General features: G+C 70.0%; 49 protein-coding genes, 1 tRNA gene, 1 rRNA gene and 1 pseudogene (1 of these 52 running past the window's edge). 24 read left to right on the top strand and 28 right to left on the bottom strand.

Features of this window, described 5'->3' with window-relative positions; translation table 11 throughout:
- From IF78_RS0119025 to miaA, 4 genes are all read right to left on the bottom strand, one after another.
- Positions 1–11: the 5' end (the start) of a RelA/SpoT family protein gene (locus IF78_RS0119025; protein WP_031498375.1), read on the bottom strand. 2,296 nt of this gene lie to the left of the window's left edge; 11 of the gene's 2,307 nt are visible here — the first part of the coding sequence; the start codon lies at positions 9–11; the stop codon falls past the left edge of the window.
- Between the two features lie 299 nt (positions 12–310).
- Positions 311–1,180: a diaminopimelate epimerase gene (dapF, locus tag IF78_RS0119020; RefSeq protein WP_031486415.1), complete on the bottom strand. Its 870-nt coding sequence runs from the start codon at positions 1,178–1,180 to the stop codon at positions 311–313.
- A gap of 103 nt (positions 1,181–1,283) precedes the next feature.
- Positions 1,284–1,787 carry a membrane protein gene (locus IF78_RS0119015; RefSeq protein ID WP_031486416.1) on the bottom strand — a complete coding sequence of 168 codons (504 nt, stop codon included), beginning with the start codon at positions 1,785–1,787 and terminating at the stop codon, positions 1,284–1,286.
- A gap of 108 nt (positions 1,788–1,895) precedes the next feature.
- On the bottom strand, positions 1,896–2,834 hold the full coding sequence (gene miaA / locus IF78_RS0119010) for a tRNA (adenosine(37)-N6)-dimethylallyltransferase MiaA (RefSeq protein WP_031486417.1): 939 nt from the start codon (positions 2,832–2,834) through the stop codon (positions 1,896–1,898).
- Positions 2,835–3,016: 182 nt separating this feature from the next.
- On the opposite strand from miaA, the gene IF78_RS0119005 reads away from it, so the two are divergent.
- Both IF78_RS0119005 and IF78_RS0119000 read left to right on the top strand, forming a co-directional pair.
- Entirely contained in the window at positions 3,017–3,316 is a 300-nt protein-coding gene (locus IF78_RS0119005) for a hypothetical protein (protein ID WP_031486418.1), read from the top strand.
- Between the two features lie 24 nt (positions 3,317–3,340).
- Positions 3,341–3,610, top strand: a complete 270-nt coding sequence (locus IF78_RS0119000) for an antitoxin (protein ID WP_031486419.1) — start codon at positions 3,341–3,343, stop codon at positions 3,608–3,610.
- Positions 3,611–3,755: 145 nt separating this feature from the next.
- On the opposite strand, the gene IF78_RS0118995 is transcribed toward IF78_RS0119000, so the two are convergent.
- The 3 genes from IF78_RS0118995 to miaB are packed head-to-tail and all read right to left on the bottom strand — an operon-like array spanning position 3,756 to position 6,368.
- On the bottom strand, positions 3,756–4,484 hold the full coding sequence (locus IF78_RS0118995; protein ID WP_031486420.1) for a class III extradiol dioxygenase subunit B-like domain-containing protein: 729 nt from the start codon (positions 4,482–4,484) through the stop codon (positions 3,756–3,758).
- A gap of 10 nt (positions 4,485–4,494) precedes the next feature.
- Positions 4,495–4,785, bottom strand: coding sequence for a hypothetical protein (locus IF78_RS0118990; protein ID WP_031486421.1), 291 nt, complete (start codon positions 4,783–4,785; stop codon positions 4,495–4,497).
- Positions 4,786–4,844: 59 nt separating this feature from the next.
- On the bottom strand, positions 4,845–6,368 hold the full coding sequence (miaB, locus tag IF78_RS0118985) for a tRNA (N6-isopentenyl adenosine(37)-C2)-methylthiotransferase MiaB (protein WP_031486422.1): 1,524 nt from the start codon (positions 6,366–6,368) through the stop codon (positions 4,845–4,847).
- Between the two features lie 1,027 nt (positions 6,369–7,395).
- On the opposite strand from miaB, the gene IF78_RS0118980 reads away from it, so the two are divergent.
- From IF78_RS0118980 to IF78_RS0118945, 8 genes are all read left to right on the top strand, one after another.
- The gene (locus IF78_RS0118980; protein WP_031486423.1) at positions 7,396–8,583 is read left to right on the top strand and encodes an ATP-binding protein; all 1,188 of its coding nucleotides are present in this window, start codon (positions 7,396–7,398) and stop codon (positions 8,581–8,583) included.
- 20 nt (positions 8,584–8,603) lie between these two features.
- Positions 8,604–9,431, top strand: coding sequence for a roadblock/LC7 domain-containing protein (locus IF78_RS0118975; protein ID WP_031486424.1), 828 nt, complete (start codon positions 8,604–8,606; stop codon positions 9,429–9,431).
- Positions 9,424–9,807, top strand: a complete 384-nt coding sequence (locus tag IF78_RS0118970; RefSeq protein ID WP_031486425.1) for a DUF742 domain-containing protein — start codon at positions 9,424–9,426, stop codon at positions 9,805–9,807. The genes IF78_RS0118975 and IF78_RS0118970 overlap by 8 nt, the downstream gene beginning before the upstream one ends.
- A gap of 3 nt (positions 9,808–9,810) precedes the next feature.
- Positions 9,811–10,371 (top strand): GTP-binding protein, encoded by a 561-nt coding sequence (locus tag IF78_RS0118965; protein ID WP_031486426.1) that lies wholly within the window; start codon positions 9,811–9,813, stop codon positions 10,369–10,371.
- A 10-nt stretch (positions 10,372–10,381) separates the two neighbouring features.
- Complete coding sequence (locus IF78_RS0118960) at positions 10,382–11,758, top strand: cytochrome P450 family protein (RefSeq protein ID WP_031486427.1); 1,377 nt, start codon at positions 10,382–10,384, stop codon at positions 11,756–11,758.
- Between the two features lie 89 nt (positions 11,759–11,847).
- Positions 11,848–13,098, top strand: coding sequence for a cytochrome P450 (locus IF78_RS0118955; RefSeq protein WP_031486428.1), 1,251 nt, complete (start codon positions 11,848–11,850; stop codon positions 13,096–13,098).
- On the top strand, positions 13,095–13,892 hold the full coding sequence (locus tag IF78_RS0118950) for an enoyl-CoA hydratase/isomerase family protein (RefSeq protein ID WP_051827990.1): 798 nt from the start codon (positions 13,095–13,097) through the stop codon (positions 13,890–13,892). The genes IF78_RS0118955 and IF78_RS0118950 overlap by 4 nt, the downstream gene beginning before the upstream one ends.
- 158 nt (positions 13,893–14,050) lie before the next feature.
- Positions 14,051–14,347: a DUF2218 domain-containing protein gene (locus tag IF78_RS0118945; RefSeq protein ID WP_031486430.1), complete on the top strand. Its 297-nt coding sequence runs from the start codon at positions 14,051–14,053 to the stop codon at positions 14,345–14,347.
- On the opposite strand, the gene IF78_RS0118940 is transcribed toward IF78_RS0118945, so the two are convergent.
- Positions 14,338–14,763, bottom strand: a complete 426-nt coding sequence (locus tag IF78_RS0118940; RefSeq protein ID WP_051827988.1) for a pyrophosphohydrolase domain-containing protein — start codon at positions 14,761–14,763, stop codon at positions 14,338–14,340. The two genes, IF78_RS0118945 and IF78_RS0118940, sit on opposite strands and share 10 nt — an antisense overlap.
- A 131-nt stretch (positions 14,764–14,894) precedes the next feature.
- On the opposite strand from IF78_RS0118940, the gene IF78_RS0118935 reads away from it, so the two are divergent.
- Positions 14,895–15,890, top strand: a complete 996-nt coding sequence (locus IF78_RS0118935; RefSeq protein ID WP_031486432.1) for a TAXI family TRAP transporter solute-binding subunit — start codon at positions 14,895–14,897, stop codon at positions 15,888–15,890.
- 102 nt (positions 15,891–15,992) lie between these two features.
- On the opposite strand, the gene IF78_RS0118930 is transcribed toward IF78_RS0118935, so the two are convergent.
- Both IF78_RS0118930 and IF78_RS0118925 read right to left on the bottom strand, forming a co-directional pair.
- Entirely contained in the window at positions 15,993–17,384 is a 1,392-nt protein-coding gene (locus IF78_RS0118930) for a sensor histidine kinase (RefSeq protein WP_031486433.1), read from the bottom strand.
- Between the two features lie 9 nt (positions 17,385–17,393).
- On the bottom strand, positions 17,394–18,080 hold the full coding sequence (locus tag IF78_RS0118925) for a response regulator transcription factor (protein WP_031486434.1): 687 nt from the start codon (positions 18,078–18,080) through the stop codon (positions 17,394–17,396).
- Between the two features lie 288 nt (positions 18,081–18,368).
- On the opposite strand from IF78_RS0118925, the gene IF78_RS0118920 reads away from it, so the two are divergent.
- The 8 genes from IF78_RS0118920 (at position 18,369) to IF78_RS0118890 (ending at position 25,173) form a co-directional block, all read left to right on the top strand.
- Positions 18,369–19,145, top strand: coding sequence for an amino acid ABC transporter ATP-binding protein (locus IF78_RS0118920; protein ID WP_031486435.1), 777 nt, complete (start codon positions 18,369–18,371; stop codon positions 19,143–19,145).
- A gap of 129 nt (positions 19,146–19,274) precedes the next feature.
- Positions 19,275–20,120, top strand: a complete 846-nt coding sequence (locus IF78_RS0118915; RefSeq protein WP_031486436.1) for a glutamate ABC transporter substrate-binding protein — start codon at positions 19,275–19,277, stop codon at positions 20,118–20,120.
- Between the two features lie 96 nt (positions 20,121–20,216).
- Positions 20,217–20,891 (top strand): amino acid ABC transporter permease, encoded by a 675-nt coding sequence (locus IF78_RS0118910; RefSeq protein ID WP_031486437.1) that lies wholly within the window; start codon positions 20,217–20,219, stop codon positions 20,889–20,891.
- On the top strand, positions 20,888–21,796 hold the full coding sequence (locus IF78_RS0118905) for an amino acid ABC transporter permease (RefSeq protein WP_031486438.1): 909 nt from the start codon (positions 20,888–20,890) through the stop codon (positions 21,794–21,796). The genes IF78_RS0118910 and IF78_RS0118905 overlap by 4 nt, the downstream gene beginning before the upstream one ends.
- 174 nt (positions 21,797–21,970) lie before the next feature.
- Positions 21,971–23,629 carry an FAD-dependent monooxygenase gene (locus tag IF78_RS0118900; RefSeq protein ID WP_031486439.1) on the top strand — a complete coding sequence of 553 codons (1,659 nt, stop codon included), beginning with the start codon at positions 21,971–21,973 and terminating at the stop codon, positions 23,627–23,629.
- A gap of 28 nt (positions 23,630–23,657) precedes the next feature.
- On the top strand, positions 23,658–23,810 hold the full coding sequence (locus tag IF78_RS50890) for a putative leader peptide (RefSeq protein ID WP_425314621.1): 153 nt from the start codon (positions 23,658–23,660) through the stop codon (positions 23,808–23,810).
- A gap of 92 nt (positions 23,811–23,902) precedes the next feature.
- On the top strand, positions 23,903–24,499 hold the full coding sequence (locus IF78_RS0118895) for a cupin domain-containing protein (RefSeq protein WP_031486440.1): 597 nt from the start codon (positions 23,903–23,905) through the stop codon (positions 24,497–24,499).
- A gap of 212 nt (positions 24,500–24,711) precedes the next feature.
- Positions 24,712–25,173, top strand: a complete 462-nt coding sequence (locus IF78_RS0118890) for a rhodanese-like domain-containing protein (protein WP_425314622.1) — start codon at positions 24,712–24,714, stop codon at positions 25,171–25,173.
- Positions 25,174–25,313: 140 nt separating this feature from the next.
- Here the strand turns inward: IF78_RS0118890 and recX are convergent, their stop codons facing one another.
- From recX to IF78_RS0118870, 4 genes are all read right to left on the bottom strand, one after another.
- Positions 25,314–26,159, bottom strand: a complete 846-nt coding sequence (gene recX, locus IF78_RS46225; protein WP_078662498.1) for a recombination regulator RecX — start codon at positions 26,157–26,159, stop codon at positions 25,314–25,316.
- Positions 26,160–26,162: 3 nt separating this feature from the next.
- Positions 26,163–27,290 (bottom strand): recombinase RecA, encoded by a 1,128-nt coding sequence (gene recA / locus IF78_RS0118880; protein WP_031486443.1) that lies wholly within the window; start codon positions 27,288–27,290, stop codon positions 26,163–26,165.
- 398 nt (positions 27,291–27,688) lie between these two features.
- Positions 27,689–28,954 (bottom strand): AI-2E family transporter, encoded by a 1,266-nt coding sequence (locus IF78_RS0118875; protein ID WP_078662510.1) that lies wholly within the window; start codon positions 28,952–28,954, stop codon positions 27,689–27,691.
- Between the two features lie 60 nt (positions 28,955–29,014).
- Positions 29,015–29,209 carry a DUF3046 domain-containing protein gene (locus tag IF78_RS0118870; protein WP_031486445.1) on the bottom strand — a complete coding sequence of 65 codons (195 nt, stop codon included), beginning with the start codon at positions 29,207–29,209 and terminating at the stop codon, positions 29,015–29,017.
- 80 nt (positions 29,210–29,289) lie between these two features.
- Between IF78_RS0118870 and IF78_RS0118865 the strand changes: the two genes are divergently transcribed.
- The gene (locus IF78_RS0118865; RefSeq protein WP_031486446.1) at positions 29,290–30,231 is read left to right on the top strand and encodes a hypothetical protein; all 942 of its coding nucleotides are present in this window, start codon (positions 29,290–29,292) and stop codon (positions 30,229–30,231) included.
- Between the two features lie 6 nt (positions 30,232–30,237).
- Here the strand turns inward: IF78_RS0118865 and IF78_RS0118860 are convergent, their stop codons facing one another.
- The 3 genes and pseudogenes from IF78_RS0118860 to IF78_RS0118850 all read right to left on the bottom strand — a co-directional run.
- Positions 30,238–30,546, bottom strand: coding sequence for an AzlD domain-containing protein (locus IF78_RS0118860; RefSeq protein WP_031486447.1), 309 nt, complete (start codon positions 30,544–30,546; stop codon positions 30,238–30,240).
- Positions 30,543–31,274 carry an AzlC family ABC transporter permease gene (locus IF78_RS0118855; protein WP_031486448.1) on the bottom strand — a complete coding sequence of 244 codons (732 nt, stop codon included), beginning with the start codon at positions 31,272–31,274 and terminating at the stop codon, positions 30,543–30,545. Before IF78_RS0118855 ends, IF78_RS0118860 begins: the two co-directional genes overlap by 4 nt.
- Positions 31,157–32,136, bottom strand: a pseudogene (locus IF78_RS0118850) (AraC family transcriptional regulator); the annotation flags it as partial. The gene IF78_RS0118855 and the pseudogene IF78_RS0118850, both read right to left, overlap by 118 nt.
- 196 nt (positions 32,137–32,332) lie before the next feature.
- Between IF78_RS0118850 and IF78_RS0118845 the strand changes: the two are divergent.
- The 3 genes from IF78_RS0118845 to IF78_RS0118835 are packed head-to-tail and all read left to right on the top strand — an operon-like array spanning position 32,333 to position 39,108.
- A complete protein-coding gene (locus tag IF78_RS0118845; RefSeq protein ID WP_031486450.1) occupies positions 32,333–37,342 on the top strand; it encodes an ATP-dependent helicase in 5,010 nt (1,669 codons plus the stop codon).
- Positions 37,343–37,396: 54 nt separating this feature from the next.
- Positions 37,397–38,284: a DNA-formamidopyrimidine glycosylase family protein gene (locus IF78_RS0118840; protein WP_031486451.1), complete on the top strand. Its 888-nt coding sequence runs from the start codon at positions 37,397–37,399 to the stop codon at positions 38,282–38,284.
- A 59-nt stretch (positions 38,285–38,343) separates the two neighbouring features.
- Entirely contained in the window at positions 38,344–39,108 is a 765-nt protein-coding gene (locus tag IF78_RS0118835) for an SDR family NAD(P)-dependent oxidoreductase (RefSeq protein ID WP_031486452.1), read from the top strand.
- Positions 39,109–39,631: 523 nt separating this feature from the next.
- On the opposite strand, the gene IF78_RS0118830 is transcribed toward IF78_RS0118835, so the two are convergent.
- The 8 genes from IF78_RS0118830 to IF78_RS0118795 form a co-directional block, all read right to left on the bottom strand.
- Entirely contained in the window at positions 39,632–40,012 is a 381-nt protein-coding gene (locus IF78_RS0118830) for a helix-turn-helix domain-containing protein (RefSeq protein ID WP_019756312.1), read from the bottom strand.
- Positions 40,013–40,121: 109 nt separating this feature from the next.
- On the bottom strand, positions 40,122–40,667 hold the full coding sequence (locus IF78_RS0118825; RefSeq protein ID WP_031486453.1) for a CinA family protein: 546 nt from the start codon (positions 40,665–40,667) through the stop codon (positions 40,122–40,124).
- Positions 40,664–41,473 carry a CDP-diacylglycerol--glycerol-3-phosphate 3-phosphatidyltransferase gene (gene pgsA / locus IF78_RS0118820; protein WP_031486454.1) on the bottom strand — a complete coding sequence of 270 codons (810 nt, stop codon included), beginning with the start codon at positions 41,471–41,473 and terminating at the stop codon, positions 40,664–40,666. The genes IF78_RS0118825 and pgsA overlap by 4 nt, the downstream gene beginning before the upstream one ends.
- Positions 41,470–42,951 carry a 30S ribosomal protein S12 methylthiotransferase RimO gene (gene rimO, locus IF78_RS0118815; protein WP_031486455.1) on the bottom strand — a complete coding sequence of 494 codons (1,482 nt, stop codon included), beginning with the start codon at positions 42,949–42,951 and terminating at the stop codon, positions 41,470–41,472. Before rimO ends, pgsA begins: the two co-directional genes overlap by 4 nt.
- A gap of 94 nt (positions 42,952–43,045) precedes the next feature.
- Positions 43,046–43,882 carry a helix-turn-helix domain-containing protein gene (locus tag IF78_RS0118810; protein ID WP_031486456.1) on the bottom strand — a complete coding sequence of 279 codons (837 nt, stop codon included), beginning with the start codon at positions 43,880–43,882 and terminating at the stop codon, positions 43,046–43,048.
- A gap of 277 nt (positions 43,883–44,159) precedes the next feature.
- Complete coding sequence (locus IF78_RS0118805) at positions 44,160–46,901, bottom strand: DNA translocase FtsK (RefSeq protein ID WP_037640788.1); 2,742 nt, start codon at positions 46,899–46,901, stop codon at positions 44,160–44,162.
- Between the two features lie 161 nt (positions 46,902–47,062).
- Positions 47,063–47,743, bottom strand: a complete 681-nt coding sequence (locus tag IF78_RS0118800) for a response regulator (protein WP_031486458.1) — start codon at positions 47,741–47,743, stop codon at positions 47,063–47,065.
- A gap of 244 nt (positions 47,744–47,987) precedes the next feature.
- Positions 47,988–53,462 (bottom strand): HAMP domain-containing protein, encoded by a 5,475-nt coding sequence (locus IF78_RS0118795; RefSeq protein ID WP_107049971.1) that lies wholly within the window; start codon positions 53,460–53,462, stop codon positions 47,988–47,990.
- 377 nt (positions 53,463–53,839) lie between these two features.
- Here IF78_RS0118795 and IF78_RS0118790 point away from each other — a divergent pair, with 377 nt between their 5' ends.
- The gene (locus tag IF78_RS0118790) at positions 53,840–56,590 is read left to right on the top strand and encodes a SpoIIE family protein phosphatase (protein ID WP_031486460.1); all 2,751 of its coding nucleotides are present in this window, start codon (positions 53,840–53,842) and stop codon (positions 56,588–56,590) included.
- A gap of 65 nt (positions 56,591–56,655) precedes the next feature.
- On the opposite strand, the gene IF78_RS0118785 is transcribed toward IF78_RS0118790, so the two are convergent.
- From IF78_RS0118785 to rrf, 3 genes are all read right to left on the bottom strand, one after another.
- Positions 56,656–56,728, bottom strand: a tRNA-Thr gene (locus IF78_RS0118785).
- Positions 56,729–56,804: 76 nt separating this feature from the next.
- Entirely contained in the window at positions 56,805–57,467 is a 663-nt protein-coding gene (locus IF78_RS0118780; protein WP_031486461.1) for a DegT/DnrJ/EryC1/StrS family aminotransferase, read from the bottom strand.
- Between the two features lie 113 nt (positions 57,468–57,580).
- Positions 57,581–57,671 (bottom strand): 5S ribosomal RNA (rrf, locus tag IF78_RS45080); the annotation flags it as partial.

The raw sequence follows: 57,671 nt of genomic DNA, 5'->3' as shown, positions 1-57,671 counted from the left end.
TCCGCACTCATGGGCACCTCCGGCTGCGTGGACCGGCGGACGGGGTGCCCCATGGCGGACACGGCACAGGGGATGGCGACTTCTCCCCCGTCCGGGCCGGTGCTTGATGCTACCGAGCCCATCACGTGCGGCTGACCGCCTCTCGCCGAGCGTGAAACGGATCACCCATTCGAGCGAGGGTTTGCAGGTTTACGGTTTCGCGCCATGCAGTAAACCGGAGTTGGCGATTCCGAACGCGCTCGGGACGGCCGACAACCGCACTCTCAGGCCGGGAGCCGCCCGAGGCTGTGAAGCCAAGCCGCGGAGAGGTTCAGCGAGCGAGCGTTTCCAGCCACTCCGCGTCGATCTCACCCTCGGCCACGATCACCGCGGGGCCGGTCATCTCGATCTCGCCGTCGGGCCGCTCGGTGATCACCAGGGTGCCGCCCGGCACATCGACGGTGTACGTCGCGGGGGCGCCGGTGACCGCCGGATCGGCCCCGTCCCGCCGCGCGGCGGCCACGGCGACGGCGCACGCGCCCGTGCCGCAGGAACGGGTCTCGCCGGCACCGCGCTCGTGCACGCGCAGCGCGACGTGCCGCGGGCCCCGGTCGACCACGAACTCGACGTTGACCCCGTCCGGATAGGCCGAGGCCGGGCTGAACGGAGGCGGGGAGTACAGGTCACCGGCGTGCGCGAGATCGTCCACGAAGGCCACGGCGTGCGGGTTGCCCATGTTCACGTTGCGCGCCGGCCAGCTGCGCTCACCGACGCTGACCGTGACCTCGCCTTCGGCAAGCCGCGCCTTGCCCATACCGACCGTGACGTCACCGTCCTTGGCGATGTGCACGGTCTTCACGCCCCCGCGCGTGGCCACCGCGAGGTCACCCTCGGTGACATACCCGGCGCGCTGAAGGTAGCGCGCGAACACCCGCACGCCGTTCCCGCACATCTCCGCGACCGAGCCGTCGCCGTTGCGGTAGTCCATGAACCACTCGGCTTCGCCCGCCATGTCCTGTGCCTCGGGGTGCGCCGCGGACCGCACCACGTGCAGCAGTCCGTCACCGCCGATGCCCGCGCGGCGGTCGCACAGGGCTGCGACGGCGGCCGGGGACAAGTCGATGACGTTCTCCGGGTCCGGGACGATCACGAAGTCGTTCTCGGTGCCGTGACCCTTGAGGAAGGCGATCCGCGTGCTCATTCCTCGATCGTAAGGGGTCGGTACGACACCCCATGTTCGCGTGGCGCGCTACGACCGCCCATGCGCCCGTGGAGTCGCGCGACAGCCCACGCGCGCGTGAAGGTCAGCGCAGCCGGGCCACGCGCCACACGGCCAGCACGACCACCGCGGCGACGAGCAGGGCGTAGGCCAGCACGACCCGCCAGTCCGGTCTGCGCCCGGAACCGCGCTGCGGCAGCCCGGGCCAGGTGTAGCCCACGCGGCGGGCGGCCATCATGCCCCAGCCCGCCGCACAGGAGCAGATCAGGAGCCCCAGCATGGCGATCACGGCCCCGCTGTCGCCGAAGTCGAAGGCCAGCGGGAACGCGAACATCAGGGAGCCGACCGCGGCCAGGGCCACGATGGGCGCGAGCTGCCAGATGCGCAGTCGGCGCTGCGGACGCAGCTCGACCTCGACCTCGGGGCCGCTCGCGTACATCTCCTCCGGCTCAGGACCGTCGTCGGTGACGCCACCCTCGGCCTCGTCCAGCCCGTCGGGGATCGGACGGTCGCCGTCCTGCTCCCGTTCACCCTGGTCAGAGGTGACGTTCTCGGTGCCTTGTGCGGTGTCGCGAGGGCCGGCCTCCATCGCCACGCGCCCTCCCAACTCGGACTCCACTTGGTCGATCGAAGCTCGATGATGGCACGGCACCGGAGGCCCGGATGGCGGCCGGAGCGTCCCGATGCCATCACGTGATCAGGCTGTAACCGGTCGTTCGACCAACGCCAGTGCGAGCTGCGGAAGTTCTGTGAGATCCGCCGCAGCCCCACTCAGCCAGTGCACCCGCGGGTCGCGTCTGAACCATGAATCCTGACGGCGCGCGAAGCGCTTGGTGGCACGTACGGTCTCGGCCCGCGCCTCTTCGAGGGTGCACTCCCCGGCGAGCGCCGCGAGCACCTGCTGGTAGCCGAGCGCGCGCGAGGCCGTACGGCCCTCCCGCAACCCCTGCGCCTCCAGGGCGCGGACCTCGTCGACGAGCCCCGCGTCCCACATCCGGTCGACCCGGCGCGCGATGCGCTCGTCCAGTTCGGGGCGGGCCACGTCGACACCGATCTGAATCGTGTCGTAGACCGAGTCGTGACCCGGGAGGTTGGCGGTGAAGGGCTTGCCGGTGATCTCGATCACCTCGAGGGCACGGACGATACGGCGGCCGTTGCTCGGCAGGATCGCCTGCGCGGCCTCGGGGTCGGCGGCGGCCAGACGGGCGTGCAGCGCCCCCGAGCCGCGCAGCGCGAGCTCCTCCTCCAGCCGGGCCCTGACCTCGGGGTCGGTGCCGGGGAACTCGAGATTGTCGACGGCGCCACGGACGTACAGACCGGAGCCGCCGACGAGGATCGGCCAGCGCCCCTCGGCGAGCAGTGCGTCGATCCGCTTCCGCGCGAGCCGCTGGTACTCGGCGACCGACGCCGTGACCGTCACGTCCCAGACGTCCAGCAGGTGGTGCGGCACGCCGGCGCGTTCCTCGGGCGTCAGCTTGGCGGTGCCGATGTCCATCCCGCGGTAGAGCTGCATGGAGTCGGCGTTGACGACCTCGCCGCCGAGTTGTCGGGCCAGGAAGACGCCCAGATCGGACTTTCCGGCTGCGGTGGGGCCGACGACGGCGATGACTCGGGGGGCGGAGGGTGCACTGCTCACCGCCCCAGTCTCGCAAACCTCACAGGGTGGCCTCGAACGGGTTACGTGACGCCACGCGCGCAGTGTCGTTGCCAGTTGCGAGGTTCTCGCCGCCGGTTTCGCGGAGGCGGCGGCCCGGGGGCGCAAACGGACGCACCGGACGACGCGGGATTTCGCCCGCACGAGTAACGTATGGAGTGGATATGGGCGTTTTTGCACGACTTCTTCGGAGGTCGAAGGCCACTGAGGAGGCGTCAACCGCCGAGGCGCAGACCGACACCCCAACGGCCGAATCCGCGGTGGAAGAGGCGGCAGAGGTGAAGGTGCCGACCGAGGCGGAGGCCGAGGAGACGGCACAGTCGACGGCGGCGCGGTCGACGGCGGCGCGGTCGACGGCAGCGGAGTCCGTGGACGCCGACGCCGACGACGGCGTCGAGATCCCCAAGCAGCAGTCCGCCGAGGAGACGGCGGACAGCGAGGCCGGTGAGAGCGCCCGCACGTAACTGCCCTGCGCGGGAAGGTGAAGCATGGGTCTGATGGATAATTTGAAAGCCAAACTCGCCCCGGCCAAGGGCAAGGTCTCCGACTTCGCGCAGCGGCACGAGGAGCAGGTCCAGCACGGCCTCGACAGAGCCGCGAAGGCCGTCGACAAGAGGACCAAGGGCAAGTACAGCGACAAGATCCAGACCGGTACGGGCAAGGCCAAGGGCGCCATGGACCGACTCGCGCACAAGGGCGACGACACGGCGACCGGCCGCGGCACGCCGCCGCCGGACTCACCCCCGCCGACTCCCTGAACGGCACATCGACGGACGGCCGCGGAGCTTGACGGCTCCCGGCCGTCCGCCGTTTGACCGGCGCGCGCCCGGCGACCGGTTCGGTTGGCGTGCCCAGCGACCTGATTCGGGGAACCTGCCCGCTAACGGTTTCGGCCGACGTGCCCTACGACCAGGTCGCGACCAGGTACCCCACGCCGTACGGCGCTGCGTCGTACAGCAAGGTGCCCGAGAGGTCCGTCTGCTCGGCGGCGCCCGCGAGGACCTGCCAGGGCGCTCGGCCCGAGGCCATCAGCTCGTGCGCGAGCTCGACGTCCAGCGCCTTGAGCGCCGCCACGTCCGCCTTGCCCAGCGCACGCGCGACGGACGCGTCGAACGGCTCCGCCCGCTCGTCGAGGTAGCCGGGTGCCTTGAGCGTGCGGCAGGCGCTGGCGTCGCCCATCACCAGCAGCGCCACCCGCTCGGCCCGGGCGGCGACGTCCCGCCCGATATCCGTACACCGCTCGGGCGTCACAGGTTCCCCCACCGCGAGTGCCTCGATCGGTGCGTCCGCCCATCCGGTCCGCTGCAGCAGCCACGCGGCGACGGCGAGCGAGGACGGCAGCGGTCGTCGCGACGACTCCGGTGCGGTCGCCTCGTCCGCGGCGCGTCCCAGCCGTACGTCGATGTCCACGCCGAAGCCCCGGAACGACCCCCGCGCCCCCTCGGCGTATGCCCCCTGCTCGCTCTCCTCGGCGGGCCCGACGACCACGAGCCGGTCCGGCCGGGCGGCCGCGAGCACGCCGAGCGCGTCCGTGCAGGCGGCACGCGCGGTGGCCAGCTCGGGTGCGGCGCCCGCGGCGACCTCGGGCACGAGGAGCGGCGGGCAGGGGCAGACGGCGGCGGCGACAAGCATGATCGGGAGCCTACTGCCAGGGGCTGGGCTCCGGGTCGCTGCTCCACACCCGCTCGGCCAGCTGGAACATCACGCGATGGGTGGACATCAGGCCCTCGATCTGCGCGTAGTACGCGTCCCCGGCACCGACCCGGAACACCTCACGCCGCTGCTGCCGCAGCCCGGCGCGGGGCTTGTACGTGCAGGCGACCTCGTAGAGGCGGGCGCGGGCCTGTTCCAGGGTGCCCTGGAAGCGCGCCGCCTCCTCACAGCGGTACTGGTCCCCGGTACCGGTCTGCGCGACCACCACCCATTGCGCCATGTGCCGCCCCCCCGTTCTCCTGCTCGCCCCCGCCCCGCCCACGCTCTCGCCGCGTGCGCTCAGTGCGCCGCGCAGCCTCCCGTCGTCGCCGGCAGCGGCTCGGGAACGCCGATCTTCGGCAGGCCCAGCATGACACCCGCCGGCTTGGCGGCCTCGGCGGCGTTGCGCTTCTCCCATGCGTCACCCGCGCGCGTGCGGCGCACATCGAGGACGGGACCCTCGGCCAGGAGGTGGTGCGGGGCGGCGTACGTGACCTCGACGGTGACCACGTCACCGGGGCGGACCTCCTGGTCCGGCTTGGTGAAGTGGACGAGGCGGTTGTCGGGGGCGCGGCCGGAGAGGCGGTGGGTGGTGTCGTCCTTGCGGCCCTCGCCCTCGGCGACCATCAGCTCGAGCGTGCGGCCGACCTGCGTCTTGTTCTCCTCCCAGGAGATCTCCTCCTGGAGGGCGACGAGACGCTCGTAGCGCGCCTGGACGACCTGCTTGGGGATCTGGTCGTCCATGGTGGCCGCCGGGGTGCCGGGGCGCTTGGAGTACTGGAAGGTGTACGCCTGCGCGAACCGGGCCTCGCGCACCACGTGCAGCGTCTGCTCGAAGTCCTCCTCGGTCTCGCCGGGGAAGCCCACGATGATGTCGGTGGTGATCGCGGCGTGCGGGATGGCGGCGCGGACCTTCTCGATGATCCCGAGGTAGCGCTCCTGGCGGTAGGAGCGGCGCATCGCCTTCAGGACCGTGTCCGAGCCGGACTGGAGCGGCATGTGCAGCTGCGGCATCACGTTCGGCGTCTCGGCCATGGCGGCGATGACGTCGTCGGTGAAGTCGCGCGGGTGCGGGGAGGTGAAGCGGACGCGCTCCAGGCCCTCGACGTTGCCGCAGGCCCGCAGCAGCTTGCTGAAAGCCTCGCGGTCGCCGATATCGGAGCCGTACGCGTTGACGTTCTGGCCGAGCAGCGTGATCTCGGAGACGCCCTCGGCGACCAGGGCCTCGACCTCGGCGAGGATGTCGCCGGGGCGGCGGTCCTTCTCCTTGCCGCGCAGGGCCGGGACGATACAGAAGGTGCAGGTGTTGTTGCAGCCGACGGAGATCGACACCCAGGCCGCGTAGGCGCTCTCGCGGCGGGTCGGCAGCGTCGACGGGAACGCCTCCAGCGACTCGGCGATCTCGACCTGCGCCTCCTCCTGCACGCGCGCGCGTTCCAGCAGGACGGGCAGCTTGCCGATGTTGTGCGTGCCGAAGACGACGTCGACCCAGGGCGCCCGCTTGACGATGGTGTCGCGGTCCTTCTGCGCGAGGCAGCCGCCGACCGCGATCTGCATCCCGGGCCGGCTGGCCTTCTTGGGGGCGAGGTGGCCGAGGTTGCCGTACAGCTTGTTGTCGGCGTTCTCACGGACCGCGCAGGTGTTGAAGACGACGACGTCCGCTTCGCCGTTCGAGCCCTCGGGGGCGCGCACGTAACCGGCCTCTTCCAGCAGCCCGGACAATCGCTCGGAATCGTGGACGTTCATCTGGCACCCGTAGGTTCGGATCTCATAACTCTTGGATTGCTGAACGTCCACTGCCGGGCTCCGGTCGCTGCTGGTCATGCGTCAAGGGTAGGTGCTCCTGAGGGCACCATGTTCAGCGCTTGTCTCACCCACCACGGGCAGGACGCCGACCGCCCGCCCCGGCCCAGCGGCGCCGAGAGACGGCTCGCTCAGCGCGGGCGGGGCGTCCTGGTCCGACGATCAGCGGCGGGCAGCGATCGAGGGGACCTGCGGACGGGCGGGGTTCTTTCGTCGGCACGCGCCGGCCCGTACGGTCACGGTCCGCCTTGCGGTGCGCCGAGGCCTTCTACGACCATTCGATCACCCACCGGCGGCCCGTCGGCCAGGGCTTCGCTCGAGGCCCGGGAGATCATCCGCGATCCGCCCTGGCTGGCCGACGCCGTCTACGGGAACAGTCGGCACAGCTCGACGCCGCCCGACGAGCACATTTCGGCACACCGGACGACGGAGAGCACGGGACAGCACGAGGGACAGCGGGGCAGCCTGAGACCGGGCGTGCTCTGGCGCATTCGCCCCGGGGCGAGCCCGATCCGGTCTCGGACGACCTGTACGTAGGACTGCACGGGAGTGGCCGACCGGGAGAGCGGCCTTACGCCGGGGAACGCACCCAGGACGCCCGCGCGGCGGACTCGGCCCGGCATCTCACAGAGCCCCCTCCCTGTCCCGCGGACCTTTGGCTGCTGGTCAGGTCAGTGGCCCTGAGCGGTCCACCGCTCGGCGGCGCCTGGACATGCCGTATGCCGGCATCGGTCGCCCGCCGGAGCATGATCGCGCCCCGTGGTTCGACATACGGCCGCTGCGGGCACTGCGCCGCCTCCACGCTCGCCAACAGCCCTTGACCAGCCCTTTGTTGACCGTTTGGAAGAGGCAAAGGCGGCCTCTGGAGACTTGGTTGAAGGTGATAGCATTCCGCCGTCTGCGACCTTGATCCACTTTGTTCAGGTGCCGACCTGACGTTCACCTGCTCTTCGCTCCGGCATTCATGCAGTCCCCCCGCGTGACGGGTTGCGGATCCTCGCGATGCGTATCCGTCCACGCCTGCGTGCTCGCGCCGGGAAAGGTTTCCATGACTAAAGACGCGCTTCTTTGGTGCCTGGTTGCGATAGCGACGACAGCCACAGCCGCCGTCGTGGCTTTCGCGCTCCGCAACAGAGCCCTGGCGGTGAGGAAGAGAGAAGCCGAAGTCTCCCTGGGGCAGCGGCTGAGCTACACCGAAGCCGAACTCAGCCGGGTGCAGGGCGAGTTGCAGAGGGTCCGGGACGAGCAGGACGGTGTCATCCAGGAGGCCGAACGGGCCGCGGAGGAGAGCACCAAGGCAGTCCTCAAGGGTGCCGCCCGCTTTCTGCAGAGCCTTGCGGCCGAGCAGACGAACCTGCTGGACGAGATCCAGCGCAACTACGGCGGGCACGCCGTCCTCACCGACCTGATGGACGTCAACCACGCCAATGCGCAGATGGCGCGGAAGGCCCAGGGCATCGCGGTCATGTGCGGTGCGCCCCTCGGCCGCCGCAACCAGCCCGCCAGCGTCTACGACGTCGTCCGCAGCGCCCAGAGCCAGATCCGCAACTTCCACCGGGTCGAGATCATGCAGCCGAGCGGCATCGCCCTCAAGGCGACCGCTGTCGCGCCGGTTGCCCTGGCGGTCGCCGAACTGCTCGACAACGCCGCGAGTTTCTCTCAGGCGGACGCGCCGATCGAAGTGACGTTCCAGCGGGTCCAGAAGAACCTGTGCATCGTCATCGACGACGCCGGTGTGAGCATGAGCGACGAGGACCGCCAGAAGGCGACCGCGCTGTTGTCCGGCGACGCCGTCCCCCGGCTGTCCCAGCTGGGCACGCAGCCGAAGTTCGGTTTCCCCGTCGTCGGCCTGATCGCCCGCCAGTACGGCTTCAAGGTGGATGTCACCGGAGTCTCCCGGTACGGGGGCGTCCGTGCCGTCGTCCTGCTGCCCGAGGAGCTGTGGACCATGGAGGAGACCCCGCCGCCGGCCACCGAGGCGTCGGCGCCGGTGAGTGGCATCCGGCGGGTTGAGGGCCGCGAGCAGGCCGAGGCCCGTACGGTGCACGGCCTGCCGAAGCGCGGCGCCCGCAAGTCGCCCGTCGTCGGCGTTCCCTCGGGTGGGAGCGTCCCCGGGGAGCAGAAGCCCAGAAGAGCTTCTCGTGGCTCCGGCGGCGGTCTGGGGGCTTTCCAGCGCGGCACCCTGACGGGCCGTGACCTCGACGCCCCGACGCCCGAAGGGTCTCAGGACGGATGACTACTACAGACATGTCGTGGATGGTCCAGGACATCGTGGACAACGTCCCTCGGGCACGGCACGCCGTGGTGCTGTCGGCGGACGGGATCACGCGCGGGGCGACGGACGGCCTGACTGCCCAGGATGTGCGGACCATCTCCGCGGCCATGGCCGGGATGCAGTCGCTCAGCCGGGCCACCGCCCACTTCGCCGGACGGTCGCAGGACCGGCAGTGGAGCCAGACGATCATCGAGTTCGCGCACGGCTGGGTGTTTCTGATCGGAGCCGGACAGGGCGCCTACCTGGCCGCCGCCGCGGAATCCGACGTCGACATGCAGCAGATCTCCTTCCGCATGCACCGGCTGGTCGCCCGGCTGGGCAACAACCTCACGGCAGCGCCGCGGGTGACCGCCGGTGACCCGGCTCCTGGCGGAGGCGACGTCGCGGTGCGGCATGAAGAGGCGGGCAGTGCCGGATTCGTCCTCGCCGAACTGGACCAGGCGATCGCTTCGGTGCCGGGCGCCCGGCACGCCCTGTTGCTCGGGGCGGACGGTCTGCCCCGCGGTGCGAGCGCCGGGATCGGCAGGGACCTGGCGGACACGATCTCCGCGGCCATGACCGGCATCCACGCCTACAGCCGTGCGACCGCGCCGTTCGCGAGCGGGCTGCTGGACGACGAGTGGCGGCAGACGGTCATCGAGTTCCAGCACGGGTGGATCTTCCTGATCGCGGCCGGCGACGGCGCCTTCCTGGCGGCGGCCGCCGAACCGGACTGCGACATCGAGGACTTCACCACCCGCCTGAGCGACGTGATACCCACGCTCACCGCACGGCAGGTGCCGCAGGGAGAGAGGGCCGGCGATGCATGACGAACCGGACGGCGAACTGGAACTGACATCGGCATTAGTCCCACTCTTCGTCATCGCGAAGGGACGTGCCCTGCCCGCGGAGAACGAGTACGAGCACACGACGCTCGTCACCGCCCGAGAGGGCACGTCCGCCGCGGCCCGGACACTGTCTCCGGAGGCCCGCGCGGTCATGGATCTGATCGCCGAGGGCTTCCTGTCCGTGGCCGAGGTATCCGGCTACACGCGGCTGCCACTGGGCATCGTGCGCATCCTTCTGGCGCAGATGGCCGATGACGGCCTGATCTTCGTGAGGAACCCGGCGCCACGTGACCAGCGTGCCGACCGCGAGCTGCTCACCGCCGTGCTCGATGGCCTGAAGACCCGTTTCGGAGCGTAAGCCGTGTATCTGGATCCAGCCGTCTCCCGGTCCGTGAAGGTTCTGGTCGTCGGCCACTTCGCGGTCGGGAAGACCACGTTCATCGGAAGCATCTCCGAGATCGAGCCGCTGCAGACCGAGGAGGAGATCACCGAGGCCAGCGAGGGCCTCGACGACCTCTCGGAGACCCCGGACAAGTCGACCACGACGGTGGCGATGGACTTCGGGCGTCTGACCCTCAGCGACACCCTGGTCCTCTACCTCTTCGGAACACCGGGACAGGAACGCTTCAAGGAGATGTGGGAGGGCCTGTCCCGGGGCGCCCTTGGCGCTCTGGTCCTGGTGGACCCCAAGCGACTGCACGAGAGCTTCCCCGTCCTGGACCTGGTCGAGCAGTTCGGCCTGACCTACGCCATCGGCGTCAACCGCTTCGACGGAACCCCCGACTACCCGCTCGACGAGGTGCGTGAGGCGCTCAACCTCACCGAGGAGACGCCCGTCGTGCACTGCGACGTCCGTGACGAGGACTCCGCGGCGCAGTCACTCATCACCCTCGTGAAGCACCTCATGTCCACACTCGGCTAGGAGCCACGGCATGCAACAGCACTCCGACAGGACCGGGGCACCGGCCGGCTGCCCCGCTCACGCCAATCCCCAGCTGTACGGACCCGAATTCGGCTCCGACCCCGAGGGCCACTACGCCCGCCTGCGCTCGCTCGGGCCCAGTGCCCCGGTCGACATCGCGCCGGAGGTCCAGGTCGAGCTGGTGACCAGTTACGACGCGAGCCTGCACATCCTGCAGAACCCCGCCTTGTTCGTCCGGGACTCACGCCGTTGGAACGCGCTGAACGAAGGGCGTGTGCCCGCGGACAGCCCGGCCCTGCCCATGATGGGTTACCGCCCCAACGCGCTGTTCAGCGACGGAGCGGCACACGCTCGCCTGCGGCAGGCGGTCACGGACAGTCTCGCCACCGTCGACGAGGTCCGGCTCGCCCGTCTGACGCAGCAGTCGGCCGACTACCTGATCAGCCGGTTCAGCTCCGAACCCCTCGGCCAGGCCGAGCTGATGACCGCATACACCCAGCCGCTGCCCCTCCTGGTCTTCAGCGACCTGTTCGGCTGCCCGCCCGAGATCGGCGACCGCGTCATCGTCGGGATCAGCGGCATCTTCGAGGGCGCCCCCGGTGCGGACGAGATACTCGGCGGTGCGCTCGCCGAACTGATCGCCCTCAAGCGCCACCAGCCCGGCGAGGACCTCACCACCCGCCTGATGGTGCACTCCGCCCGGCTGAGCGACGAGGAAGTGCTGCACCAGCTCGTCACCCTGCTCTCCGGCGGAACCGCACCCCTCGCCGCCGCGATCGGCACCAGCAGCGCGCTGTATCTCAGCGACGACTGGCCGTCGGGCCTGCCGGTCGAGGAAGCGGTCGTGAAGACCCTCTGGAACTACGCGCCCATCGCCAACTACGCGGCTCACTACCCCACCCAGGACGTCGAGCTGAACGGCAGGATCCTCAGGGCCAACGACCCGGTCCTGATCTCCTTCGCGGCGGCCAACACCGACCCCAAGCTGACCGCACACCGAGAACAGCTCAGCGCCAAGGCCCACTTGGCCTTCGGCGCCGGCCCGCACGCGTGCCCGGCCAAGGACCCCGCGCTCATGCTCGTGGCGACGGCCGTGGAGTCCCTGCTCAACCGGCTGCCCGATGTCGAACTGCGCGTGCCGTTCAAGGACCTCGCCTGGGTGCCGACGCCGTGGAGCCGCTCCCTGGTGGCGCTTCCCGTCCGGTTCACCCCCCGTGCCGTGCCGTGGGCCGCCGACACGCAGCCCACGACGCCGGGGTCCGTCGGGCCCGTGCAGCAGTCCGCTGTCTCCGCGCAGGTACGTCCGGCGGCGCGGCCGGCCCACCACGCGGCGCAGCCGAAGGGCGGGCTGTTCAGCCGCTTCCGTGCGTGGATGAGGGGCGAGTGACGTAGGTAACCCTGTGGGGACGCAGTGTTATTGGATGATTGAACTATCTCAGGGGTACGTATGGCGGCTGGCAGAAAGGAGCCGCCACCGTGGGGAGTGTCACGACCCCGTCAGCCGCCCGTCGGGCGACCGTCTCTCTCTTCTCCCGTCTCCGGACGGCAGAGGGACAAGCGGACCCTTTTCCGATCTACGCGGAACTGCGGGCACAGGGCGGCGGGATCAGTCCTGCCCCCTGGGGAGGATTCCTCGTAACGAGTTTCCACACCTGTGACCAGGTACTGCGCAGCAGTGCCTGGCTCGAGCCGGACACGCGCTGGAGGGAACGGCAAGGGGAGCGCACCCGCTGGAGCGCCTCCTCCTCCCGGGAGATCAGCCGTACCCTGCCCGCCCTCAATCCCCCGGAGCACACCGCCGTGCGCCGGGCAGCCGGCAACTTCGACCGCGCCACCATCGACCGCATGACCCCGAGAGTGGACCGGGTGGTCGAGCGTCTCCTCGACACCGTGATGGAGCGTCTCCACACAGGGGAGGCGGACTTCGCCGCCCTGGTGAGCGAGGAACTCCCCGTCGCCACCGTCGGAGACTGGCTCGCGCTGCCGAGCGCGGACTGGCCCCGCCTGCGCGAACTGACGCACGAGCAGGTCTTCACCCAGGAACTGCTGCCGTCCGCCAGCCAGCTGGCCCGATCAGACGCCGCGATGGCCGAACTACGCGCCTACTTCCTCGACTTGGTGCGCGAGCGGCGCGCACGTCCCGGCGAGGACCCCGTGTCCAGGTGGATCAGAACCTGGGACGCCATGGAACCGGACCGGGACAAGGCCGATGAAGCGGTCTACTTCCTGGCGCTGTTCGTCTTGCTGGCGGCCCTGGAGACCACGTCCACCCTTCTGTCGACCATGGCGCTTCTGCTGGTCGAGCATCCCGACCGGTGGAATCTGCTCGCCGCGCAGCCCGACCTCGTACCCGCGTTCGTGGAGGAGACACTGCGCTACGACCCCCCGACCCATGTGATCAGCCGGGTCGGCGCGCAGGACTGCCTCCTGGACGGCGTCGAGGTCCGCGCGGACGAGATGCTCCACCTCATGGTGGGAGCCGCCCACCGGGACCCCGCCCAGCACAGCCGTCCCGACCTCTTCGATCCCCACCGCAAGCCCGCTCATCTCGCCTTCAGCGGAGGCATCCACTACTGCCTCGGAGCGCCCCTGGCCCGGCTGGAGGCACAGACCCTGCTACGCCGCATGATCACGCTTCTTCCCCCTCTCACCCTGGTCCGCACCCCCTCCCGGGCGCCCCGCGTGGCGTTCCGGCGTCTGCTCAACCTGGATGTCGCCCTCGCATGAACACGCCGACGCTCACCCCGACGCCCACGTCCGCGTCCACGCCCATAGGCATCGCGCAGGACGGTCCCGTCCTCCACCTCCGGCTCAACTCCTCCGCCCAGGACGACACCCTGAGCGCCGCCGTCCTGGACGAACTCATCGCCGTTCTCGACAGCCTCCCCGAACGGCCCGACATCCGCATCCTGGTCCTGTCCTCGACGGGCGACGACTTCTGTCTGGGGGCCGACCGCCGGGAATACCAGGACGCCCTGACGCTGGATCCGACCGGAGCCACACTGCGCCGCATCGCGGACAAGGCCCACCGCCTGTGCCAGGCCCTGGAGAACACCCACGCCGTCACCATCGCCCGACTGCACGGCAAGGTCATCGGAGCGGGCCTCGCGCTCGCCGCCTACTGCGATCTCCGCGCGGGTGCGGACACCTGCCGGTTCCGCATGCCGGAAGTCGGCGTCGGCCTCGCTCCTGCCTGGGGCGGCGCCATGGGCCGCCTGATCTCGGAGGCCGGCGCCGCGAGGATCCGCGAACTCATGCTCACCTGCGACCTCTTCGACGCGGTCACCGCCCTCCGGCTCGGTCTCCTCCACAAGGTCGCTCCCCTCGACCAGCTGGACGACACCATCGCCGCCTGGACAAGACCCCTCGCGCGGCGCTCCCCCGAGGCACTGGTCCTGACCAAACGCATGCTCACCGGCTACGCGAAGGCCGCCCGCACCGCCGACATCGCCTTGCTGGACTCCCATCTCCTGACCGCCCAGCTGATCCCGCACCGCGGCAGCGACCGACACCAGCCCTGACCGGCGCCGGGCTCGGGCACGCGCGGTGCACGGGCCCACCGGGCGCCGGAAGCGGGAAGCGGTAGGCATATTCAAATTTGAAGCGTCGGGTTATCGTCGACCCGTCGTGTTTCAAAATTGAATCAGCCGACTCGTCCCGCCCTCGAAGGAGTGCTGGTATGCCTTCCTCCCTCGCCCGCGTCGCCACCGACGCCGCCCCGCGCTACGCCAAGCAGCTCGCCTCGCACTTCGGCCGGAAGATCCCGGCGGAGGAGACGGCCGACGGCGGACACCGCCTCACCTTCCAGAACACCGACGTCGTCCTCGAACCGCAGGACGACCACCTGCTGATCCGGGTCACCGCACCCGACGCACCCACGCTCACCACCATCCAGGAGGTCGTGGGCAGCCACCTCGAACGCTTCGGCCGCCGTAACGAACTCGTCGTCACCTGGGACGAGCCCACTCAGGACTGATCACGAGGCTGCTCAGGACCGACCGAACCCCAACCCTGGCGGCGCAGCACACCCGACACATCCGGTGCCTCGTAGTGCTCGCCCTTGAGCACCTTGCCGTCGGCCCGGCGCGCGACCTGACCGTCGGGGCCCAGCTTGGTCATGTTGGAGCGGTGGATCTCGGCGAGTACGGCGTCGAGGTCGATGCCGTGCACCAGAGCCGTGCCGTACGCGACGTAGACGACGTCCGCCAGCTCGTGCGCGAGCCTGTCGAGCGGGCCGATGACGGCCACTTCGGCGACCTCCGCGGCCTCCTCCGCGAGCAGCTCTCCCCGGTGCGCGGCGATGTCCGGGGAGACCTCGGTAGGCGTGGCGCGGGCGTCCAGGCCGAAGGCGAGGTGGAATTCACGGACGAGGTCGGCGGGCGAGGAACTCATGCGCCGACTGTAGCGGCCGGGTCCGACAGTCCCTGCCGCCGAGGCGTCCGGCCCGAAAGGCCGCCATCGCGCCCTCCCTCTGTGACCCCTGCCCTGGTCAGCACCGTGCACCGGCTGGCAGGATCTCGGCCATGTCCAAGGCACTCACCCGCATCACCAGGCACCGTGCCCTGCGGGGCACGGCCGCCGGGCTCGTTGCCCTGGGGTTGCTGCTGTGGTGGCTGCTGCCCCTGGGCGAGGATCCGCCGAGCGGGACGATCACGTTCAGCACGGGCACGCGCGCGGGTGTCTATCAGGAGTACGGCGCCCTGCTGCGCAAGGAGCTCGCCAAGGACATGCCGCAGCTGAAGGTGAAGCTGCTGACGAGTGACGGCTCGCAGGAGAACGTCGAGCGCGTGGCGACCGGGCAGGCCGACTTCACGATCGCCGCCGCCGACGCGGTGGACACGTTCAAGATCGGCGGCAGGCCCGTCGTCGACCGGCTGCGCGGTGTCGCCCGCCTCTACGACGACTACGTCCAGTTGGTCGTGCCGCCGGACTCCGACATCCGCTCTGTCGCGGACCTGAAGGGCAAGCGGGTGGCCATAGGGCTGCCGAACTCGGGCGTACGGCTGATCGCCACCCGGGTGCTGGAAGCCGCCGGCATCGACCCGGAGAAGGACATCACGCCCCGGTCGGACGGCATCGACACTGGGCCCAAGCGGCTGGGGCACGAGCTCGACGCGTTCTTCTGGTCGAGCGGGGTGCCCACGGACGGGCTGGAGGAGATCGCCGAGACGTCCTCCTTCCGGTTCGTGCCGATCGACGCCGACCTCGTCGCCAAGGTGCACGCCCAGGGCGACGCGGCCCACTTCTACCGCGCGACCAACATGCCGGAGTCGGCCTACCCCACCATCCAGAACGGCGACACGGTGCCGACGATCGCCGTCTCCAACCTGCTGATCACCCGCAAGGACATGGACCCCCGGCTCACCGAGTGGCTGACCCGCACGGTGATCAAGAGCCGCGACGGCATCGGTGCCCACGTCCACTCCGCGCAACTGGTCGACCTGCGCACGGCGATCTACACGGATCCGCTGCCCCTGCACGAGGGCGCCAAGCGCTACTACCGTTCGGTCAAGCCGTAGAGACCCGGGCGGCGCCCCCGGCCACGATGCGCGGCGCCAACTCGCTACGGCGCGCTGCACCAGCCCGCGACGGGTGCCTGCCCGGCGCCGCCGTGCGCCCCGCTACTGCGTAGGCGCCGTCCTGGGCACCGTCACCGTCACCCGCAGCCCCTGCGGTTCGTTGCGGCCGTACGAGATGGCGCCCCCGCCCGCCGCGAGCAGCGCGCGAGAGATCGACAGGCCGAGGCCGGAGCCCTTGATGTTCTGGTGCCGGCCGCTGCGCCAGAAGCGGTCGCCGACGCGAGCGAGTTCCTCGTCGGTGAGGCCGGGGCCGTGGTCGGCCACCACGATGGTGGACGCGCTGCCGTTGGAGGTGACGGTCACCTCGACGCGCTCGCCCTTCGGGGTGAACTTGACGGCGTTGTCGATCACGGCGTCCAGCGCGCTGGACAGCGCCACCGGGTCGGCCCAGGCGGTGGTGGGCGGGCAGTCCCCCACCAGCCGTACGCCCTTGGCCTCGGCGGTCGGCGCCCAGGCCGCGACGCGCTCGGCGGTCAGCGCGCCGACGTCGGTGAGCCGCAGGTCGGCCTCGGTGTGCTCGGCCAGAGCGAGGTCGAGCAGGTCGTCGAGGACCTGGGCCAGGCGCTTGCCCTCCGCCTGGACCGACGCGATCTCCGCATTGCCCTCCGGAAGTTCGAAAGCGAGCAGTTCGATGCGCAGCAGCAGCGCCGCGAGCGGGTTGCGCAGCTGGTGCGAGGCGTCGGCGACGAAGGCGCGCTGCTGCTCCAGGACGTCCTCGACGTTGTCCGCCATCTCGTTGAACGACCGGGCCAGCCGCCTGAGTTCCGGCGGACCGCTGGCGACCGCGACCCGTGACTTCAGGCGGCCGCTCGCGATCGCGTGTGTGGTGGTGTCCAGCACGCGCACCGGCCTGAGCACCCAGCCGGTCAGCCTCAGCGCGGCCCCGACGGCCACCAGCATCGCGGCCGTCAGACCGGCGCCGATGATCAGCCAGCCGTCCAGGATCCGCGAACGCATCTGCCCGGTGGGCGAGTCGGTGACGACGACCGCGACGACGTCACCGTCCCGGATGACCGGTGAGGCGACGACGAGACGTCCCCGCTGCCAGGGCCATACCTGCTGCGGATCGTGGCTGCGCCGACTGAGCAGCGACTCCTCGAAGGCGTCGCGCACCTCGCCACTCTCGGGCAGGAACCAGGTCGTCGGCCCGTTCGCCAGGGGCGTGTCATTGGGCAGGAAGACGCCGGCCCGGATGCCGTAGACCTCGTAGTAGCTCTCGAGTTCCCGGCTCAGGATGCGCAACTCGTCTCGGGATCCGGTGGTCGTGTCGGCGGCGGGGCGCGCGATCGCCGCGAAGTACGCCGTGTCGTCGATACGGTCGACGACCACCTTCTGCTGCTGGGCCGAGGCCAGGCTGACGGCGAGCGGTACGCCGAGTGCGAGCAGTACGGCCGCCATCAGGACGATGAGCAGCGGGAGAAGACGAGTGCGCACCCTTGCCCGCTACGACGCCGGGGCGACGAGTCGGTAGCCGACGCCGCGTACGGTCTCGATCAGGGCAGGCATGCGCAACTTGGCGCGCAGGGACGCCACATGCACCTCAAGAGTGCGCCCGGTCCCCTCCCAACTCGTGCGCCACACCTCGCTGATGATCTGCTCCCGGCGGAAGACCACTCCGGGGCGCTGGGCGAGCAGGGCGAGGAGATCGAACTCCTTGCGGGTCAGTTGGACGATCGAACCGTCGACGCTGACCTGACGGGTGGGCAGTTCGATGTGCACCGCGCCCAGGCGCAGCACTCCGTCGCCCGCCGTCCCCGCGTCCTCCTGCACGGTGCGCCGGCTGACCGCGTGGATCCGGGCGAGCAGTTCTCCGGTGTCGTACGGCTTCACCACATAGTCGTCGGCGCCGAGGTTGAGGCCGTGGATGCGGGAGCGGACGTCGGAGCGCGCGGTCACCATGATCACCGGGGTGCTGGTGCGCTTGCGGATCTTGCCGCAGACCTCGTATCCGTCCTGGTCCGGCAGGCCGAGGTCGAGAAGGACGACGCCGAAGCCGTTGCCCTCGGGAACGAGCGCCTGGAGGGCCTCCTCGCCGCTACGCGCGTGCGTGACGTCGAAACCGTGCCGTGCCAGGATCGCGGACAGCGCGGCGGCGACATGGTTGTCGTCCTCGACGAGGAGCAGTCTCATCCCGGCCTCCTTCGGTTCATCGGCCGTACGATGCGGATAGGTACACACATCGTGCACGCGCGCGCGTGCACCAAGAGAGTCACGCTGATGGACGAGGACGCCGTCAAGTGGGTTCCGGTTGCGGGCGGCTTCCGTTATGCAGCCGGTACGCGCCCAGCTCACAAGTGCTACGACACGTGTCCGATTGCTATCGGATCGTGATGCTCAGATTCCCCTCAGAACTAATGACGCAGGTCGGATACGGTTATTACTGTCCTCCGAAACCGAGGAGGACGGAGCCTGAGAGCGATGACCGAAGTATCGGTGGCCAAGGACAATGTGGCCGCGACCGGCGACCTGGTCGTCCTGAAGAACGTCAACAAGCACTTCGGCGCGTTGCACGTGCTGCAGGACATCGATCTGACGATCGCCCGCGGTGAGGTCGTCGTGGTCATCGGACCCTCCGGGTCCGGGAAGTCCACCCTGTGCCGCACCATCAACCGCCTCGAGACGATCGACTCGGGCTCGATCGCCATCGACGGCAAGCCGCTGCCCGCGGAAGGCAAGGAGCTGGCCCGGCTGCGCGCAGACGTCGGGATGGTCTTCCAGTCCTTCAACCTTTTCGCGCACAAGACCGTGCTCGAGAACGTGATGCTGGGCCAGATCAAGGTCCGTAAGGCGGACAAGAAGAAGGCCGAGGAGAAGGCCCGCTCCCTGCTCGACCGGGTGGGCGTGGGCAGCCAGGCGGACAAGTACCCCGCCCAGCTCTCCGGCGGCCAGCAGCAGCGTGTGGCCATCGCCCGGGCGCTGGCCATGGACCCGAAGGTCATGCTCTTCGACGAGCCGACGTCGGCTCTGGACCCCGAGATGATCAACGAGGTCCTCGAGGTCATGCAGCAGCTCGCCCGCGACGGCATGACCATGATCGTCGTCACCCATGAGATGGGCTTCGCCCGTTCCGCCGCCAACCGGGTGGTATTCATGGCCGACGGCAAGATCGTCGAAGAAGCTGTGCCGGACCAGTTCTTCAGCAACCCGCGCAGCGACCGTGCCAAGGACTTCCTGTCCAAGATCCTGCACCACTGACGGACCGCTTCACGCACCAGACGACCTGCGTCATCCAACCCTCTGAGGGACAACCCTCCGAAGGACAACCGTCGGAGGGGACACCTCTCCGACGGGACGCATCTCTTCATCACGCAAAGGATGTTCACCATGAAGCTCCGCAAGGCCTCCGCTGCGGCCGCCGCTGCACTCGTCCTTTCCCTCACTGCCACCGCCTGCGGTGGCGGCGACGGTGACAACGAGGGCGGCTCGGGCTCCGGTGGCGGCGACAAGATCAAGATCGGCATCAAGTACGACCAGCCCGGTCTGGGCCTGAAGGAGCCGGACGGCACCTTCTCCGGCTTCGACGTCGACGTGGCGACGTACGTGGCCAAGGAGCTCGGTTACGACGCCGACCAGATCGAGTTCGTCGAGACCAAGACCCCCGACCGCGAGAACGCCCTCAAGCGCGGCGACGTCAAGTTCATCGCGGCCACCTACTCGATCACCGACGAGCGCAAGAAGTCGGTCGACTTCGCCGGCCCGTACCTGCTGGCCCACCAGGACCTGCTCGTCAAGGCCGACTCCGACATCACCGAGGCCACCGACCTCAACGGCAAGAACCTGTGCTCGGTGGTCGGCTCCACCTCGGCGCAGAACGTCAGGGACGACTTCGCCCCGAAGGCCAATCTGCAGGAGCGGAGCGGCTACTCGGAGTGCATCTCCTCGCTGCAGAGCGGTGCCGTGGACGCCCTGACCACGGACGACTCGATCCTCGCCGGCTTCGCCTCGCAGGAGCAGTACAAGGGTCAGTTCAAGCTCGCCGGCCTCAAGCTGAGCAACGAGAACTACGGCATCGGCGTGAAGAAGGGTGACACCGAGACCCTGAACAAGATCAACGCTGCCCTCGAGAAGATGGTCAGCTCGAAGGCCTGGGACAAGGCGGTCAAGGACAACTTCGGTCCGGCCAACTACAAGAACGAGCCCGCGCCGAAGATCGGCGTCATCGTCCAGTAGCGCAAGGATCCACCGGCGCGCCGCCGTCCACCGCGATCAGGGCGGCGGCGCGCCGCGCTATCCACATACGCCACCCACCCGGAAGCGCGGGAGATCGTGTTCGACTTTCTTTCTGACTATGACAACCCAACCCTGTTGGGTGCCTTCTGGATGACGGTGAAACTCACCGTCCTCTCCGGCCTCGGTTCCCTGGTCTGGGGCACCCTTCTGGCCGCGATGCGGGTCAGCCCGGTCCCGCTCATGCGTGGGTTCGGCACGGCCTATGTGAACATCGTCCGGAACATCCCCCTGACGGTCATCATCATCTTCACCTCGCTCGGCCTCGCCGATGTCTTCGGCGTGACGATGGGCGCCACCGACTTCAAGGTCCAGGGCTTCCGCCTGGCGATCCTCGGTCTCGTCGGCTACACCGCGGCCTTCGTCTGCGAGGCGATTCGTTCCGGCATCAACACCGTGCCGCTCGGCCAGGCCGAGGCGGCCCGTGCCATCGGGCTGACCTTCAGTCAGACCCTGCGGCTCGTCATCCTCCCGCAGGCCTTCCGCTCGGTCATCGGCCCGCTGGCCAACGTGTTGATCGCTCTGACCAAGAACACCACTGTGGCGGCCGCGATCGGCGTGGCCGAAGCCGCCTACCTGATGAAGGAAATGATCGAGAACGAGGCTCAGGTGCTGCTCATCGGCGCCATCTTCGCCTTCGGTTTCGTGGTACTGACCCTGCCCACCGGCCTCATCCTCGGCTGGCTGAGCAAGCGACTGGCGGTGAAGCGATGAGCTCCGTTCTCTACGACGCCCCCGGCCCCAGGGCCAAACGGCGCAATGTACTCCTCTCGGTGGTCTTCTTCGCCCTGCTCGTCCTTCTCGTGTGGTTCGTCTATGACGCCATGGACGAGAAGAACCAGCTGGAGTGGGCGCTGTGGAAGCCGTTCACCGAGTCCCCGGCCTGGACGACCTACCTGCTGCCGGGTCTGGCCGACACACTGACGGCCGCGGCACTGGCCATGGTGATCGCCCTGCCGCTGGGCGCGGTCTTCGGTATCGCACGGCTCTCCGACCACCGGTGGGTGCGGGGCCCGTCCGCCACCGTGATCGAGTTCTTCCGGGCGATCCCGGTCCTGCTGCTGATGCTGTTCGCCAACGAGGCCTACGACCGCTGGGCGAACTTCACCACCGAACAGCGGCAACTCTACGCAGTCGTCACCGGCCTGGTGCTCTACAACGCGGCCGTCCTCGCCGAGGTCGTACGAGCCGGCATCCTCGCCCTGCCCAAGGGGCAGTCGGAGGCCGCCATGGCGATCGGCCTGCGCAAGAACCAGACGATGCGAGTCATCCTGCTGCCGCAGGCCGTCACCGCCATGCTGCCGGCCATCGTCAGCCAGCTCGTGGTCATCGTGAAGGACACCGCCCTGGGCGGCGTGATGATCGGGTTCACCGAGCTGCTCAGCACGCGCGCCACGCTGGCGGCCGCCTTCGGCAACCCCATCGCCAGCTTCGTCGTGGTGGCGCTCATCTACATCGTGCTCAATTTCATCCTCACCAGCTTCGCGAGCTGGCTGGAGAAGAGGCTGCGGCGCAGCAAGAAGAGCACGGGTGCGGTGCTCAGCGCCGAGGACATGGAGGAGCTGAACCCGGCGGCGACGGGCGGTACCTACGGGACCGGCGCCGGAGGAACGATCTGACCTCTGGTCACATCGCTTACGTACGGAGGGCAGTGGCATGATCGCCACTGCCCTCCGTCACTTGACGCAAGCACCGGCAATGGGTTGCATACGTTCTGTGATCGTGCACCCTGCTCCAACTTTCTGTTCACTTGCGTCCCTCGGGACACCGCTGCGGGCAGGGGGCGCCGCGCCGTGGACCCGGTGATCATCGTCGGAGCGGGGCCCGTCGGGCTCACGCTCGCCCTGGCGCTGGCCCGTCAGGAGGTGCCGTCCGTCGTTCTCGACGAGGGGCCCGGCAAGGACGAGCCGCGCTTCGCCCGCACCGTCGTCCTGCGTGAGGACACCGCCGCCCTGATGGAGCGTCTGACGGGTGTGCCGCTCGCCGAGGCCGGGACCCGCTGGGCCGGATGGCGGGCGATGCGGCGCAAGCAGGTGATGCGCGAGGTCAAGTTCGACGACGCAGCAGAAGGGCGAGAGGGCGGCACGAACCCCGCCCCCCTGCACATCGCCCAGCACGTACTGACCAACGCCCTGCGCACCGCCCTCGCCGACGAACCGCTCGTCAAGATCGCCGTGGACAGCCGCCTGGACGCCATCGAGCAGGAGCCGTCCGGCGTCACCGCCCACACCCGCGGTCCCAAGGGCACCTGGTGGCGCGGCAGCTACCTGGTCGGCTGCGACGGCCCGCGCTCGACCGTCCGCAAGCTCCAGGACATCCGTTTCCCCGGCCGTACGGCGGTGGAGCGACACGCCGTGGCCGCGCTGCGGGCGGAACTTCCGTGGGACGGTGAGGCGTTGCTCCATCGGATGCCGCCGTGGCGGACGTCCGGACCTTCGGGCGGGGAGGTCACCGGACGGCCGCTTCCGGACGGGGTGTGGCGCCTCGACTGGCTGCTGCCGCCGGGCAAGGACCTGGTCACGCCCGAGGTGCTCGTCGCCCGCATCCGGGAGACGCTCGCCGGGTGGACCGGCGGGTCGACACCGCCGTACGAACTCCTCGACACCGGAGTGCACACGGTCCACCACCGCCTGGCCCGCCGCTGGCGCGTGGGCCGCGTCTTTCTCGCCGGAGACGCGGCGCACTGCCTCGGCACGCTGGGCACGCACGGGCTCGAGGAGGGGCTGCGGGACGCCGACAACCTCGCCTGGAAGCTGGCGCCGGCCTGGCACCACGGGCCGCGTGAGGCACTGCTCGACAGCTACCAGACCGAGCGGCGCGCCGCCGTCTCCGCCCGGCTGCGCGCCGCCGACCAGGCGCTGCCGCTGCTGCGTGGCGGCGGAGGGCTGCGCGCGTACGTGCCCGGCTCGGCCCGGGGCCATGACGTGCTGCTGATGGACGGCCATCTGGGGCACGGGGCGATCGGTGCGCCGGGGGCGTACACCAACTCGCCGCTCGCGCCGCAGCAGCTGGAGGGCGAGGTCCCCGTGGACACGCCGCGCGGTGCGCAGGTCGTGGACGTACGGGTCACTGCCGAGGACGGCTCCTTCGTACGGCTGCGGGACCGGCTCGGTCGCAACGCGCTGCTGGTCCTGCTGATCGCGCCGGGCACGGGCGTATGGGATCGCAAGCACTGGGCGACCGCCGGGATCATGCCCCGGCTGGTGGCAGCGGTGACGGCACTGCCCTATCCGGCGGAGCTGCTGGTCGCGGAGAGCTACCCGGGGGCGGCCGCGCACTCGGTCCTGCTGGTGCGGCCGGACGGGCACCTGGTGACGGCGCTGAGCGGGGTACGGCCCGCCGATCTGTACACGGCGGCCGAGGCGGCGCTGGGGGGACCGGTCAAGGCTCAGGCGGGGGCGACGGCGCAGGCCGGGGCCACGGAGGCCGGGGCCACGGCTGGGTCCCGATGATGCCCCTGACGTAGAACTCACTGTCACTGTGCGGTGCGGTCCGCACAGTGACAGTGAGTTGACCGGTTCGCACCGGCATGGTGTACTCCGGACCGTGACCGACACCTGTGTGCGCCTGTGGCGGAGGGTCCATATGGACCTCGTCCGCTATGCGGGCTGCGTGTGTCGCCCGTCCTCCTGAACTCGCATCCCCTCACTTCCAGCGCGCCACTCCTGTCTCCTGACGCCCCTGCGGTCGCGCGCTCTTCGCGAACTCTCTTCAGGACGGTGCTCGTGTCTGTCCCTTCTGCCTCCCCTGCCGCATCTCGGCCGGTTCCCACACCGGTCTCGACGCCCGATTCCTCGCCGGTTTCCCCGCCGGTCTCAACACCGGTTTCCACGCCTACGCAGGCAGATCTCCTCGACTTCGTACGGCGTACCGCTGCCGACGCCGACTTGATCGCCTCGCTTCCGCTCGACCCCGAGGGCCGTACCTGGGTACGGCTCGAAGGCCCCGGCGGCAGCGAGGCCTGGCTGATCGGCTGGCCGCCCGGTACCGGCACCGGCTGGCACGATCACGCCGAGTCGGTCGGGGCCTTCGTTACGGCGGCCGGTGAGCTCAAGGAGCACTCACTCGCCGTCCGGCTGCCCGCCGACGGCTGGAAGACGCTGGAACTGACGGACGACGTGGACCGGGAACGCCGACTGCCGGCCGGCAAGGGCCGCTCCTTCGGCCGACACCATGTCCACGAGGTCCTCAACGAATCCGCCGACCGGCATGCGATCTCCGTCCACGCCTACTATCCGCCGCTGCCGCAGATCCGCCGTTTCAGTCGCAGCGGGCCGATCCTGCGCTTGGAGCAGGTGGAGCGGCCGGAGGACTGGCAGTGAGCGCGGCGGGGGGATGGTCTGTGCCGGTGAGCGGACAGGCTTGGGTGCCGGTGCCGGTGCGGGGCTTGGGCGGACGGTCGGCTGGTGGGGGTGAGGTGGCTGTGAGTGGCGCGAGCGAGCAGTCGGGCGGCTTGAGTGGAGTGGACGAGCTGGGCGCGGGCGTGGGCGAGCAGTCAGCACGTGGAAGCGAGCCGCAGGCGCGCCTCGGCAGCGTGAGTGAACAGGCGGTCCACAAGGGCGAGGCGAAGGCGGGCGTGGGGGGCGTGGAGGAACGTCCGGTCGGCATCGACGAGTTGCTTCAGCGGGTGCGTGCCGGCTACACGCGGGTCGAGCCCCGGGAGGCGTACGAGGCCGCTCAGCACGGCGAGGCTCTGCTGGTCGACATCCGCTACGCGGCCCTGCGCGAGCGGGACGGACTGATCCCGGGCGCCCTCGTCGTCGAGCGCAACGAGCTCGAGTGGCGCCTCGATCCCCAGGGCAGCCATCGCGTCCGTGAGGCCACGAGCCACGATCTGCGAGTAGTGGTGATCTGCAACGAGGGCTACGCGTCGAGTCTGGCGGCCGAGTCGCTACAACGGCTGGGGCTGCGCCGGGCCACCGATCTCGTCGGAGGGTTCCAGGCGTGGCGGGCGGAGGGGCTCCCGGTGGCGTCGGGGGCGGGCGCGGCGGAGTAGCCGGCGGCGGCCCCACCCCCGACCACTCCGAACCCGGCCCCGAACGCGATGGGCGCCCCCGCGCGTCCACCGTGTCCGGGGCCGGAATCCTGCGGTTCCGGACCTTCACCGACTCCTCGCCCCACAGCCGGACTCCGGACTCAGAACCCCTCGTCCCCGAGGAACTCCGTGTCCTCGCCTTCTTCCTCCAGTGCCTGGCGGACCACCCGCAGAGCCATCCCCTCGGGGTAGCCCTTCCGGGCGAGCATGCCCGCGAGGCGGCGCAGGCGTTTGTCGCGGTCGAGGCCGCGCGTGGAGCGGAGTTTGCGGGCGACGAGTTCGCGTGCGGTCGTCTCTTCCTGCTCGGAGTCGAGCTGTGCGACGGCCGCGTCGATCAGCGTCGAGTCGACGCCCTTGGTCCGCAACTCCTGGGCGAGCGCACGCCTGGCCAGTCCCCGGCCGTGATGCCGGGACTCCACCCAGGCGTCCGCGAACGCACTGTCGTTGATGAGGCCGACCTCCTCGAACCGCGACAGCACCTCCTCGGCGGCGTCGTCCGGGATCTCCCGCTTGCGCAGGGCGTCAGCGAGTTGCTTCCGCGTGCGCGGGGTCCCGGTGAGCAGACGCAGACAGATCGCCCGCGCCTGCTCCACCGGGTCCCCCGGGGACGTCCTCTCCTCGGCCCTCGACGAGGAAGAGGCGCCTCCGTCCTCACCGGACGGCTCCGCGCGCCCGCGCCGACGACGCCCGCGCGGGCCACCCGAGCCATCCGAACGCCGAGCCCCGCCACGGCCTCGGCGCGAGCCACCCCGAGGGCCATCGGCGCCGTACGCCGATTCGCCCTCCTGCCATGCTTCGCTGTCGTGCCCCCCGTCCGCGTCATGGGCCGCGCCCTCTCCATGGGCGTAGCCGCCCTGCCCGGAGGAGTTCTCGCCGCCGTCGCTCCCCCACTCCCGCGGAGCGTCCGGGTAGACGGTGTACTCGGCCCAATCGGTTCGCCGTGTCACGGATCAGCTCTTGGCTGCCGCGGCCTTGGTCTTGGCTGTCTTGGCCGCTGCCGGAGCCGGCACCGCCTTAGCGGCGTCGTCCGGGGCGGCGGAGACCGCGGCGTCCGCGCCCGGCTCGGCGGCCGGCTCCTCCGGACGCACGCCGACGCCCAGCTTCTCCTTGATCTTCTTCTCGATCTCGTTGGCCAGGTCGGGGTTGTCCTTCAGGAAGTTGCGGGCGTTCTCCTTGCCCTGGCCGAGCTGGTCGCCCTCGTACGTGTACCAGGCGCCGGCCTTGCGGACGAAGCCGTGCTCCACGCCCATGTCGATCAGACCGCCCTCACGGCTGATGCCCTGGCCGTAGAGGATGTCGAACTCGGCCTGCTTGAAGGGCGGCGCGACCTTGTTCTTGACGACCTTGCAGCGGGTGCGGTTGCCGACCGCCTCCGTGCCGTCCTTCAGGGTCTCGATGCGGCGGATGTCGATACGCACCGAGGCGTAGAACTTCAGCGCCCGGCCACCGGTCGTGGTCTCCGGGGAGCCGAACATGACGCCGATCTTCTCGCGGAGCTGGTTGATGAAGATCGCGGTGGTCTTGGACTGGTTGAGCGCGCTGGTGATCTTCCGCAGGGCCTGGCTCATCAGACGGGCCTGCAGACCCACGTGCGAGTCGCCCATCTCGCCCTCGATCTCCGCGCGCGGGACGAGCGCGGCGACGGAGTCGATGACGATGAGGTCGAGGGCGCCGGAGCGGACCAGCATGTCCACGATCTCCAGCGCCTGCTCACCGTTGTCCGGCTGGGACAGGATCAGGTTGTCGATGTCGACGCCGAGCTTCTTCGCGTACTCGGGGTCGAGGGCGTGCTCGGCGTCCACGAAGGCGACCTGGCCGCCGGCCTTCTGCGCGTTCGCCACCGCGTGCAGGGTCAGGGTCGTCTTACCGGAGGACTCCGGGCCGTAGATCTCCACGACACGGCCGCGGGGCAGGCCGCCCACGCCGAGGGCCACGTCGAGGGCGGTCGACCCGGTCGAGATGACCTCGATGGGCTCCTTCGACCGCTCGCCCATGCGCATGACCGCGCCCTTGCCGAATTGCCGTTCAATCTGTGCGAGCGCGGCGTCGAGCGCCTTCTCGCGGTCGGTTCCTGCCATGGGTTCCACCCGGTTTGCTTGAGTCGATCGCTTCACGTCAAAGACGCTAACGCCTGCCACTGACAATGCGCCCCGACGCCCGTCCGGCCTGTGGATAACTCGGGCACTTATCTGTCGAAACCGTGGCGAAATGCCCGTCGAGATCCTCGCCGGAGCCTCCATAAGAATGGATGTTCGATTTTGGTGTCAAGCGCATCACGCGACACCTGCGAGACTGCGTTCGCGGCCTGACACGGCCGCGGATTCCCCGTCGACTCCCCGCCCCGGCCGGCTCACGTCCGCCGTCACGCCTCGGTGCCACAGGCGCGGCCGACCGCCAGTCCCGCGATGCCCACCGAACCGCTGCCTGCCGACCGGCCGACCGTGGCCGTCCGTAGCGGCCGTGGTCGGCACGAGTCTCAGGCAGAGCCCTCCCCGGAGCCCCCCGACCGCGAGTGCTCCGCTCCCGGCCGCCGGGCCCACAGCGCACGTATGCGCCTGATCAGCCCCCGCCCCGTCCCCCGGTGATGCCCGTGGACGCGGGGGTCGTCCGTGACGGCGTACCGCTTCACGTACGCCCCCAGGAACGCCTGCAGCGTGGCGACCGCGGGGATGGCGATCAGCGCGCCCACCGCGCCGAGGAGGGCGGTGCCCGCGATGACCGAACCGAAGGCGACCGCGGGGTGGATGTCGACGGTCTTCGCGGTCAGCTTGGGCTGCAGCACGTAGTTCTCGAACTGCTGGTAGATCACGACGAAGATCAGCACCCACAGCGCGTACCACGGATCGACCGTGAAGGCGATGAGCATGGGCAGGGCGCCCGCGAGATAGGTGCCGATGGTGGGGATGAACTGCGAGACCAGGCCGACCCACACGGCCAGCGCGGGCGCGTAGGGCACGTCCAGGCTCTCCAGCAGGATGTAGTGGGCTATGCCGGAGATGAGCGCCATCAGACCGCGCGAGTACAGGTAGCCGCCGGTCTTGTTGACGGCGATCTCCCACGCGCGCAGCACCTCGGCCTGCCTGGCGGGCGGCAGCACGGAGCACAGGGCGCGACGCAGGCGCGGGCCGTCCGCGGCGAAGTAGAACGAGAACAGCGTGATCGTCAGCAGCTGGAAGAGACCGCCGAGGACCTGGGCGGACACGTCCAGGACGCCGGTGGCACTGTTCTGCACGTAGTTGCGCAGCCAGTCGGAGCGGAGCAGTCCCTCCTGGACGTCCACGCGTCGCAGCTCGGTGTTGAAGTGCGTGTTGATCCAGTTGATGACGGAGTCGAGATAGTTCGGGAAGTCCTCGACGATCTTGATGATCTGGCCCGCGAGCATGGAGCCCAGCAGCGTCACGAAACCGGCGGACACGACGATCACGGCGAGGAAGACGAGGGCCGTGGCCAGTCCCCGGCGCATGCCGCGCGAGGCCATCCAGCTCACCGCGGGCTCGATGGCCAGGGCCAGGAAGAACGCGATGAGGATGTTGATCAGCAGCCCGGTGAGCTGGTGGAAGGCCCAGCTGCCCAGCTGGAACACGCCCACCAGCGCCAGCGCCAGCACCATGGCGCGCGGCAGCCAGCGCGGCATGCGGGAGTTCGCCTCGGCGTCGCCCCCGCCGGGAGGCGGGTTGGGCGGCGTCGTGCCGAACGGGGATCCCTGCCGGGCGAGCTGCCCGGTCTCGTCAGTGCGTGCCACGAAGCAAGTCTCGCCCACGCCACCGACAATCGGCCCCGGTCCTTCGATCTTCGTTACCGGTCAGCGCTTCTCCCCCGGAACGTTCATGACGGCACAGACCACACGCCACACGTCCTTGGCCTCCCAGCCGGCGTCCAGCGCCTCGTGCACCGTGCGCCCGCCGAGCTCCGACATCACGTGGTCGCGCGCGAAGATGTCGGCGTACCCCGGACCGAAGTGGTCCGCCATTCGCTCCCAGAAGACCGTCAACCGCATGCGTCCAGTATCCCGCCCCTGAGAGTGGGCCTGCGCCGGGACCGCTTGCCGAGACCGCTTTCCGCCCTACGGTCTGACGCATGGCCGATACAGGAGCCCCACTCCCTCCGACGTCCCCGGCGCACTCTCCGCTCTTCCGCGCCGAGCAGTTCGTCTGGCTCACCGCGCGCGTGCTCGAGCAGCGCCTCTTCGCGTACCACTTCCTGAACGGCGCCGCCGAACCGGTGGAGACCGCGCTGGACGCCTACCGCAACGACGACGGTGGTTACGGCCACGCACTGGAGCCCGATCTGCGCGGCCCGGTCAGCCAGCCGCTGCACACCGGTCACGCACTGCGCATCCTGGACGCCATCGAACGCTGCGGCGGACAGCGCGTGGACCGCGTGTGCCGCTACCTCACCTCGGTCTCCACGCCGGACGGCGCCCTTCCGGCGATCCACCCCGGCCAACGCGGCTATCCAGCGGCTCCTTTCCTGCCGATCATGGACGATCCGCCCAGCGCGCTCCTCGCCACCGGGCCGGTGGTCGGCCTGTTGCACCGCAACGAGGTGTGGCACGCCTGGCTGTTCCGGGCCACGGACTTCTGCTGGCAGGCGGTCGAGTCCCTGGAGAAGTCCCATCCGTACGAGATCGAGGCCGCCGTGGCCTTCCTGGACTCCGTTCCGGACCGCACGCGCGCGGAGGCAGCCGCCGACCGACTGGGCCGGCTGGTGCGCGAACAGCGCCTCGCGGTGCTGGAGCCCGACAGCCTCGACGCGTACCCGGTCCCAACCGGCTACGCCCCGGGCGAGCACCACTTCCCGCACGACTACGCGAGGACACCGCGCTCCCTCGCGCGCGCGTGGTTCACGGACGACGAGATGAGCCGCTCCCTGGACCGCCTGGCGGGCGAGCAGCGGGAGGACGGCGGCTGGCCCATCCGCTGGCGCGAATGGGCACCGGGCACCGCCCTGGAGGCACGCCCCATGGTGACGATCGAGGCTCTGCGCACGCTCAGGGCGTACGGCCGCCACATCGGCTGACCCGCCTCACCCGCCCATGGCCCGCACGCCCGCCGTCACCACCACGGCCGCCGCGACGACGAGCAGGAACGGCGCCCGCAGGGCGAGCGCCACGGCGGCCGCGGCGACTCCGGCCACCCTTGCGTCCAGCACCAGCGCCTGCCCGTCGCCGAACGTCTGCTGAGCCGTGAGGGCGGCGAGGAGTGCGACGGGCAACAGCGCGGCGAGTCGCCGGACGAGAGGCTTCTCGAGAGCACCCGCGGGGACGAGGAGTCCGGCGAGCTTGACGACGTAACAGCCGAGAGCGGTGACACCGATCGCGATCCAGGTGCTCACAGCTGTCCCTCCCGCGCATCTCCCCGGCGACGCCCCTCGGCCCACAGCACGACCGGCGCCGCGAGAGCGGCCACCAGCACAGGCACGCCGGCGGGCAGCACGGGCAACAACCCGAGCCCCAGCACCACGGCCAGGCCGGCCACGGCACGCTCGGTCGCGGACTTCAGCATCGGCGCGAGCAGCGCCAGGAACACGGCGGGCCCGGCAGCGTCGAGCCCCCATGCGTCGGTGTCACCGATGGCCTCGGCCCCCAGCGCACCGAGCAGCGTGGTGAGATTCCAGAGCACGTACAGACTCAGTCCTGTCGCCACGAACCCGATCCGAGCGCTGCGCCGCGTCGGCTGCGCCAGTGCGACAGCCGCCGTCTCGTCGATCACCCACTGGGCGGCGAACGGCCGCACCGCGCGCGGGAGGCTGAGCAACTGCGACAGCCGCAGCCCGTAGAACGCGTTGCGCACTCCCAGGAAGAAGGCACCGGCCGCCGCGGTCAACGGGCTGCCGCCGGCCGCGAGCGCTCCCACGAGCGCGAACTGGGACGCTCCCGTGAACACCAGCAGGCTGAGCGCACAGGTCTGCAGGGGCGTGAGCCCGCTGCCCGCCGATGTCACCCCGAAGGCGAACCCGGACAGCCCGACGGCGACTCCGACGCCCAGGGCGTCCCGGACGACAGCCACGTCTGGCTTGCCTCCGGCGGCGCGGAGGTTTGCGAGAGTTCTCTGTTCTGGCACGCGTGCGACGCTACGAAAGTCCCTGCCAGGCGTCTTGTACGTTCTTGCGCTCCCGCTGATAGGCCCCCGGCGGCACGCCGACGATCCTGGTGAAGTGCCGGTTCAGATGCGGCTGGTCGGTGAACCCCACGGCAACGGCGGCCTCCGCCGGTGAGCCGCCCGCGTCCAGCAGCCGCCGAGCCCGCCGTACCCGCGCATCGGTGAGCCAGGTGTGCGGCGGCATCCCGTACAGATCCCGAAATGCCCGCAACAGGGCGAACGGCCCGGTACCGAGATCGGAGGCCAGCCTCTCCAGACTCGGCGGCTCGGCCATCCGCTCCTGCAGCACCTCACGCGCGCGTACCGCGATGCGAGCACCAGCCGTCCGCACCTCCCGCTGCGGCAGAGGACCACCGTTCAGCCGCAGCAGCCGTGTCACGGCGACGCGAAGCAACGTGTCGGCGGCCAGCGCGTTGCCCTCGTCGGCGGCACACAGCACCTGATGCACCAGGGCCACGGTGTACGGATCATCCAGCACCGGCCTGACGAACCCAGGGGTGCCGCGGATCGCGGTGGTCTCGGCCGCTATCTCCGCCACCACCTCCGGCGACGGATACACGGCCCCGTACTGCCACCCCTCCGGGACCCCCGCCCGCCCGGTGTGCGCCGTATCCGGATTGACCAACGCCAGCGCGTCGGCCCCCGCGTACTGATCGGCACCCCGGCAGTGAAAGATCTCCACACCGTTCGCGATGGCGGCGATCACAAAGTTCTCATGGGTGTGCCGCACGAACGTCTTGCGTATGTACCGGGCCCGCAGCAGATCGACGCCGGGCAACTCGGTGTACTGCCAGTGCCGCGCCTGCTCGCCCGAACCCGCCATGTCCCCATTGTCTGCGACGACAGCGAACGGATGAGCGCCAAATCACCCGTCGCCGCCCTTACCCACGACGAGATCGCAGGCGCCGGGCGCACCCCTCCGGCCCCCGATTCCATGGACGCATTCCCCACCCACCGGCAGGCAGAAGACGTTTCCCCAGCTCAACCCCATTGTCAGTGCAGGGGTGCAGGATGGACGCATGGTCAGCAACGCACACCGAGCCCTCGCCGGCTTCTCCCCCGCAACCCGCGGCTGGTTCGCGGGCGCCTTCTCCGCGCCCACCGCGGCCCAGGCGGGCGCGTGGCAGGCCATCCGCGAGGGCTCGGACGTGCTGGTGGTGGCCCCGACCGGCTCCGGCAAGACCCTGGCCGCCTTCCTGGCCGCCCTTGACCAGCTCGCCTCCACACCTCCACCGGCCGACCCCAGGAAGCGCTGCCGCGTCCTCTACGTCTCCCCCCTCAAGGCCCTGGCCGTGGACGTGGAGCGCAACCTCCGCAGTCCCCTGACCGGCATCCGCCAGGAGTCCGTCCGCCTGGGCCTGCCCGAGCCCGAGGTGAAAGTCGGCATCCGCTCGGGCGACACCCCCGCAGCGGAGCGCCGAGCCCTGTCGACCCGCCCCCCGGACATCCTGATCACCACCCCCGAATCGCTCTTCTTGATGCTGACGTCGGCGACTCGCGACGCCCTGACCGGCATCGAGACGGTGATCCTGGACGAGGTCCACGCGGTGGCGGGCACCAAGCGCGGCGCCCACCTCGCGCTCACCCTGGAGCGCCTGGACGAGCTCCTCCCCAAGCCGGCCCGCCGCATCGGCCTCTCCGCGACCGTCCGCCCGGTCGACGAGATCGCCCGCTACCTCTCCCCCCGCCGCAAGGTGGAGATCGTCCAGCCGAAATCGGGCAAGGAGTTCGACCTCTCGGTCGTGGTCCCCGTCGAGGACCTGGGCGAACTGGGCGGCTCACCGGTCGCCGACGGCAGCGAAGGCGCTGAACGCCCGTCGATCTGGCCGCACGTGGAAGAGCGCATCACCGACCTCGTCCAGTCCCACCGCTCCACCATCGTCTTCGCCAACTCCCGCCGTCTCGCGGAGCGCCTGTGCAACCGCCTCAACGAGATCGCCTACGAACGGGCCACCGGCGAACCCCTGGACGAACACCACGCCCCGGCGGAGCTGATGGGCGGCTCGGGCGCGGCGCAGGGCGCGCCCCTGGTCATCGCCCGTGCTCACCACGGCTCGGTCTCCAAGGAACAGCGCGCCCTGGTCGAGGAGGACCTCAAGGCGGGCCGCCTCCCCGCAGTGGTGGCCACGTCCAGCCTCGAACTGGGCATCGACATGGGCGCGGTGGACCTGGTGGTCCAGGTCGAATCACCGCCCTCCGTGGCCTCCGGCCTGCAACGCGTGGGCCGCGCCGGACACCAGGTCGGCGCCGTCTCCACCGGGGTGGTCTTCCCGAAGTACCGCGGTGACCTGGTCCAGGCGGCCGTGGTCACCGAACGGATGCGCACCGGGTCCATCGAGTCCCTCAAGGTCCCGGCCAACCCCCTGGACGTCCTCGCCCAGCAGCTCGTCGCCATGACGGCGATGGACACCTGGCAGTTCGACGACCTGCTGGCCACCGTCCGCCGAGCCGCCCCCTTCGCGTCCCTCCCCGAATCCGCCTTCACAGCGGTCCTCGACATGCTCGCCGGCCGCTACCCGTCCGACGCCTTCGCGGAGCTTCGCCCACGCGTCGTCTGGGACCGCGTCGCCGGCGCGATCACCGGCCGCCCCGGCGCCCAGCGCCTCGCCGTCACCTCCGGGGGCACGATCCCCGACCGCGGGCTCTTCGGGGTCTTCCTGGCCGGAGCCGACCCCAAGAAGGGCGGCGGCAGGGTCGGTGAACTCGACGAGGAGATGGTCTACGAGTCCCGTGTCGGGGACGTCTTCACGCTCGGCACCAGCTCCTGGCGTATCGAGGACATCACCCGCGACCGCGTCCTGGTGTCCCCCGCGCCGGGCGTACCGGGCCGCCTCCCCTTCTGGAAGGGTGACCAGCTGGGCCGCCCGCTCGAACTCGGCCGCGCCGTGGGCGCGTTCCTGCGCGAGGTCGGCTCGCTGCCCAAGGAGGACGCGCGCCTGCGCCTGCTCGCCGCCGGCCTGGACGCGTGGGCGGCCGACAACGTCCTGTCCTACCTGGACGAGCAGCGCGAGGCCTGCGGCCATGTCCCGGACGACCGCACGATCGTCGTCGAGCGCTTCCGCGACGAACTCGGCGACTGGCGGGTGGTCGTGCACTCGCCCTTCGGCGCCCAGGTCCACGCCCCCTGGGCCCTCGCCCTCGGCGCCAAGCTCTCCGAGCGGTACGGCATGGACGCGCAGGTCATGCACGCCGACGACGGCATCGTGCTGCGCCTGCCCGACGCCGACCTCATGGGCCTTGACCTGCTGGACCAGGAACCGAGGAAGGCGGGCACGGAGTACGACGCCGACCAGGCGCCCGTCGGCGCGGCGGACGTGGTCTTCGACAAGGGCGACGTGGATCAGATCGTCACCGACCAGGTCGGCGGCTCGGCCCTGTTCGCGTCCCGCTTCCGCGAGTGCGCCGCTCGCGCGCTGCTGCTGCCGCGCCGCAACCCCGGCAAACGCACCCCGCTGTGGCAGCAACGTCAGCGCGCCGCCCAACTGCTCCAGGTGGCCGGCGAGTTCGGATCGTTCCCGATCGTCCTGGAGGCGGTCCGCGAGTGCCTCCAGGACGTCTTCGACGTCCCGGGACTGACAGAGCTCATGGGCGACCTCGAAGCCCGCAAGGTGCGCCTGGTCGAGGTCACCACCCCCGAGCCGTCCCCCTTCGCGCGCTCCCTCCTCTTCGGGTACGTCGCCCAGTTCCTGTACGAGGGAGACTCCCCGCTCGCCGAGCGCCGCGCCGCCGCGCTGTCGTTGGACTCACGGCTGCTGGCTGAGCTGCTCGGCCAGGCGGAACTGCGCGAGTTGCTCGACGCCGAGGTGCTGACCGAGCTGGAGCGAGAACTCCAATGGCTCACCGAGGACCGGCGCGTCAAGGACATCGAGGGGGTCGCGGACGTCCTCCGCCTCCTCGGCCCGCTCACCGACGCCGAGCTGGTCGAGCGGGGCGCCGAAGCACACTGGGCCCAGGAGCTGGCGTCCGCCCGACGCGCCATCAAGGTCCGCGTCGCGGGCACCGATCACTGGGCGGCGATCGAGGACGCGGGCCGGCTGCGCGACGCACTCGGCACCGCCCTGCCGGTCGGCGTCCCCGAGGCTTTCACCGAGCCGGTCAAGGACCCGCTCGGCGATCTCCTCGCGCGCTATGCCCGCACCCACGGCCCGTTCACGTCGGCCACGGCGGCGGCCCGCTTCGGTCTGGGCGTGGCGGTCACGGAAGGCGCCCTCCAGCGGCTGGCGGCGAGCGGACGTGTCGTACAGGGCGAGTTCCACCCGGCCGGCATCGGCCAGGAGTGGTGCGACGCGGCGGTCCTGCGCCGCCTCCGCCGCCGCTCCCTCGCCGCCCTGCGACATGAGCTGGAGCCGGTGCCGCCGGCCGCGCTCGCGCAGTTCCTGCCGCAGTGGCAGCACATCGGCAAGGGCCATGGGCTGCGCGGCATCGACGGACTGGTCCGCGCCATCGAGCAGTTGCAGGGCGCGTCCGTACCCGCGTCCGCCCTGGAGAAGCTCGTGCTGCCGTCCCGCGTCGCGAACTACACCCCCGCGATGCTCGACGAGCTCACCGCCGCCGGCGAGGTCGTCTGGGCAGGCGCAGGCTCGCTCCCCGGCAAGGACGGCTGGGTCTCCCTCTACATGGCGGACGCGGCCCCCCTGCTCCTGCCGCAACCTCACCCCCTGGAGCTGACGCCACTACACCAGTCCGTCCTGGACACCCTGTCCGGCGGCTACGGCCTGTTCTTCCGCCAGATCGCCGACCAGGTCCGCGCCACCACCCACCCCGACGCCACCGACCCCCAACTGGCCGACGCCCTCTGGGAGCTGGCCTGGTCAGGCCGCTTGACCAACGACACGCTCGCACCCATGCGCTCCCTGCTGGGCTCCGGCCGCACCGCGGGCTCCACGGCCCACCGAGCCAAGCGCACCGTCCCGCGAGGACGCTACGGCTCGCTCACGGCCGCCGCACGCCCCGCCTCCCGCACCGGTCCGCCGACCGTCGCCGGCCGCTGGTCCCTCCTCCCGGCACACGAAGCCGACCCCACCGTGCGCGCCCACGCCCTGGCCCGCACACTCCTCGACCGGCACGGCGTCGTGACCCGGGGTGCGGTCACCGCGGAGGGCGTCGAGGGCGGCTTCTCGGCGACGTACCGCATCCTGTCCGCCTTCGAGGAGAGCGGCCAGGCACGCCGTGGTTACGTGGTCGAAGGGCTCGGCGCAGCCCAGTTCGCGATGGACGGCGCGGTGGACCGCCTCCGCGCGGTCGCCAACGCCCGCGAACGGGGCGAAGGCCTGCCCGGCCCAGCAGCCCGCGACACCAACGGCGCCCGCGACGGCTTCGGCCCAACCGACCCATCCGGCGCCCTGCACGGTTTCGACAGCACCGGCGGCTTCGGCTCCTCCGAAAGCCCCCGCACCCCCGACGCCGGACAAGGCAGCACCCCCGCATACGACAACCCCGACGGCACCCCCACCTACGACATCCCCGACCTCGACCACGACTTCCTGGACAGCCACCTCGGACCAGGCGACTACGTCTCGCCCCGCGACCTCGCTCCTCGAGGCCCCCGCACCCCGCAAGGCGCCGCGTGGCCCAACGGCGGCAGCCCGTACGGCCCCGGCCCCGGCTCCACCCCTCATCGCACCCGCCCCACCGCCGACACCCGAGCCGTCGTCCTCGCCGCCGCCGACCCGGCGAACGCGTACGGCGCCGCCCTCTCTTGGCCCGAGCCCCCCACCGGCGCCGGACACAAGCCGGGCCGCAAGGCGGGCTCCCTCGTGGTGCTCGTCGACGGCGAGCTCACCCTCTACATGGAGCGCGGCGGCAAGACCCTGCTGGCCTGGCCCTCGGCCCCGGACACCGAGCCCACCGACGACCCCCGCCTGCACACGGCCGCGGAAGCCCTCGCCGCAGCCGCCCGAGCGGGCTCCCTCGGCACGGTCACGGTGGAACGCGTGAACGGCGCCTCGGCCCTGACCTCCCCCATAGGCACCCTCCTGGAAGGAGCAGGCTTCATCGCGACGCCCCGAGGACTCCGCCTACGCGCCTGACCCACTCCACAACCGCGCCCGACCCCTCGGCTCAGGGCGTGCCACCCTTGACCCATGCCCGAAGGAGACACGGTCTGGCAAACCGCGAAGCGGCTGCACACCGCCCTCGCGGGCAAGACGCTGACCCGCACCGACTTCCGGGTGCCCAGGTACGCCACGGTCGACCTGACAGGCCGCGCCGTCCTGGACGTCATCCCACGCGGCAAACACCTCCTCACCCGCATCGAGGGCGGCCTGACAGTCCACTCGCACCTGGGCATGGAAGGCTCCTGGAAGGTCTACACCGAGCACCAGCGCTGGACGGGCGGCCCCAGCCATCAGATCCGCGTGATTCTCACCGCCAGCGCCACCCCCACCTCGGCCTCCGCCTCCACCCCCGGCCCTGCCCACACAGCCGTCGGCTACCGCCTCCCCGTCCTCGACCTCCTGCGCACCACCGAGGAACAACGCGCGGTCGGCCACCTCGGCCCCGACCTCCTGGGCCCGGACTGGGACCCCGACCGCGCCCTCACCAACCTCCTCGGCGACCCCACCCGCCCCCTCGGCGAGGCCCTGCTGGATCAGCGCAACCTGGCCGGCATCGGCAATGTCTACAAGAGCGAGCTCTGCTTCCTGCTCCGCGTCACCCCCTGGCTCCCCGTCGGCGCGCTCCCCGCCGAGCACACGGCCCAACTGCCCGTACTCGCCAAGAAGCTCCTGGAAGCCAACCGCGACCGTCCGATCCGCAGTACGACGGGCCGCCGCGGCCAGGACCTCTTCGTGTACGGCCGCGCCAACCGCCCCTGCCTGCGCTGTGGCACACCGATTCGCGCGGCCGACCAGGGCGACGGCTCCCGCGAACGCCCCACCTACTGGTGCCCCGCCTGCCAGGCGGGCCCGACCCCGACCACGACGCCCGGCACCACCGCACACCGCGGGACACAGCACCGTACGACCAATTGACGACCCGTAATTGGTCCCCTCAATTGACGGGCCGTCAGAAACCCTCGTACCGTCCCATCATGGCCGTCAAGGTGTACGAGCTCACCGGACGCACCGCATTCGTCACCGGCGCCGCGAGCGGAATCGGCCGCGCCTCGGCCGTCCTGCTCGCCCAGGCCGGCGCCACCGTGCACTGCGCCGACCGTGACGCTCAGGGCCTGCACGACACGACGACCCTGATCAAGGAGAGCGGTGGCACCGCCCGCGCCCACCACCTCGACGTCACCGACCGCGAACAGCTCCGCAAGGCCGTCGCCACCTGCGAGCGCCTCGACGTGATGGCCGCGGTCGCCGGGATCATGCACAGCAGCCCTGTCCTGGAGACCCGCGACGAAGACCTCGACCGAGTGCTGAACGTCAACTTCAAAGGCGTGCTGTACGCCTGCCAGGAGGCCGCCCGCGCGATGCTCGCGCAACGCATAGGGGGCAGCATCATCACCATGGCCTCGGGCGCCGTGGACACCGGAGGCCCCGGCCTGCTGTGCTACGGCGCGGCCAAGGCGGCCGTCGTGCAGCTGACGAAGACACTGGCGACGGAGATGGGCCCGCACGGCATCCGCGTCAACGCGGTCGCCCCGGGCTGGATCCGCACTCCCATGACCGACCGCCACGACAGCGCGGCACAGACACAGACCGAGGCGTTCATGGCCCGCATGTCACCCCTCGGCCGGGTCGGCGAACCGGAGGACATCGCCCACGCCGTGCTGCACCTGGCGTCCGACGCCTCGTCCTTCACCACGGGGCAGATCCTGCGTCCGAACGGTGGCGTGGCGATGCCTTGGTAGACCGCCCTCCCCGCCCTGCCCGCCCTGCCCGCCAGGCTTCCACCCATCGCCGCGGGTCGACGGCCCCCACAGCCCGCGCCTTGGGCACACAGTGCACCGGCAGCAGGCTCAGCCCCCACCCTCCGGTGACGACGGCCGCCTCCAGCGCTCCCGCCTCCGGCGCGAGAGCGAGCCGCAGCACAGCCCACCACCACAGCGCCCCGAAGCCGAGGAACACCCCCCAGCGCGCTATCGGCCGTGCCATCCACCCACCTCCAGCCCGAGGCTAGGCCGCCCGTTCACCCGCCGGGAGGGCGCACCAGCGGCACACGGATGCAGCACGGGCCAACGTCGTCACAGCGCGTCAGAGCGCCGTCACACCCTCCACCATGACCTCCGCACCCCGCGGCGGCAAACGCACCCCGCACGCCCCGCACAGCACGAAACCCCGACCGCACTCCCCCAGATCTCCCTGGGGAAGCCCCGGCCGGGGCCTCACACAACTCCTCAGTGCGTGGTCAGTTCACGCACACCAGCGGCGCCATCACGCGGCGACCACGTCCACCGCCTCGGAAGGCGCCTTGATGGTCACCCGTTCCGGTGGCACACCGGTCACCGACACGGAACCCAGCATCGGACGGACCGACGTGGGTACAGGCTCGCTGGGGGTGGCCGCTGCAGACTGGGCCAGCTCGGCGAGGGCGAGTTCGTCGCTCACTTCCCGCATGAGCTCGGACATCCGTACGTCCAGCGCGTCGCAGATCGCGGCGAGCAGCTCGGAGGAAGCCTCCTTCTGCCCCCGCTCCACCTCGGAGAGATAGCCGAGTGAAACTCGGGCGGACGAGGAGACTTCGCGCAGAGTACGGCCCTGGCGCTGGCGCTGCCGACGCAGCACGTCACCCAGCAGGCGACGGAGCAGAATCATCGGTGGCTCCCTCCTCGGACCGCGTAGCCGCATCCTTCACGCCCCACCGTACCGCCTTGCGCCGCGGCCGTGCGGGGAGCGATGTCGTGTTCACTAAGGGCTGCAAACATCAAAACCCCCCGTTCTGTTCCGTATCCTGTGCCCGCTCATTCCCAGTGTGTTCGCTCGCAAGCTCCTTCAGGAGCAGCGCGAGTACGCTCCGTACACTCTCCATACGAATTTCCTCGCGGCCGCCGTTCAACCGCAGGGCCTCCACTTTTCCGCCACCGGCAGAACCGGAACCCGGTCCGAGAGGCCCGTCCACCGCCACGAAGACCGTCCCCACGGGCTGACCGTCCTGCGTCTCGGGTCCCGCGACACCGGTCGTCGCGATGCCCCAGTCGGCGCCCAGAGCCTTCCGCACGCCGACCGCCATCTGGGCAGCGACCTGCGGATTCACCGCTCCGTGCTGGGCCAGTAGGGTCGCGTCGACCCCGAGCAGCTCATGCTTGAGCCCGGTGGCGTACGCGGTCACCGAACCCCGGAACGCCTTGGAGGCCCCAGGGGTGGCTGTGATCTCCGCCGCAACCAGTCCGCCCGTGAGCGACTCGGCGACAGCGAGCGTCTCGCCCCTCACTGTGAGTAGTCGCACCACGTCGGTGGCCGGGGAACTCACGCTTCCGTCTCCTCCAACGCGGCTTCGCGCTCGGCGATTCCCCGCCTGCGCAGCACAATGGCTTGTCTCACATAGTCGAGCCCGGTCACCACGGTCAGGACGACCGCCGCGGCCATCACCCACCACCTCAGCGTGGCCAGCCACCCCGTCAGGGCCAGGATGTACATCCCGACGGCCACGCCCTGCGTGAGGGTCTTGAGCTTGCCGCCGCGGCTCGCGGGGATGACTCCGTACCGGATGACGATGAAACGCAGGAGCGTGATCCCGAGTTCTCGGCCGAGGATGACGCCCGTCACCCACCACGGCAGATCGCCCAGTGCCGACAGACAGATCAGCGCCGCACCCATGATCGCCTTGTCGGCGATGGGGTCGGCGATCTTCCCGAAGTCGGTGACGAGGTCGTACGCCCGGGCCAGATGGCCGTCGAACAGGTCGGTGATCATGGCGATGGCGAAGGCCGCCCAGGCGAGCGAGCGCCACGCCGGGTCGTAGCCGCCGTCGGCCAGCATCAGTGCGACGAACGCGGGCACGAGGACCAGCCGGAGCATGGTCAGGAGGTTGGCGATGTTCCAGACGCTGGCCTGGTTGACGGCCGCGGCCGCGATCTTGCCCCCGCGCGGGGGCTTGGCACCGCCCGCCGCACCGGATTCGGTGCCGACGGCCGTAGAGGCACCGGCCTTCGAGGCCCCGGCCTTCGCACCGCCCGCCTTCGAGCCGCCGCCCTTGGACGAGCCCACCGCGCTCGCCTTGCCCGCCGCACCCGCCGGGGAGGAGCCACCTGCGGCGGACGCCGGAACTCCGCTCATCTGCCCGCCTCCTCACTACACGCGAGCGTGCCCTGCAGCGGCTCGGCCACCAGGTCGACACCTTCCGTACCGACCACCTTCGCCTCGACCATACGACCGATGCTCAGCCCCGCGCCGCTCGTGAGCAGCACCTGGCCGTCCGTCTCCGGCGCCTGGTGTGCGCCACGGCCGTACGCGCCCTCCGTCGAGTCCTCGGCGTCCACCGCCTCGACGAGCACGTGCACGGTCTCTCCGACGCGCTCCTCGGCCCGCTGCGAGACAAGTTCCTCGGCCAGCCGGGAGACATGTGCCAGCCGCTCGGCGACGACGTCCTCGTCGAGCTTGTTCTCGTACGTCGCGGCCTCCGTGCCCTCCTCGTCGGAGTAGCCGAAGACGCCGATGGCGTCCAGCCGCGCGCCGTTCAGGAACCGCTCCAGCTCGGCGAGGTCGGCCTCGGTCTCGCCGGGGAAGCCCACGATGAAGTTGGAGCGCACGCCGGCCTGGGGGGCCTTGCCACGGATGGTGTCCAGCAGTTCCAGGAAGCGGTCGGTGTCGCCGAAGCGGCGCATCGAGCGCAGTACGTCGGGGGCGGAGTGCTGGAAGGACAGGTCGAAGTACGGGGCGACCTTCGGCGTCGAGGTCAGGACGTCGATCAGCCCAGGCCGCATCTCGGCCGGCTGGAGGTAGCTGACGCGGATACGTTCGATGCCGTCGACCTCCGCCAGCTCCGGCAGGAGGGACTCCAGCAGGCGGATGTCGCCCAGGTCCTTGCCGTAGGAGGTGTTGTTCTCGGAGACCAGCATGATCTCCTTCACTCCTTGTTCGGCCAGCCACCGCGTCTCGTTCAGCACATCGCTGGGCCGACGCGAGATGAAGGAGCCGCGGAAGGACGGGATGGCACAGAAGGTGCAGCGCCGGTCGCAGCCGGAGGCGAGCTTCACCGAGGCGACCGGGGCGCCGTCGAGGCGGCGGCGCAGGGGCGCACGCGGGCCGGAAGCCGGAGCGAGCCCATCCGGAAGATCGACGGGCGCGTGACCCGGCAGCGCGACGTCGGCCGCCGAATCCTGCCGCTCGGCCGGGCTGATCGGCAGCAGCTTGCGCCGGTCGCGCGGGGTGTGCGAGGCATGGACACCGCCGGACAGGATGGTCTGCAGGCGGTCCGAGATGTCCGCGTAGTCGTCGAAGCCGAGCACGCCGTCGGCCTCCGGCAGGGCCTCGGCGAGGTCCTTGCCGTACCGCTCGGCCATACAGCCCACCGCCACGACGGCCTGGGTTCTTCCATGGCCCTTGAGGTCGTTGGCCTCCAGGAGCGCGTCGACGGAGTCCTTCTTGGCGGCGTCGACGAAGCCGCACGTGTTGACCACGGCGACGTCCGCGTCCGCGGCGTCCTCCACGAGATCCCAGCCGTCCGCCTCCAAACGGCCTGCGAGCTCCTCCGAGTCCACCTCGTTACGGGCGCAGCCAAGAGTGACGAGTGCGACGGTACGGCGTTCAGGCATGGGCTCAAGACTACTTTGTCTCACTGACAGCCCACGTCGACGGGGTTGGCCGATCTTGGCCAACCCCGTCCTCAGCTCACCCCATCAGCCGGACTTATCCGGCCTGCGGGTCGCCCTTGGTGTACGTGAGGCGCTCCACGGCGCCCGGCCGCCAGTCGTCCTCGATCTTCTTGCCGTTGACGTAGAGGTCGATCGCGCCCGCGTCACCGAGGACGAGGTTGATCTTCTCGCTGTCCTGGAAGGTCTTGGAGTCGCCCTGCTTGAGGAGGCCGTCGAAGAGCAGCTTGCCGTTGTGGTCCTTGGCGGAGATCCAGCTGCGTCCGTCGGCGGCACTGACCTGGACGGTCACCTTGTCCTGCGGGACGGCCGCGATGGCGCTGTCCGACGGCTCCGGCTCGGGGTCCTTGGGCTTGTCGGTCTTCGGCGTGGGAGTGGTCTTGTCCGCCGTCGGCGTCGAGTCGCCTTCGGCCACCGTCGACTTGCCGCCCTCGCCGTCGCCCTTGAACGCGGTGAACCCGACGAACCCGATCACCGCGACGATCGCGGCGACCATCGCCGCGGTCCAGTTCGGCCCGCGCCGCTCGGGACGGATGCGCTCCGCCTCGAACAGCGGGGCGGCCGGCGTGGGCGCCGGTCGTCCGCCGTGCGAGGCGTCGTACTGGGCGAGAAGCGGGGCAGGATCGAGGCGGACGGCCTTGGCGAGGGTGCGGATGTGGCCCCGGGCGTACACGTCGCCGCCGCAGGGAGCGAAGTTGTCCGCCTCGATGGCGTGCACGATGGCGATGCGGACCCGGGTGGCGCTACTGACGTCGTCGACGGTCAGCCCGGCGTCGATGCGCGCCTGCCGCAGGGCACGGCCGATCGAGATGCGGGCTTCGTCGGATACGTCTTCGAACGGACGCTCGTCTTCAGGGGAGTTGCCGATGGACACGGGGGCGCCTTTCGAGCGTTTAAGCCACCTGTGCTGGAGGTTCAGTCTAGGGGGGGTACGAAAGGGTGGGGCAACCGGGCGGTGGGACTTTATACGCCATCAGAATGGCCGGACACGCTGATGGTGAGGCACGAGGTTGTCGCTTCCCTCAACTTGACGTACGCCGAAGGGGAACGGTTGCTCAATGATCCCTTACGGGTGAGTCACGATCCGACATCGACGCATCACCCACCCGCCGCAAGGCGACCACCACGTCCCGTTTCCGCCCGGACTTCCTTTAAGCCTCCCCGCGGATCACCGCGAGCACGCCGTCCAGCTCGTCAGGTTTCACAAGAACGTCACGAGCCTTGGAGCCCTCGCTGGGCCCGACGATGCCGCGCGACTCCATGAGGTCCATCAGCCGCCCGGCCTTGGCGAACCCGACGCGCAGCTTTCGCTGGAGCATGGACGTGGAGCCGAACTGCGTGGAGACCACCAGCTCGGCCGCCTGACACAGCAGGTCGAGGTCGTCGCCGATCTCCTCGTCGATCTCCTTCTTCTGCTTGGTGCCCACGGTGACGTCGTCCCGGAAGACGGGCGCCATCTGGTCCTTGCAGTGCTGGACGACCGCCGCGACCTCGTCCTCGGTCACGAAGGCACCCTGCATACGGGTGGGCTTGTTCGCGCCCATCGGCAGGAACAGCCCGTCGCCCTTGCCGATCAGCTTCTCGGCGCCGGGCTGGTCGAGGATGACGCGCGAGTCGGCGAGCGAGGAGGTGGCGAAGGCGAGCCGTGAGGGCACGTTCGCCTTGATGAGACCGGTGACGACATCGACCGACGGCCGCTGGGTGGCGAGCACCAGGTGGATGCCGGCCGCGCGCGCGAGCTGCGTGATGCGCACGATCGCGTCCTCGACGTCACGCGGCGCCACCATCATCAGGTCGGCCAGCTCGTCGACGATCACCAGCAGGTAGGGGTACGGCTGGAGCTCGCGCTCACTGCCCTCCGGCGCCTTCACCTTGCCGCCCCGGACGGCCTCATTGAAGTCGTCGATGTGCCGGTAGCCGTACGCCGCCAGGTCGTCGTACCGAAGGTCCATCTCCCGTACGACCCACTGGAGCGCCTCGGCGGCCCGCTTCGGGTTGGTGATGATCGGCGTGATCAGGTGCGGGATGCCCTCGTACGCGGTCAGCTCGACGCGCTTGGGGTCGACCAGCACCATCCGGACGTCCTCGGGGGTCGCCCGCATCATCACCGAAGTGATCAAGCAGTTAATGCAGGACGACTTACCGGAACCGGTAGCACCGGCAACCAGCACATGCGGCATCTTCGCGATGTTGGCCATCACATAGCCGCCCTCGACGTCCTTGCCGAGCGCCACCAGCATCGGGTGGTCGTCCTCGGCGGCGGCCGCGAGACGCAGCACGTCTCCGAGGTTGACCATCTCGCGGTCGGTGTTCGGGATCTCGATGCCGACCGCTGACTTGCCGGGGATCGGGCTGATGATCCGCACGTCCGGGCTGGCGACGGCGTACGCGATGTTCTTCGTCAGCGCGGTGATCCGCTCGACCTTCACGGCGGGCCCGAGCTCGACCTCGTAGCGCGTGACCGTCGGCCCGCGCGTGAAGCCGGTGACGCGGGCGTCGACCTTGAACTCGGTGAAGACGGTGGTGAGCGACTCGACGATGGCGTCATTGGCGGCGCTGCGCGCCTTGCCCGGACCGCCACGCTCGAGGAGGTCGAGCGACGGCAGCGCGTACGTGATGTCGCCGGACAGCTGGAGCTGCTCGGCGCGCGGAGGCAGGTCGCGGATCTCGTCGGGCGCGGCCTTGGTGAGGTCCGGCACCCCGGACTTCGTCAGATCCGGGACCTCGCTCTTGGGGAGCTTCTCCTGCTTGGGTCGCGCTGCCGGGACCGGCGTCGGCACGGGGGTGGTCTCCGCGCGGTCGCCCACGCTGACGCCCTGGGTGAGGTCGGCGACGATCGGCGAGGGCGGCATCCCGTGCAGGACGGCACCGTCGAGCGCCGCGGCGGCGGCCGCCGCGACGTCCACAGCGTCCATGGGGCGGTTCATCTCGGGCTGCGGCACAGCGGAGCGCCTCGGGCGCCCACGACGCCGCGAGAGGGCCTCCTGCTCGGCGCTGTCGGGGTCGTACGTCTCGGGGGCCGGGGTGCGCCTGCGGCCGCGCGACGCGGGCAGCGCCTCGCGCCACTGGTCGTCGTAGCGCTGCTCGTCCTCGGTGTACTCGTCGTCCTCCGCGGGGTCGGGCAGGATGCCGAGCTTCACGCCCAACTGCCGCAGCCGCTGCGGGATGGCGTTGACCGGGGTGGCCGTGACGACCAGCAGCCCGAAGATCGTCAGCAGCACGAGCAGGGGTACGGCGAGGACCTCGCCCATGGTGTACGTCAGCGGGGTCGCCGCACCCCAGCCGATCAGCCCGCCGGCGTCCCTTATGGCCTGCATGCCCTCGCTGCGGGCGGGCGAGCCGACGGCGATGTGGACCTGTCCGAGGACGCCGATGACGAGCGCGGACAGGCCGATGACGATCCGGCCGTTGGCCTCGGGTTTCTCGGGGTGCCGGATGAACCGTACGGCGATGACCGCGAGCAGGATCGGCACGAGCAGGTCGAGCCGGCCGAAGGCGCCGGTCACGATGATCTCGACGAGGTCGCCGACGGGGCCGCGCAGGTTGGACCAGGTACCGGCCGCGACGATCAGCGCGAGGCCGAGCAGCAACAGCGCGATGCCGTCCTTGCGGTGAGCGGGGTCGAGGTTCTTGGCGCCCTGCCCTATGCCGCGGAACACCGCGCCGACGGCGTGTGCGAGCCCGAGCCAGACGGCCCGCACAAGCCGGTAGATGCCCCCGGTGGGGTTGGGAGCCGGCTTGGGTGCGGGCGCGGCTTTCTTCGCCGCGGCCTTCTTGGCCGGCGCCTTTTTGGCGGGGGCTTTCTTGGCGGCGGCCTTCTTCGCCGGAGCCTTCGCGGAAGCGGCCGCCTTCTTCGCGGGCGGCTTCTTGGCTGCGGAGGAACGTGAGGCCATGGGTGTGAGGTTACCGGTGGAGAAGACAGTGGACACGTGTGCCCACTGCTTCACCCGTTCGTGTCGCCCTTGCGGAGGCAGCGAACTGACGCCGGTTCACGGACCGGTCACACACAGGACAATTCGGCGTCGCTCGCCGGCCAACCGACGCCATCGCGAGGTCAGTTCTGCGAGGGGACCGAGGAGGTGCTCCCGGTGCCCGGCTCCAGCGCGTCCAGCGCCCGCCGCAACCCCGTGAGTTTGCGTTCGAGATGGGCCGCCGTGGCCACCGCCGCCGCGTCCGCCGACTCGTCGTCGAGCTGCTTGGACAGCGCCTCGGCCTGCTCCTCGACGGCCGCGAGCCGCGCCGACAACTCGGCGAGCAGCCCCGCCGGCTCCTTGGAGTCGCCGCCCGCGGCCTTGCCGCCGCCCTCCAACTGGAGCCGCAGCAGCGCCGCCTGCTCGCGCAGCTGGCAGTTCTTCATGTACAGCTCGACGAACACGGAGACCTTCGCCCGCAGCACCCACGGGTCGAACGGCTTGGAGATGTAGTCAACCGCGCCCGCCGCGTAGCCGCGGAAGGTGTGGTGCGGGCCGTGGTTGATCGCGGTGAGGAAGATGATCGGGATGTCCCGGGTCCGTTCCCGCCGCTTGATGTGCGCGGCGGTTTCGAAACCGTCCATTCCCGGCATCTGGACGTCCAGCAGAATGACCGCGAAGTCGTCCGTCAGCAGTGCTTTGAGCGCTTCCTCCCCGGACGATGCCCGCACCAGGGTCTGATCGAGCGCAGAGAGGATCGCCTCCAGCGCCAGCAGATTCTCCGGCCGGTCATCGACCAGGAGGATCTTGGCCTTCTGCACCATGGCCCGCCCTCCTCGCCCCGGCAGTGCACCGGGCTCCGCCCCAGGGGACGGCTCCCTTACGCCGCCCGCCCTCGTGCCGGTCATGGTAGCCGCACCCCGCCTGTCGCCACACCCTGTCACCGCGATGTCACTGTGCACGTAGCAGAAACGCAGCAGGAGACCAGAAGGTTCCCCGAATACCGCACTTCTACACGGCTTCGAGCACACTGAGTCAGCAACTGCGTGTGAACGCTGTTGGTTCCTGTCACTGCTCCCTCATCCACTGGTTCATCACCGCCAGCAGATGATCGGGATCGACCGGCTTCGTCACGTAGTCGGAAGCTCCCGACTCGATCGCCTTCTCCCGGTCGCCCTTCATCGCCTTGGCGGTCAGCGCGATGATCGGCAGTCCGGCGAACTGCGGCATCCTGCGGATCGCCGTGGTCGTCGCGTACCCGTCCATCTCGGGCATCATGATGTCCATCAGGACGACCGCCACGTCGTCGTGCTGCTCCAGCACCTCGATGCCCTCGCGGCCGTTCTCGGCGTACAGCACGGACAGGCCGTGCTGCTCCAGGACGCTGGTCAGCGCGAAGACGTTGCGGATGTCGTCGTCGACGATGAGCACCTTCTCGCCGCCGAACCGGACGCCCCGCAGCGGCTGCGGCACCGTCTGCTGCTCGGCGGCCGACCACTGCTCCTGCTGCGCGGGCCGCTGCTCCAGCTCGTGCACCGCCCTGCGACGGCGCCTGAAGAGCGCGGCGGCGCCGTTCTGCGTCTCCCGGTACGACCGCACCTCGGCCGGCGTCTCGATCTCCACGTCGGACAGCTCCGACAGGTCGGCAGCGGAGGCCACCAGGTCACCCGCGTCGAGAGGGGGCAGCTGCTGCTGGTAGCCGTGCGGTGGCAGTTCGCTGGGGTGCAGCGGCAAATACAGCGTGAACGTCGAGCCGCGTCCCGGCTCGCTCTGCGCGTGGATCTCGCCGCCGAGCAGCTGCGCGATCTCCCGCGAGATGGACAGCCCCAGCCCCGTCCCGCCGTACTTGCGGCTGGTCGTGCCGTCCGCCTGCTTGAAGGCCTCGAAGATCACCCGCATCTTGCTGGCCGCGATCCCGATGCCGGTGTCGGTCACGGAGAACGCGATCAGCGGCGCGTCCGCCTCGGTGAGCGAACCGGCCTCCAGCAGTTGCTCCCGGATCTTCATCGGGACGTCCGCCCCGGCGGGCCGGATGACCAGCTCGACCGATCCGGAGTCGGTGAACTTCACCGCGTTGGACAGCAGGTTGCGCAGCACCTGCAGCAGCCGCTGCTCGTCGGTGTGCAGCGTGGCGGGCAGCTCCGGCGAGACCCGTACCGACAGGTCCAGGCCCTTCTCCGCGGTCAGCGGCCGGAAGGTGGCCTCCACGTAGTCGACGAGCTGGACGAGCGCGATCCGGGTCGGCGAGACATCCATCTTGCCCGCCTCGACCTTCGACAGGTCCAGGATGTCGTTGATCAGCTGGAGCAGGTCGGAACCGGCGCCGTGGATGGTCTCGGCGAACTCGACCTGCTTCGGCGAGAGATTGCCCTCGGCGTTGTCGGCCAGCAGCTTGGCCAGGATGAGCAGCGAGTTGAGCGGCGTACGCAGCTCGTGCGACATGTTGGCGAGGAACTCGCTCTTGTAGCGCATGGAGACCGCGAGTTGCTCGGCGCGCTCCTCCAGGACCTGCCGCGCCTCCTCGATCTCGGTGTTCTTGACCTCGATGTCGCGGTTCTGCCGGGCCAGCAGCTCGGCCTTCTCCTCCAGTTCGGCGTTGGACGCCTGGAGGGCCTTCTGCCGGTTCTCCAACTCCTCGGACCGCTCCCTCAGTTGCTCGGTCAGCTCCTGCGACTGCTTCAGCAGCACCTCGGTCTTGGTGTTGACCGAGATGGTGTTGACGCTGGTCGCGATCATCTCGGCGATCTGGTTGAGGAAGTCCTTCTGGATCTGCGTGAACGGGGTGAAGGAGGCCAGCTCGATCACACCGAGCACCTTGCCCTCGAAGAGCACCGGAAGGACGATCACCTGCGCCGGCGGTGCTTCGCCGAGCCCGGAGGAGATCTTCAGATAGCCGCTCGGCGCGTTCTCCACGAGGATCGTGCGCTTCTCCATCGCGGCCGTCCCGATCAGCCCCTCGCCAGGCCGGAACGACGTGGGCATGGAACCCATCGAGTAGGCGTACGACCCCAGCATCCGCAGCTCGTACTGGTCCTCGCCCTCCGCGCTCATGTCCTTGCCGTCGACCAGCGGCATCGTCAGGAAGAACGCGCCGTGCTGCGCGGACACGACCGGGGTCAGCTCGCTCATGATCAGCGAGGCCACGTCCTCCAGGTCGCGGCGGCCCTGCATCAGCGCCGAGATCCGGGCGAGGTTGCCCTTGAGCCAGTCCTGCTCCTTGTTGGCGATCGTCGTGTCGCGCAGGTTGGCGATCATCTTGTTGATGTAGTCCTGCAGTTCCTGGATCTCGCCGGACGCGTCGACGTCGATCTTCAGGTTCAGGTCACCCCGGGTCACCGCGGTCGCCACGCGCGCGATGGCACGCACCTGCCGGGTAAGGTTTCCTGCCATTTCGTTCACGGACTCGGTGAGGTCGCGCCAGGTGCCGTCGACGTCGCGCACGCGTGCCTGGCCGCCGAGCTGTCCCTCGGTGCCCACCTCTCGGGCGACTCGGGTGACCTCCTCGGCGAAGGACGACAGCTGGTCGACCATCGTGTTGATCGTCGTCTTGAGCTCGAGGATCTCGCCGCGGGCGTCGATGTCGATCTTCTTGGTCAGGTCGCCCTTGGCGATGGCGGTGGTGACCATGGCGATGTTGCGCACCTGACCGGTCAGGTTGGACGCCATCTGGTTCACGGACTCGGTCAGGTCCTTCCACGTGCCCGCAACACCCGGCACATGCGCCTGACCACCGAGGATCCCGTCAGTGCCCACTTCACGGGCCACCTTGGTGACCTGGTCGGCGAACGAACTCAGCGTCTTCACCATCGTGTTGAAGGTGTCGGCGAGCTGCGCGACTTCACCACGGGCCTCGATCGTCACCGTCCGCGTCAGGTCACCGTTGGCGACGGCCGCCGCGACCTGGGAGATGTTCCGCACCTGCATGGTCAGGTTCTTGGCCATCAGGTTCACGTTGCCGCTCAGGTCCTTCCAGATGCCCGTGACACCCGGAACGTGCGCCTGGCCGCCCAGAATGCCTTCGGTGCCCACCTCACGGGCCACCCGGGTCACCTGCTCGGCGAAGCTGGACAGCTGGTCGACCATCGTGTTGACGGTCGTGACGAGCTCGAGGATCTCGCCCTTGGCGTCGACGGTGATCTTCTTGGACAGGTCGCCCTTGGCGACCGCGGTGGTGACCTCGGCGATCTGACGCACCTGGATGGTCAGGTTGTTCGCCATGAAGTTCACGGACTGGGTGAGGTCCTTCCAGGTGCCGGAGACGCCCTGCACCTCGGCCTGGCCGCCGAGCTGGCCTTCCGTACCCACCTCACGGGCGACCCTGGTGACCTCCTCCGCGAACGACGACAGCTGGTCCACCATCGTGTTCAGCGTGTTCTTGAGCTCCAGGATCTCGCCGCGCGCGTCAACGGTGATCTTCTGCGAAAGGTCACCACGGGCCACCGCGGTGGCGACCTGCGCGATGTTGCGCACCTGGGCGGTGAGGTTTCCTGCCATTCCGTTCACGGAGTCGGTCAGGTCCCGCCACACACCGGCGACGCCGGGCACCTGCGCCTGACCGCCGAGGCGGCCCTCGGTGCCCACCTCACGGGCGACCCGGGTCACCTGGTCGGCGAAGCCGGAGAGCTGGTCGACCATCGTGTTGATGGTGTTCTTCAGCTCCAGGATCTCGCCGCGCGCATCCACGTCGATCTTCTGGGACAGGTCACCGCGCGCCACCGCAGTGGTGACCTGCGCGATGTTGCGCACCTGGGCGGTGAGGTTCCCTGCCATTCCGTTGACGGAGTCGGTGAGCTCCTTCCACGTACCGGCCACACCCGGTACGACCGCCTGACCGCCCAGCCGCCCCTCCGTGCCGACGTCCCGGGCCATCCGCGTGACCTGGTCGGCGAAGGACGACAGCTGGTCCACCATCGTGTTCACGGTGTTCTTCAGCTGGAGCATCTCGCCGGAGACGTCCACGGTGACCTTCTGCGACAGGTCACCGTTGGCCACGGCCGTGGTCACCTGCGCGATGTTCCTCACCTGTCCGGTGAGGTTCCGGAACGCGGTGTTGACGGAGTCCGTCAGGTCCTTCCACGTCCCCGCCGCACCCGGCACCTGCGCCTGCCCGCCGAGCTCACCCTCGACACCGACCTCACGAGCGACACGCGTGACCTCGGAACCGAACGCGGACAGCTGGTCGACCATGCCGTTGACGGTGTTCTTCAGCTCCAGCATCTCGCCGGCCACGTCGACCGTGACCTTCTGCGACAGGTCACCACTGGCCACCGCCGTCGTGACCGTGGCGATGTCACGCACCTGAATGGTCAGGTTCCGGAACACGGTGTTGACGGAGTCCGTCAGGTCCTTCCACGTCCCCGCCGCACCCGGCACGTTCGCCTGACCGCCCAGCCGCCCCTCGGCACCGACCTCGTTGGCCACGCGCGTGACCTCGTCCGCGAAGATCCGCAGCGTCTCGGTCATCTGGTTGATCGTGTCCGCGAGCTGGGCGACCTCACCCCGGGCCGACACGGTCACCTTCTGCGACAGATCACCGTTGGCCACCGCCGTCGTCACCTGGGCGATACCGCGCACCTGTGCGGTCAGGTTGCCGGCCATGAGGTTCACCGAATCGGTGAGGTCCTTCCACACACCGGCCACACCCGGCACCTGCGCCTGCCCGCCGAGCTCACCCTCGGTACCCACCTCGCGCGCGACTCGCGTCACCTCGGAGGAGAACGACGACAGCTGGTCCACCATCGTGTTGACAGTGTTCTTCAGTTCGAGCATCTCACCGGCCACGTGAACCGTGACCTTGCGGGACAGGTCACCCTTGGCGACCGCCGTGGTCACCAGCGCGATGTCCCGCACCTGGGCCGTCAACCGGTACGCCATCGTGTTGACGGAGTCCGTGAGGTCCTTCCACGAACCCGACATGCCACGCACGCGTGCCTGCCCGCCGAGCTTGCCCTCGGTGCCCACCTCGCTGGCCACACGCGTGACCTCGTCGGTGAACGTCGACAGCTGATCGACAAGGTTGTTTACAGTCCGCCCGACCTTGAGGAACTCGCCCCGCAGCGGATGCCCGGACCCGTCCTGCGTCTGCGTGCGCAGTTCCATACGCGGCGACAGATCACCGTCGGCCACCGCGGACAGCACCCGGCCGACCTCGGACACGGGCCGTACGAGGTCGTCGACCAGGGCGTTGGAGTTGTCGACGGCGGCCGCCCAGGAGCCCTCACAGGCGCCCGTCTCGAGCCGCTCGGTGAGCTTGCCCTCGCGCCCGACCATGCGCCGCACGCGCGCCAGCTCACCCGTCAGATGGAGATTGCGGTCGGCGACCTCGTTGAAAACCGCGGCGATCTCCGACATCACGCCGTCCCCGGACACGGTGAGCCGTTTCCGGAAGTTCCCGTCGCGCATCGACACCAGGGCCGTCAGCAGCCGGTTCAGGGCAGCCGTGTCCACGGCAGTGGTCCCACCACGCGTCTTGCGCTCGTTCCTCAGGGACGGTCCGCCTTTCGCGCGCGTCTTAGTGCCCCGCGTCGCTGCGCCAGACTCCACTGTGTCCCTCCCGCAGGGGTCGACCGTTACTGCTGTGCTCGGGTTCTACTGCCGGCGTACCCACTACCGCTGGGTATTCCTGCCGGATATACCAGGCCACACCACGTGCTGCTGCCCGCGATACGCGAACGACACTCAGCCTGCCCGGACCTTCACAAGAAGCTTGCCCAGTGTTTCACCCCTGCTGAACCCGGCCATAACAGTTCGGCAGCTTCGCACACCCTCCGCACACCCTCCGGACGGAAACACTGCCGACCGGCATCCGCATGGACGGCGAAGGTAAGTAACCTTGCATGCGGCTGTCCAGCCGCGCCGGTCCCGTCCGGCCTGGGCGGTGACAGGAGGAGCACGAGCGGGCATCGGAGGGGCAGCCGGACATGACCACCGGACTGATCCCGGGGGGACCATCCCCGGACCGGCCGACGGGCGCGCACATGCCGCACCAGCGGCGCGACCCGCTCGGCCACGGGGCCCTGCACGTTGACAACCGGACGAGGAGTTCTGTGATCACCGCGCGCGCGGCAGCCAGCTTCGATCCCGTCGGGCGATCGGTCGCGAGCGCCCGCTCCTTCGTCCGCGACACCCTCCAGGGCTGGGGCTTCGCCGACATCGTCGACGACGCCGTAGTCCTCACCAGTGAACTGGTGACCAACGCCGTCGTACACGCGGGCACCTCCGCGGACGTCCTGTGCCTGCGCAGTGAAGACGGTGTACGGATCGAGGTGGCCGACCGGTATCCGGAGCGCGAGATCCCCCTCCAGGGCTCGCCCGTCAACATGGGCAGCCCCGACCGCGAGGGCGGCCGCGGCCTCCAGCTGTGCGCGGCCCTGGCCGGCCGCTGGGGTGTCGAGTACACGCCCACGCACAAGCAGGTCTGGTTCCGACTCGATCTCCCCGAACGCCCGGTGGGCACCCGCGCGGCAGGGCCGTCCCTGCCCTCCGACCTCCTCCCGCTCGCCGACGGCCGCGTCCGCGTCGCCGTGGTCCAGATCGACCGTACGGGCGCCATCTCGTCCTGGAACGAGGACGCGGAGGATCTCTTCGGCTATGCGGCCGAGCAGGTCACCGGCAAGCCTCTGACCGACCTCGCGGCCTGGCCGCACACCCCGGGCACCAGCACCGGCATCGCGGAGGCGCTCCAACTCTCCCGCTGGGAGGGCAGCTACGGCATAAGGGGCTCCAACGGCCGCGTCACACCGGTCTACGCCTCCCACCTCCGCGTCCGCGACACCGGCGGCGAACCCTCCACGGTCTGCCTCCTGGTCCGCGACCACGAACGCGCCGTCCTGCAGACCCCGTTGCGCATCCCGGCCTCCGACACCTCCACCACCTCCGAGGCCCAGAGCACCGACCCCTTCGAGGTGTTCATCGGCTCCCCCGCCCCGGACGACCTGGACGGCCTCCTCCAGCGCACGGTGGAGCGCGCCCGCGACATGCTCGACGGCGACTCCGCCTTCCTGCTCCTCGCGACGGACGACGAAACCGAGCTGGAGGTCCGCGCCTCGACCGGCCTGCCCTCCGCCCGGCAGCGCTTCGCGCGCGTGCCCGTCGAGGCGGGTCCCGGCCGCTACGGCTCGGCCCGTATGCCGGCGGTCCACGAGGACCTCACCATGGTCCCCGGTGCCGTACCCCTGCTGCGGGGCACCGGCATGCGCTCGGTCGTCACGGTCCCGCTGAAGGTCGAGGGCCGCCTCACCGGCTCCCTCGGCGTCGCCGCCGAGGCGCCCAGCAGATACTCCAACGAGGAGGCGCTGCGCCTCCAGTTCGCCGCCGACCGCATCGCGCTGGCGGTCGAGTCGGCCCGCCTCGGCGAACTCGAACGCCTGCGCCGAGGCTCCCTCAGCTTCCTCGTCGAGGCCTCCGACCTCCTCGCCGGCACCCTGGACCGCGACCAGACCCTGGCCCTGATGGCCCAGATGACGGTCCCGACCCTGGCCACCTGGTGCGCGGTCTACACGATCGCCGACCAGGCCTCGGAGCCATACCTGTCGTACGTCCTGCACGAGGACGAGGAACTCATCGACGGCATCAAGTCGTTGCTCTCGAAGATCCCCCCACCGGAACCGATCGCCACCCCCGGCGCCCGCGTCTGGTCGGCCCCCGCCGAGTCCGCACACCAGGCCGCCCTGCGCACCTCCATGCGCAGCCTGGGCCTGGGCGAGCCCGTCGGCCGCATCAGCGCGGGCATCGGCCCCACTCTGGCCACGGCCTCCGCGGTCGGTGGCGAGACGGTCGTCCTCCCGCTGGTCGCCCGCAACCGAGTCATCGGCATGCTGACCCTCGGCAAACCGACGGACGAACACTTCCGCCAGGAAATCCTGGAGTTGGCGGAGGACCTCTCGCGAAGGGCCGCCCTGGCCCTGGACAACGCCCGCCTCTACTCCGAGCGCACGGCCATCAGCCAGTCCCTCCAGCGCAGCCTCCTGCCCCCCGAGCTCCCCGAGATCGACGGCGTCGAGGTCGAGGTCATCTACCGTGCCGCCGGCGAGGGCAACGAGGTCGGCGGCGACTTCTACGACCTCTTCCCGATCAGCGACGGCGCGTACGGCTTCGCCATCGGCGACGTCTGCGGTACGGGCCCGAACGCGGCGGCGGTCACAGGCCTCGCCCGGCACGCCCTGCGCCTCCTGGCCAGAGAGGGCCTCAGCGGCCCGGCGGTGCTGGAGCGCCTCAACTCCGCGATCCTCGACGAGGGCGCCCGCAGCCGCTTCCTGACGCTCCTCTACGGCGAGTTGAGGCCGCAGGAGGACGGCAGCGCGGAACTGAAGGTGGTCTGCGCCGGCCACCCGCTCCCCCTCCGCCTGCGCCAGGACGGCTCGGTCGAACCGGCCGCTGAACCCCAGCCGCTGCTCGGCGTCATGGACGACCTGGAACTCTACGAACAGACGGTCACCCTCGACCCCGGCGATGTCCTCCTCTGCGTCACGGACGGCGTCACCGAACGCCGCGAAGGCAGCCGCATGCTGGGCGACGACGGCCTCACCGATGTCCTGACCACCTGCACGGGCCTGACGGCCGGCGCGGTGGCGGCCCGCATCATGCGCGCGGTCGAACGCTTCGCCTCGGACGCCCCATCCGACGACATGGCCATCCTGGCGATGCGCGTCCCGGGCATCCACAAGGACTGAGGCGGAAACCGGCAGAAGGGTACGAAAAAGGCCCCGCCCGAATGGGCGGGGCCTTTCCTGTCCGGAGCCCCCAAACGGAATCGAACCGTTGACCTTCTCCTTACCATGGAGACGCTCTGCCGACTGAGCTATAGGGGCCTGCTGCCATTTCGGGAAGTTTCCCTCGCGGCAACGGAATAGATCATACCCCGAACACACCCGTGCTCCAAAACCCTCAGAAGGCGGGCTGGAGCAGTCCTCCCAGCGCGTTGCAGGCGGACACGATCCGCTGCATGTCCCGCTTGGTCAGAGAGGCGTCTACAGGAAGAGACAACGTTTCATCGGCCGCCCGTTCGGTCTCCGGCAGGGACACACACCGCCGGAATTCAGGCAGCCGGTGCACGGGCGTCTTCACCGGCACCCGGCACTCAACTCCCCTGGCCCGCACGGCCCGTGCGAACGCGTCGCGATCCGGCCGCCCGTTCCCCGGCACGCGCACGACGTACTGCTGGTAGCTGTGCCCGTCTCCACCATCAGGCGTGAGCACACCCTTCAACTTCGCATCCAGATACGAGGCCCGCTGCCGGCGCTGAGCAATCTCGTCGTACGGAGACTCGGACTCGCCCTGCTCCAGCACCAACAGCCCATGCCGGTGCCCGATCTCGTGCAACCGCTTGATATCGGCCGACCGACCGAAGCGGTGTACGGCGACGACGGCCGCTGTCCGCGAAGTGACGGCTGCCTCGACAGCGAGGGCATCAAGGCAATAGGTCACGGGATCTATGTCGGCGAACACCGGCAGCGCCCCGGCCAGGACCACAGCCTCGGCGACTTCGACGTTCCCGAAGGCCGGTACGACAACCTCGTCACCGACTCCGACGCCGGCGGCCCTGAGCATTGCAGCAGTACCCATACGGGGGATGTTCGTTGCGCAACGTGAACTTCAGGTGACGCCCAACAAAAAAGGGTTGGACCCGGAACCAAAGTTCCGGGTCCAACCCATTAAAAGGAGTTCGGCGGCGTCCTACTCTCCCACAGGGTCCCCCCTGCAGTACCATCGGCGCTGTAAGGCTTAGCTTCCGGGTTCGGAATGTAACCGGGC

The sequence above is a fragment of the Streptomyces bicolor genome (assembly GCF_000719285.1).
Taxonomy (GTDB): domain Bacteria; phylum Actinomycetota; class Actinomycetes; order Streptomycetales; family Streptomycetaceae; genus Streptomyces; species Streptomyces bicolor.
The sequence above is the reverse complement of the archived record's forward strand: the minus strand, read 5'-3'. Positions and strand labels throughout refer to the sequence as shown.

Coding starts and splice junctions, on each gene's coding strand:
- IF78_RS0118975 (WP_031486424.1), top strand. CDS start 8,604: ATGGTCCAGGACATCGTGGACAACGTCCCTCGGGCACGGCACGCCGTG.
- IF78_RS0118970 (WP_031486425.1), top strand. CDS start 9,424: ATGCATGACGAACCGGACGGCGAACTGGAACTGACATCGGCATTAGTC.
- IF78_RS0118865 (WP_031486446.1), top strand. CDS start 29,290: ATGGCCGATACAGGAGCCCCACTCCCTCCGACGTCCCCGGCGCACTCT.
- IF78_RS0118990 (WP_031486421.1), bottom strand. CDS start 4,785: ATGGCGCAATGGGTGGTGGTCGCGCAGACCGGTACCGGGGACCAGTAC.
- IF78_RS0118915 (WP_031486436.1), top strand. CDS start 19,275: ATGAAGCTCCGCAAGGCCTCCGCTGCGGCCGCCGCTGCACTCGTCCTT.
- IF78_RS0119005 (WP_031486418.1), top strand. CDS start 3,017: ATGGGCGTTTTTGCACGACTTCTTCGGAGGTCGAAGGCCACTGAGGAG.
- IF78_RS0118935 (WP_031486432.1), top strand. CDS start 14,895: ATGTCCAAGGCACTCACCCGCATCACCAGGCACCGTGCCCTGCGGGGC.
- IF78_RS0118945 (WP_031486430.1), top strand. CDS start 14,051: ATGCCTTCCTCCCTCGCCCGCGTCGCCACCGACGCCGCCCCGCGCTAC.
- IF78_RS0118840 (WP_031486451.1), top strand. CDS start 37,397: ATGCCCGAAGGAGACACGGTCTGGCAAACCGCGAAGCGGCTGCACACC.
- IF78_RS0118995 (WP_031486420.1), bottom strand. CDS start 4,484: ATGCTTGTCGCCGCCGCCGTCTGCCCCTGCCCGCCGCTCCTCGTGCCC.
- IF78_RS0119015 (WP_031486416.1), bottom strand. CDS start 1,787: ATGGAGGCCGGCCCTCGCGACACCGCACAAGGCACCGAGAACGTCACC.
- IF78_RS0118835 (WP_031486452.1), top strand. CDS start 38,344: ATGGCCGTCAAGGTGTACGAGCTCACCGGACGCACCGCATTCGTCACC.
- IF78_RS0118980 (WP_031486423.1), top strand. CDS start 7,396: ATGACTAAAGACGCGCTTCTTTGGTGCCTGGTTGCGATAGCGACGACA.
- IF78_RS0118805 (WP_037640788.1), bottom strand. CDS start 46,901: ATGGCCTCACGTTCCTCCGCAGCCAAGAAGCCGCCCGCGAAGAAGGCG.
- IF78_RS0118780 (WP_031486461.1), bottom strand. CDS start 57,467: ATGCTCAGGGCCGCCGGCGTCGGAGTCGGTGACGAGGTTGTCGTACCG.
- IF78_RS0118845 (WP_031486450.1), top strand. CDS start 32,333: ATGGTCAGCAACGCACACCGAGCCCTCGCCGGCTTCTCCCCCGCAACC.
- rimO (WP_031486455.1), bottom strand. CDS start 42,951: ATGCCTGAACGCCGTACCGTCGCACTCGTCACTCTTGGCTGCGCCCGT.
- IF78_RS0118905 (WP_031486438.1), top strand. CDS start 20,888: ATGAGCTCCGTTCTCTACGACGCCCCCGGCCCCAGGGCCAAACGGCGC.
- IF78_RS0118920 (WP_031486435.1), top strand. CDS start 18,369: ATGACCGAAGTATCGGTGGCCAAGGACAATGTGGCCGCGACCGGCGAC.
- recA (WP_031486443.1), bottom strand. CDS start 27,290: ATGGCAGGAACCGACCGCGAGAAGGCGCTCGACGCCGCGCTCGCACAG.
- IF78_RS0118925 (WP_031486434.1), bottom strand. CDS start 18,080: ATGAGACTGCTCCTCGTCGAGGACGACAACCATGTCGCCGCCGCGCTG.
- IF78_RS0118800 (WP_031486458.1), bottom strand. CDS start 47,743: ATGGTGCAGAAGGCCAAGATCCTCCTGGTCGATGACCGGCCGGAGAAT.
- miaB (WP_031486422.1), bottom strand. CDS start 6,368: ATGACCAGCAGCGACCGGAGCCCGGCAGTGGACGTTCAGCAATCCAAG.
- IF78_RS0119000 (WP_031486419.1), top strand. CDS start 3,341: ATGGGTCTGATGGATAATTTGAAAGCCAAACTCGCCCCGGCCAAGGGC.
- pgsA (WP_031486454.1), bottom strand. CDS start 41,473: ATGAGCGGAGTTCCGGCGTCCGCCGCAGGTGGCTCCTCCCCGGCGGGT.
- dapF (WP_031486415.1), bottom strand. CDS start 1,180: ATGAGCACGCGGATCGCCTTCCTCAAGGGTCACGGCACCGAGAACGAC.
- IF78_RS0118790 (WP_031486460.1), top strand. CDS start 53,840: ATGACCACCGGACTGATCCCGGGGGGACCATCCCCGGACCGGCCGACG.
- IF78_RS0118950 (WP_051827990.1), top strand. CDS start 13,095: ATGAACACGCCGACGCTCACCCCGACGCCCACGTCCGCGTCCACGCCC.
- IF78_RS0118830 (WP_019756312.1), bottom strand. CDS start 40,012: ATGATTCTGCTCCGTCGCCTGCTGGGTGACGTGCTGCGTCGGCAGCGC.
- IF78_RS0118870 (WP_031486445.1), bottom strand. CDS start 29,209: ATGCGGTTGACGGTCTTCTGGGAGCGAATGGCGGACCACTTCGGTCCG.
- IF78_RS0118940 (WP_051827988.1), bottom strand. CDS start 14,763: ATGAGTTCCTCGCCCGCCGACCTCGTCCGTGAATTCCACCTCGCCTTC.
- IF78_RS0118960 (WP_031486427.1), top strand. CDS start 10,382: ATGCAACAGCACTCCGACAGGACCGGGGCACCGGCCGGCTGCCCCGCT.